Origin of the sequence: Acidovorax sp. ST3, assembly GCF_003231145.1 — a bacterium.
In the GTDB taxonomy this organism is placed as follows: Bacteria; Pseudomonadota; Gammaproteobacteria; order Burkholderiales; family Burkholderiaceae_C; genus Acidovorax.
Map to the genome: position 1 here is coordinate 569,962 of NZ_QKVP01000003.1, position 56,387 is coordinate 626,348.

The 56,387-nt window shown below is 65.6% G+C and carries 50 protein-coding genes, 1 pseudogene and 1 other annotated feature (2 of these 52 only partly in view); of the genes and pseudogenes, 26 read left to right on the forward strand and 25 right to left on the reverse strand.

Annotated elements, in window-relative coordinates:
• A protein-coding gene (locus tag DNK89_RS11845; RefSeq protein WP_238990790.1) for a cytochrome P450 crosses the window boundary here: on the reverse strand, window positions 1-1,365 show its 5' portion. Its footprint begins 87 nt before the window's first position; 1,365 of the gene's 1,452 nt are visible here — the first part of the coding sequence; the start codon lies at window positions 1,363-1,365; its stop codon lies off the left edge, out of view.
• A 76-nt stretch (window positions 1,366-1,441) separates the two neighbouring features.
• Here DNK89_RS11845 and DNK89_RS11850 point away from each other — a divergent pair, with 76 nt between their 5' ends.
• A complete protein-coding gene (locus DNK89_RS11850; protein ID WP_238990791.1) occupies window positions 1,442-2,353 on the forward strand; it encodes a helix-turn-helix domain-containing protein in 912 nt (303 codons plus the stop codon).
• A gap of 38 nt (window positions 2,354-2,391) precedes the next feature.
• On the opposite strand, the gene DNK89_RS11855 is transcribed toward DNK89_RS11850, so the two are convergent.
• Window positions 2,392-3,468: a cyanophycinase gene (locus DNK89_RS11855; RefSeq protein ID WP_153064281.1), complete on the reverse strand. Its 1,077-nt coding sequence runs from the start codon at window positions 3,466-3,468 to the stop codon at window positions 2,392-2,394.
• 483 nt (window positions 3,469-3,951) lie between these two features.
• Here DNK89_RS11855 and DNK89_RS11860 point away from each other — a divergent pair, with 483 nt between their 5' ends.
• The 4 genes from DNK89_RS11860 to DNK89_RS11875 all read left to right on the forward strand — a co-directional run bounded on the left by DNK89_RS11860 (window position 3,952) and on the right by DNK89_RS11875 (window position 6,843).
• Window positions 3,952-4,713 carry a 1-acyl-sn-glycerol-3-phosphate acyltransferase gene (locus DNK89_RS11860; RefSeq protein ID WP_110960239.1) on the forward strand — a complete coding sequence of 254 codons (762 nt, stop codon included), beginning with the start codon at window positions 3,952-3,954 and terminating at the stop codon, window positions 4,711-4,713.
• Between the two features lie 60 nt (window positions 4,714-4,773).
• Window positions 4,774-5,766, forward strand: coding sequence for a phosphatidate cytidylyltransferase (locus tag DNK89_RS11865; protein WP_110960240.1), 993 nt, complete (start codon window positions 4,774-4,776; stop codon window positions 5,764-5,766).
• A 58-nt stretch (window positions 5,767-5,824) separates the two neighbouring features.
• Entirely contained in the window at window positions 5,825-6,373 is a 549-nt protein-coding gene (gene ruvC / locus DNK89_RS11870) for a crossover junction endodeoxyribonuclease RuvC (protein ID WP_056066401.1), read from the forward strand.
• 116 nt (window positions 6,374-6,489) lie between these two features.
• Window positions 6,490-6,843: a hypothetical protein gene (locus tag DNK89_RS11875; RefSeq protein ID WP_153064282.1), complete on the forward strand. Its 354-nt coding sequence runs from the start codon at window positions 6,490-6,492 to the stop codon at window positions 6,841-6,843.
• A gap of 72 nt (window positions 6,844-6,915) precedes the next feature.
• On the opposite strand, the gene DNK89_RS11880 is transcribed toward DNK89_RS11875, so the two are convergent.
• Window positions 6,916-7,401: a CZB domain-containing protein gene (locus DNK89_RS11880; RefSeq protein WP_015015652.1), complete on the reverse strand. Its 486-nt coding sequence runs from the start codon at window positions 7,399-7,401 to the stop codon at window positions 6,916-6,918.
• A gap of 204 nt (window positions 7,402-7,605) precedes the next feature.
• Here DNK89_RS11880 and DNK89_RS11885 point away from each other — a divergent pair, with 204 nt between their 5' ends.
• Window positions 7,606-8,634 carry an LLM class flavin-dependent oxidoreductase gene (locus DNK89_RS11885; protein ID WP_110960242.1) on the forward strand — a complete coding sequence of 343 codons (1,029 nt, stop codon included), beginning with the start codon at window positions 7,606-7,608 and terminating at the stop codon, window positions 8,632-8,634.
• 22 nt (window positions 8,635-8,656) lie between these two features.
• Here the strand turns inward: DNK89_RS11885 and DNK89_RS11890 are convergent, their stop codons facing one another.
• Window positions 8,657-9,406, reverse strand: coding sequence for an SDR family NAD(P)-dependent oxidoreductase (locus tag DNK89_RS11890; RefSeq protein ID WP_015015654.1), 750 nt, complete (start codon window positions 9,404-9,406; stop codon window positions 8,657-8,659).
• Between the two features lie 241 nt (window positions 9,407-9,647).
• Between DNK89_RS11890 and gspF the strand changes: the two genes are divergently transcribed.
• The 3 genes from gspF (at window position 9,648) to DNK89_RS11905 (ending at window position 12,420) form a co-directional block, all read left to right on the forward strand.
• Entirely contained in the window at window positions 9,648-10,880 is a 1,233-nt protein-coding gene (gene gspF / locus DNK89_RS11895; RefSeq protein ID WP_110960243.1) for a type II secretion system inner membrane protein GspF, read from the forward strand.
• Between the two features lie 4 nt (window positions 10,881-10,884).
• Window positions 10,885-11,811 (forward strand): 5'-nucleotidase, encoded by a 927-nt coding sequence (locus DNK89_RS11900; protein ID WP_060984309.1) that lies wholly within the window; start codon window positions 10,885-10,887, stop codon window positions 11,809-11,811.
• A 174-nt stretch (window positions 11,812-11,985) separates the two neighbouring features.
• Window positions 11,986-12,420, forward strand: a complete 435-nt coding sequence (locus tag DNK89_RS11905; protein WP_203422250.1) for an EF-hand domain-containing protein — start codon at window positions 11,986-11,988, stop codon at window positions 12,418-12,420.
• A 283-nt stretch (window positions 12,421-12,703) separates the two neighbouring features.
• On the opposite strand, the gene DNK89_RS11910 is transcribed toward DNK89_RS11905, so the two are convergent.
• From DNK89_RS11910 to DNK89_RS11920, 3 genes are all read right to left on the reverse strand, one after another.
• Entirely contained in the window at window positions 12,704-13,135 is a 432-nt protein-coding gene (locus tag DNK89_RS11910) for a hypothetical protein (protein WP_060984310.1), read from the reverse strand.
• A 505-nt stretch (window positions 13,136-13,640) separates the two neighbouring features.
• Window positions 13,641-14,138 carry a DUF1854 domain-containing protein gene (locus tag DNK89_RS11915; protein WP_110960244.1) on the reverse strand — a complete coding sequence of 166 codons (498 nt, stop codon included), beginning with the start codon at window positions 14,136-14,138 and terminating at the stop codon, window positions 13,641-13,643.
• A gap of 21 nt (window positions 14,139-14,159) precedes the next feature.
• Window positions 14,160-16,466 (reverse strand): ABC transporter ATP-binding protein, encoded by a 2,307-nt coding sequence (locus DNK89_RS11920; protein ID WP_110960245.1) that lies wholly within the window; start codon window positions 16,464-16,466, stop codon window positions 14,160-14,162.
• Between the two features lie 237 nt (window positions 16,467-16,703).
• Between DNK89_RS11920 and cphA (DNK89_RS11925) the strand changes: the two genes are divergently transcribed.
• From cphA (DNK89_RS11925) to DNK89_RS11935, 3 genes are all read left to right on the forward strand, one after another.
• Entirely contained in the window at window positions 16,704-18,911 is a 2,208-nt protein-coding gene (gene cphA / locus DNK89_RS11925; RefSeq protein ID WP_110960246.1) for a cyanophycin synthetase, read from the forward strand.
• A 98-nt stretch (window positions 18,912-19,009) separates the two neighbouring features.
• Window positions 19,010-21,589: a cyanophycin synthetase gene (cphA, locus tag DNK89_RS11930; RefSeq protein WP_110960247.1), complete on the forward strand. Its 2,580-nt coding sequence runs from the start codon at window positions 19,010-19,012 to the stop codon at window positions 21,587-21,589.
• Window positions 21,586-22,092 (forward strand): CreA family protein, encoded by a 507-nt coding sequence (locus tag DNK89_RS11935; protein WP_060984458.1) that lies wholly within the window; start codon window positions 21,586-21,588, stop codon window positions 22,090-22,092. Before cphA (DNK89_RS11930) ends, DNK89_RS11935 begins: the two co-directional genes overlap by 4 nt.
• Window positions 22,093-22,217: 125 nt before the next feature.
• Here DNK89_RS11935 and DNK89_RS11940 read toward each other — a convergent pair whose 3' ends face one another.
• From DNK89_RS11940 to DNK89_RS11955, 4 genes are all read right to left on the reverse strand, one after another.
• Window positions 22,218-22,865 (reverse strand): DsbA family oxidoreductase, encoded by a 648-nt coding sequence (locus DNK89_RS11940; RefSeq protein ID WP_110960248.1) that lies wholly within the window; start codon window positions 22,863-22,865, stop codon window positions 22,218-22,220.
• Between the two features lie 192 nt (window positions 22,866-23,057).
• Window positions 23,058-23,435, reverse strand: a complete 378-nt coding sequence (locus DNK89_RS11945) for a GtrA family protein (protein ID WP_238990792.1) — start codon at window positions 23,433-23,435, stop codon at window positions 23,058-23,060.
• An 8-nt stretch (window positions 23,436-23,443) separates the two neighbouring features.
• Entirely contained in the window at window positions 23,444-24,448 is a 1,005-nt protein-coding gene (locus DNK89_RS11950) for a glycosyltransferase family 2 protein (protein ID WP_110960250.1), read from the reverse strand.
• 112 nt (window positions 24,449-24,560) lie between these two features.
• Window positions 24,561-26,513 (reverse strand): hypothetical protein, encoded by a 1,953-nt coding sequence (locus DNK89_RS11955; RefSeq protein WP_110960251.1) that lies wholly within the window; start codon window positions 26,511-26,513, stop codon window positions 24,561-24,563.
• Window positions 26,514-27,010: 497 nt separating this feature from the next.
• Between DNK89_RS11955 and DNK89_RS11960 the strand changes: the two are divergent.
• Window positions 27,011-28,114 (forward strand): annotated as a pseudogene (locus DNK89_RS11960) (IS3 family transposase); the annotation flags it as partial.
• Window positions 27,303-27,419 (forward strand) — a sequence feature (AL1L pseudoknot). (Overlaps the previous pseudogene by 117 nt.)
• A 33-nt stretch (window positions 28,115-28,147) precedes the next feature.
• On the opposite strand, the gene DNK89_RS11965 reads toward DNK89_RS11960, so the two are convergent.
• Window positions 28,148-28,948: an SDR family oxidoreductase gene (locus DNK89_RS11965; protein ID WP_110960252.1), complete on the reverse strand. Its 801-nt coding sequence runs from the start codon at window positions 28,946-28,948 to the stop codon at window positions 28,148-28,150.
• Between the two features lie 42 nt (window positions 28,949-28,990).
• Window positions 28,991-29,917, reverse strand: a complete 927-nt coding sequence (locus DNK89_RS11970; protein WP_370220909.1) for a Bug family tripartite tricarboxylate transporter substrate binding protein — start codon at window positions 29,915-29,917, stop codon at window positions 28,991-28,993.
• Here DNK89_RS11970 and DNK89_RS25025 point away from each other — a divergent pair.
• Window positions 29,850-30,167, forward strand: coding sequence for a twin-arginine translocation signal domain-containing protein (locus DNK89_RS25025; RefSeq protein ID WP_370220910.1), 318 nt, complete (start codon window positions 29,850-29,852; stop codon window positions 30,165-30,167). The two genes, DNK89_RS11970 and DNK89_RS25025, sit on opposite strands and share 68 nt — an antisense overlap.
• Here the strand turns inward: DNK89_RS25025 and DNK89_RS11975 are convergent.
• Entirely contained in the window at window positions 30,112-31,020 is a 909-nt protein-coding gene (locus tag DNK89_RS11975) for an oxaloacetate decarboxylase (RefSeq protein ID WP_015015667.1), read from the reverse strand. The two genes, DNK89_RS25025 and DNK89_RS11975, sit on opposite strands and share 56 nt — an antisense overlap.
• A gap of 248 nt (window positions 31,021-31,268) precedes the next feature.
• Here DNK89_RS11975 and prpR point away from each other — a divergent pair, with 248 nt between their 5' ends.
• Entirely contained in the window at window positions 31,269-33,221 is a 1,953-nt protein-coding gene (prpR, locus tag DNK89_RS11980; RefSeq protein ID WP_110960254.1) for a propionate catabolism operon regulatory protein PrpR, read from the forward strand.
• 114 nt (window positions 33,222-33,335) lie between these two features.
• On the opposite strand, the gene DNK89_RS11985 is transcribed toward prpR, so the two are convergent.
• Window positions 33,336-34,847: an AMP-binding protein gene (locus tag DNK89_RS11985; RefSeq protein ID WP_110960255.1), complete on the reverse strand. Its 1,512-nt coding sequence runs from the start codon at window positions 34,845-34,847 to the stop codon at window positions 33,336-33,338.
• Window positions 34,844-36,010, reverse strand: coding sequence for an acetyl-CoA acetyltransferase (locus DNK89_RS11990; RefSeq protein WP_110960397.1), 1,167 nt, complete (start codon window positions 36,008-36,010; stop codon window positions 34,844-34,846). Before DNK89_RS11990 ends, DNK89_RS11985 begins: the two co-directional genes overlap by 4 nt.
• A gap of 235 nt (window positions 36,011-36,245) precedes the next feature.
• Here DNK89_RS11990 and DNK89_RS11995 point away from each other — a divergent pair, with 235 nt between their 5' ends.
• The 3 genes from DNK89_RS11995 (at window position 36,246) to DNK89_RS12005 (ending at window position 39,602) form a co-directional block, all read left to right on the forward strand.
• Window positions 36,246-37,226, forward strand: coding sequence for a YcjF family protein (locus DNK89_RS11995; RefSeq protein WP_110960256.1), 981 nt, complete (start codon window positions 36,246-36,248; stop codon window positions 37,224-37,226).
• Between the two features lie 203 nt (window positions 37,227-37,429).
• Window positions 37,430-38,734: an SPOR domain-containing protein gene (locus DNK89_RS12000; RefSeq protein WP_110960257.1), complete on the forward strand. Its 1,305-nt coding sequence runs from the start codon at window positions 37,430-37,432 to the stop codon at window positions 38,732-38,734.
• Window positions 38,735-38,849: 115 nt separating this feature from the next.
• Window positions 38,850-39,602, forward strand: a complete 753-nt coding sequence (locus tag DNK89_RS12005; RefSeq protein WP_110960258.1) for an SGNH/GDSL hydrolase family protein — start codon at window positions 38,850-38,852, stop codon at window positions 39,600-39,602.
• Window positions 39,603-39,608: 6 nt separating this feature from the next.
• On the opposite strand, the gene DNK89_RS12010 is transcribed toward DNK89_RS12005, so the two are convergent.
• Both DNK89_RS12010 and DNK89_RS12015 read right to left on the reverse strand, forming a co-directional pair.
• A complete protein-coding gene (locus DNK89_RS12010) occupies window positions 39,609-40,394 on the reverse strand; it encodes an alpha/beta fold hydrolase (protein WP_110960398.1) in 786 nt (261 codons plus the stop codon).
• Between the two features lies 1 nt (window position 40,395).
• Window positions 40,396-41,400, reverse strand: a complete 1,005-nt coding sequence (locus DNK89_RS12015; protein ID WP_110960259.1) for a M14 family zinc carboxypeptidase — start codon at window positions 41,398-41,400, stop codon at window positions 40,396-40,398.
• A 188-nt stretch (window positions 41,401-41,588) separates the two neighbouring features.
• Here DNK89_RS12015 and DNK89_RS24915 point away from each other — a divergent pair, with 188 nt between their 5' ends.
• The 4 genes from DNK89_RS24915 to DNK89_RS12025 all read left to right on the forward strand — a co-directional run bounded on the left by DNK89_RS24915 (window position 41,589) and on the right by DNK89_RS12025 (window position 43,188).
• A complete protein-coding gene (locus DNK89_RS24915) occupies window positions 41,589-41,720 on the forward strand; it encodes a hypothetical protein (protein ID WP_255342784.1) in 132 nt (43 codons plus the stop codon).
• Window positions 41,695-41,853 carry a hypothetical protein gene (locus DNK89_RS24565; RefSeq protein ID WP_203422251.1) on the forward strand — a complete coding sequence of 53 codons (159 nt, stop codon included), beginning with the start codon at window positions 41,695-41,697 and terminating at the stop codon, window positions 41,851-41,853. The genes DNK89_RS24915 and DNK89_RS24565 overlap by 26 nt, the downstream gene beginning before the upstream one ends.
• Before the next feature lie 10 nt (window positions 41,854-41,863).
• Window positions 41,864-42,505, forward strand: a complete 642-nt coding sequence (locus DNK89_RS12020; protein WP_110960260.1) for a hemolysin III family protein — start codon at window positions 41,864-41,866, stop codon at window positions 42,503-42,505.
• Window positions 42,506-42,711: 206 nt separating this feature from the next.
• Complete coding sequence (locus DNK89_RS12025; protein ID WP_110960261.1) at window positions 42,712-43,188, forward strand: HU family DNA-binding protein; 477 nt, start codon at window positions 42,712-42,714, stop codon at window positions 43,186-43,188.
• A 120-nt stretch (window positions 43,189-43,308) separates the two neighbouring features.
• Here the strand turns inward: DNK89_RS12025 and DNK89_RS12030 are convergent, their stop codons facing one another.
• The 3 genes from DNK89_RS12030 to DNK89_RS12040 are packed head-to-tail and all read right to left on the reverse strand — an operon-like array spanning window position 43,309 to window position 47,125.
• Complete coding sequence (locus DNK89_RS12030) at window positions 43,309-45,108, reverse strand: feruloyl-CoA synthase (RefSeq protein WP_110960262.1); 1,800 nt, start codon at window positions 45,106-45,108, stop codon at window positions 43,309-43,311.
• A gap of 48 nt (window positions 45,109-45,156) precedes the next feature.
• The gene (locus tag DNK89_RS12035) at window positions 45,157-46,122 is read right to left on the reverse strand and encodes a 3-hydroxyacyl-CoA dehydrogenase NAD-binding domain-containing protein (RefSeq protein WP_110960263.1); all 966 of its coding nucleotides are present in this window, start codon (window positions 46,120-46,122) and stop codon (window positions 45,157-45,159) included.
• Between the two features lie 10 nt (window positions 46,123-46,132).
• Window positions 46,133-47,125, reverse strand: coding sequence for a Bug family tripartite tricarboxylate transporter substrate binding protein (locus DNK89_RS12040; protein ID WP_110960399.1), 993 nt, complete (start codon window positions 47,123-47,125; stop codon window positions 46,133-46,135).
• Window positions 47,126-47,263: 138 nt separating this feature from the next.
• On the opposite strand from DNK89_RS12040, the gene DNK89_RS12045 reads away from it, so the two are divergent.
• Entirely contained in the window at window positions 47,264-47,956 is a 693-nt protein-coding gene (locus tag DNK89_RS12045; RefSeq protein WP_056066474.1) for a Crp/Fnr family transcriptional regulator, read from the forward strand.
• 60 nt (window positions 47,957-48,016) lie between these two features.
• On the opposite strand, the gene DNK89_RS12050 is transcribed toward DNK89_RS12045, so the two are convergent.
• The 4 genes from DNK89_RS12050 to DNK89_RS12065 all read right to left on the reverse strand — a co-directional run bounded on the left by DNK89_RS12050 (window position 48,017) and on the right by DNK89_RS12065 (window position 52,519).
• Window positions 48,017-48,775, reverse strand: coding sequence for an alpha/beta fold hydrolase (locus tag DNK89_RS12050; protein WP_238990804.1), 759 nt, complete (start codon window positions 48,773-48,775; stop codon window positions 48,017-48,019).
• A 68-nt stretch (window positions 48,776-48,843) separates the two neighbouring features.
• Window positions 48,844-50,397, reverse strand: coding sequence for a benzoate-CoA ligase family protein (locus tag DNK89_RS12055; protein ID WP_110960265.1), 1,554 nt, complete (start codon window positions 50,395-50,397; stop codon window positions 48,844-48,846).
• Window positions 50,398-50,445: 48 nt separating this feature from the next.
• Window positions 50,446-51,996, reverse strand: a complete 1,551-nt coding sequence (locus tag DNK89_RS12060; RefSeq protein WP_110960266.1) for a 3,4-dehydroadipyl-CoA semialdehyde dehydrogenase — start codon at window positions 51,994-51,996, stop codon at window positions 50,446-50,448.
• 55 nt (window positions 51,997-52,051) lie between these two features.
• Window positions 52,052-52,519 carry a DUF4863 family protein gene (locus DNK89_RS12065; RefSeq protein ID WP_110960267.1) on the reverse strand — a complete coding sequence of 156 codons (468 nt, stop codon included), beginning with the start codon at window positions 52,517-52,519 and terminating at the stop codon, window positions 52,052-52,054.
• Window positions 52,520-52,710: 191 nt separating this feature from the next.
• Between DNK89_RS12065 and DNK89_RS12070 the strand changes: the two genes are divergently transcribed.
• The 3 genes from DNK89_RS12070 to boxB all read left to right on the forward strand — a co-directional run.
• Complete coding sequence (locus DNK89_RS12070) at window positions 52,711-53,652, forward strand: helix-turn-helix transcriptional regulator (protein WP_203422252.1); 942 nt, start codon at window positions 52,711-52,713, stop codon at window positions 53,650-53,652.
• A gap of 263 nt (window positions 53,653-53,915) precedes the next feature.
• The gene (gene boxC, locus DNK89_RS12075) at window positions 53,916-55,586 is read left to right on the forward strand and encodes a 2,3-epoxybenzoyl-CoA dihydrolase (protein ID WP_110960268.1); all 1,671 of its coding nucleotides are present in this window, start codon (window positions 53,916-53,918) and stop codon (window positions 55,584-55,586) included.
• A 41-nt stretch (window positions 55,587-55,627) separates the two neighbouring features.
• Window positions 55,628-56,387 carry the 5' portion of a benzoyl-CoA 2,3-epoxidase subunit BoxB gene (gene boxB, locus DNK89_RS12080; protein WP_110960269.1) on the forward strand. It continues 668 nt past the right edge of the window, so the window shows 760 of its 1,428 coding nt (coding positions 1-760); the start codon lies at window positions 55,628-55,630; the stop codon falls past the right edge of the window.

Below are 56,387 nucleotides of genomic sequence, written 5' to 3' on the forward strand. Positions count from 1 at the left end.
GCCCACGGCGCTCCCCTCCGGCAGCCGCACCGTGTAGCGCTGCAGCAGCATGGCCGCCAGCAGCGTCATCTCGAGCATCGCAAAGTGCTGGCCAATGCACACGCGCGGCCCCAGGCCGAAGGGAATCCAAGCGCCCCGGGGGATGGGCGGCGCGCCGTCCAGAAAACGCTCGGGACGGAAGCAGTCCGGCTCGGCAAACCAGCGCGCATCGCGGTGCAGCACCCAGGGGGTGATGCGCAGCATGGCGCCCGGGGGCACTGGCACGCCGCCCAGCGTGATGGGCGCGGTGGTGCGGCGGCTCATCAGCGCGGCGATCGGGGGGTACAGGCGCAGCGCTTCTTTCAACGTAGCGCCCAGCCAGGGCAGCTGGGCAAGGTGCTCGGGGCCGGGGGTGCCGCCCCGCAGCACGGCATCGACCTCGGCCTGGGCGCGCTGCGCGGCCTCGGGGTGCTGGGCCATGAGCAGGGTCCACCACAGCAGCGTGGTGGCGCTGGTTTCGTGCCCGGCCTGGAAGCTGACGATGCACTGGTCAAACACCTCTTGTGCTGACAAGGCATCGCCGGTTTGCTCGTCGCGCAGGGCCAGCAGCATCTGCAGCAGGTCCGTGCGCGCAGGGGCATCGGGCGGGGGCACCTCGGCCTGGCGGGCATGGATGTGGCGCCACACTAGTCCCTTCAACGACCGGATCGCGCGCCGCTTGGCCGCCTTGCCCGGCAGGGGCAGCCAGTCGGGCAAAGTAAAGGGCATGAACATCTCCTGGTAGGCCGTGGCCCCCAGCGTCTGCGTGGCCCAGGCAGCATCGCGCGCATCGGCCTGGGCCGAGGTGCTGAACAGCGTGCGCAGGATCACGTCCATGGCCACGTCGGTCCACAGCGCATCCACCGCCACCTGCGCACCGGGCTGGCCTGGCGGCACGGCCGCATCGAGCGCGCTGCGGGCGGCATCGGTCATCAGCTGCGCGTAGCCTGCCACCCGCTTGGGCGTGAAGGCGGGCATCAGCATGCGGCGCTGGCGCTGCCAGGTGTCGCCTTCGGTCACCAGCACGCTCTGGCCAAACACTTCCTCGAACACCTCCATGCCACGCTCCCAGCGGATGAGCTGGTCGGCATGGGTGACCAGTGCTTCGCGCACCAGATCAGGGTGCATCAGGTCCCACGCATCTTCGTACCCTAAACGCATGCGGGTGAGGTCGCCATGCTCGCGCTGCAGTTGGGTGACAAAGCCCAGGTAGTCGGACCGCATGGCGCGCAGCAGCGGCAGGCCCCACCAGCGGGTTCGCGGGCCGCGTGGCGTTGCAGGCGTGGTGGGAGGAGTGGGAGAAGCAACAGAAGAAACAGACGAGGTGGTGACTGTGGGCGTGTTCATGCCCCACATGCTGCAGCGCAGCGACGACTTGGTATTGAACGATTGCGACAGCCCCCGTCGCCTACACTCGCGCCCCATGGCAAGCTTGGCCCCCCTCTCCCCTCGGCACCCTGCCGGGCTGATCCCCTCGGGCGAGCTGTGGCTGCCGCGCCCCAGTCTCACGGCCTGCCTGCGTGCTGCCATCGCGCGCAGCACGGTGGGCCACACGCTCAGCGATGCACAGCGCATCAACCGCTTTCCGGCCTCGCCGCTGTGCAGCCTGAGCTGGTGGTTTGAAGGCCGCAGCGAGGCCCTGGTGGCCGAGCGCCCCGACTCCATGCCCACGGAGCACAGCCCGCGCGAGGCCTACCCCGGCCGCTGGGTGCTGGCCGGCCCGCAGACCCGCCCCACCTCCAGCTACTGCGCCGGGCCCACGCACGCCATGATGGTGATGTTAATGCCCGACGCGCTGCACCAGCTCACCGGCGTGGACCCTGGGGCCCTGACCGATCGCATGGTGGACGCGCAATCGCTGTTGCCGCCCGACTGGATGGCGCTGTGCGAGGCGGTGCAGAACCTGCCCGACAACGCGGCCCGCCTGCAGCACCTGGAAGACTTTCTGGAGCCCCGCTGGCAGGCCTGCCGCCCCGCACAATCCTTGCCCACACAGCGCTACGGCGACTGGGCTGCACACCTCGCACAGCGCGCCGCCCTGTCGGCCCCTGGCCGCAGCCTGCGCCAGTTGGAGCGGCGCATCAAGCGCTGGGCCGGACTGCCCCTGCGCGAACTGCGCGGCTTTGGCAAGGCCGAGCAGGCGTTCTTCGACACCATCGCCGCCGAGGCTGCGCAGGGCTCGGTCAAATGGGCCGATGTGGCAGCGGGCGCCGGGTTCTCCGACCAATCACACCTGTGCCGCGTCACGCGCCGCATCACCGGCTACGCACCGCAGGCGCTGTACGACGGCATCTATGGCGACGAGGCCTTCTGGGTGTACCGGATCTGGGTGTAGGGCAACAACGCGGAACCAGGCCCAGGGGGCGATCCCAATCACGGAATGTGCGTTTCCTGGAAGGTCACCCGGCGCCGCTGCGGGTCAAAGAGACCGCCCTCGGGCAGCACATGCATGCGGATATCCGCAGCCTTGGCCATGGGGCCGTCGTCGTCCACGATCTGCGCCCGGCGGGCGTCAAAGAGCTTGACGTAGTAGTTGCCCAGCACCTCCCACATGCCGTCCGGGCGCACCAGCAGGGCGGTTTCCTCGTCGATGCCCACACCGATCAGCTGAGGGTGATCCAACACCGCGCTGATGAGGCGGTTGTAGCGGGCACGGTGCATGAAATGCTGGTCCACGATCGCCCCCCGGAAGAGGCCGAAACCGGGTGCCAGCTCTTTCATGCCTCGGGCGATGTTGACCTGCTCTTCTTCGTCGGAGTTGCGCGGCGCCCGCCATTTGCCCGTGAGCATGAGCCGGCTCATGACCGAGGCCCCGGCCGACGTTCCGCCCACCACCGCCCCCGCCACGTAGCGCGATTCGATGGTCTGCAATGCCCGGGTGCCCACCAGCAGCGTGGACAGGCGCGACTGGTCGCCGCCGGAGAACCAGAATCCCGTGAAGCCCTCCAGCATCTGCACCACGGCAGCGCTGTTGGCCTCGCCGGGGCGGATGTCCACCACCTGCGCAAACGCGCCCAGGCGGCTGAAGTCGCGGGCCACTTCCAGGGCCTCCTCGTCCGACTTGGAACTGGCCATGGGAAACACGGCAATGCGGGCGTTCTCTGCCCCGGCCAGCGCCACAAACCGCTGCTGCACGCTGACAGGCGTTTCCCCGCCCCCCACGATCAGCAAGTGGCCTTGCGGCCGGACAAAGAGCCGCAAGACGGCCGCCAGCCTCGCCGCATTGGCAGAGCCCGCCTGCGCCGACGGGGGCTGCGCTGCCAATGGCGCTGCGGGCGGGGTGGGTACGGTGGTGGCGCCAGGCAAGGCGGGGGATGCGACCGGAGAGGCGGGCGCGGCCACCCAGGGCACTCCCGCCGTGGCGGGCTGCGCCTGGGCGCAATGCATCCCCCACAGGCACGACAGCAAAGCCGCCGCCCAAGCCACAGCAACGGCGGAGCGTCGCCCCAAGGGGCGAAGGCACCTGCGCAGCAACAACACAACGTCTAGAACCATGGACCCACAGAAGGAAAAAGGGAGGCAAAAATGCAAGGCGCTCCGCCCAGCGTGGCGGGGTGGAGCGAGCTGGCACAAGGCAATCACGGCCGCGCAGCCACCAGCAGCGGCCCGCACATCAGCACACCAACGCACCGGGCCAGATAGGCGCTGCGGCGCACAAAACAAGGTGCGAAGGGGAAAGGAAGCGGTGGATTCTAGGCAAACGCTGCTAGGCACCCTCTGCACGAGTCAGCGCGCCGTGTACATCTGCGGGCTCGGGCGGTCTGCGGCGTTGCAAATACTCGCAATAGCTACGGCTATTGCTGCGTTTTGCGCCTTGCAGCCCATCCCGATCCGCAGTGCCCACTTGCCGCTCGATTCGTGCAGAGGATGCCTAGCGCTCCTGCGCACACCGTTTGGCAAAGCGCATCGAAGCCTGCCCGTATCATCCCCGCCATGCTTGCCAAGTTGATGAGTTTCCTTCTGCTGGGGATCGTGCGGTTTCTCACCGGCTCCCAGGCCCGCTGGTATGGCTGTCCGCCCAAGGCCGAGCAGCGTATCTACTTTGCCAACCACCAGAGCCATGCCGACATGGTGCTGATCTGGGCGGCGTTGCCCGAGGAACTGCGCAGCATCACGCGGCCCATTGCGGCTAAAGACTACTGGACCAAGACGCCGTTCCGGCAGTGGATCACCACCGCCGTGTTCAACGCCGTGTATGTGGACCGCCAGGCCACGCCCGCGCGGCCCACAGCGCCCGTGGCCGCAGATCCCACCGTGACCCAGGCCGCCGCAGCCGATGCCGACACGGCAGCTGCCGGGGGCCCAGACCCCTCGCCCGAAGCGCCCCCCCGCGCACCCACGCCCGAAGAACTGCGCGCCGCACTGCCCGAATCCGACCCGCTGGCCCCGCTGGTGCGCGCGCTGGAGAGCGGCGACTCCATCGTGATCTTTCCGGAAGGCACGCGCGGCCATGGCGACGAACCCCAGGCCTTCAAATCCGGCCTGTTCAAGCTGGCGCAGATGTTTCCGCAGGTGGTGCTGGTGCCCGCCTGGATCAACAACGTGCAGCGCGTGATGCCCAAGGGCGAAGTGGTGCCGGTGCCCATCCTGTGCTCAGTGACCTTTGGCGCGCCCATCCAGCTCGAAGCAGGTGAGGAGCGCCGCCCGTTCCTCGACCGCGCGCGCCGCGCCGTCATTGCACTGCGGGAAGTCTGACCATGACCCGCGCGAAGCCCCTGATCTTGCCGAACGCTGCGCCCCGGAGCGCGCGCTGACATGAACCAATTCCTGCGCAATCTCACCGCCACCCAGCAGATCGGGGCCTTGTTCCTGGTCGTGTTCGGCATCCTGTCCATCGTCACCGTGTGGGCCTTTGTGCGCAATCTGCGCGAGCACCCGAGCGACGACCCCGAAGCCGAAGCCCAGGCCCTGGAGGCCCGGCGGTTCTGGGGGCTGCTCAAGACCTCCTGGGTCATGGCCACCGTGTTCTGGGTGGGTTGGGTGCTGGGCGAGACAGTGGCCACCGTGCTGTTTGCCATCGTGGGCTTTTTTGCGCTGCGCGAGTTCATCACCCTGTCGCCCACACGCCGAGGCGACCACCGCAGCCTGGTGCTGGCGTTCTTTGTGGTGCTGCCCCTGCAGTTCTGGCTGGTGGGCAGCAAGCACTTCGACCTGTTCACGGTGTTCATCCCCGTGTACGTGTTCCTGGCGCTGCCGGTGGTGAGCGCACTGGCCAACGACCCGCAGCGGTTTCTGGAGCGCAATGCCAAGCTGCAGTGGGGCATCATGGTCTGCGTGTACGGCATGAGCCATGTGCCCGCGTTGCTGCTGCTCGACTTTCCGGGCTACCGCGACAAGGGCGCGTTTCTGGTGTTCTTCCTGGTGTTTGTGGTGCAGACGTGCATGCTGGTGCAGCACCTGCTGGGGCGGCGCTTTCCGCACAAGCCGGTGGCACCGCAGGTGAGCCAGAGCTTTCAGTGGACCAGCTGGCTGGCTGGCGTGGCCGCCGGGGGCCTCGCGGGCGGCCTGCTCACCTTCATCACCCCCTTTAAACCCGGCCAGGCGCTCGGCATGGCGCTGCTGGCCTGTGTGGCAGGCAGCCTGGGGCACCTGGTGATGAAGGCGTTGAAGCGCGATCGGGGCATCACCAGCTGGGGCATGCAGGGCATGTCCGTCACCGGCGCGGGGGGCCTGCTCGACCGGGTGGACGCGCTGTGTTTTGCGGCACCCGTTTTCTTCCATTCGGCACGCTGGTACTTCGGTTTGTAGAAAAATCGGCCGATAGCGCTAGTCCCCATTGCCCCAATAGCTATAAAAACGAGAGCAAATGCGCATCCTTGGTATTGACCCTGGCCTGCAGACCACCGGCTTCGGCGTGGTGGACATGGACGGCCACAAGCTCAGCTACGTGGCCAGCGGCACCATCCGCACCACCACGCTGGCGCTGGGCGACCTGCCCGGGCGCCTGAAGATCCTGTTCGACGGCATCACCGAAGTCGCAGCCCGCTACCAGCCCGATGTGGCCTCGGTCGAAATCGTGTTCGTCAACGTCAACCCCCAGTCCACGCTGCTGCTGGGCCAAGCACGCGGCGCCGCCATCACCGCCCTGGTGGCCAGCAACCTGCCCGTGGCCGAATACACCGCACTGCAGATGAAAAAAGCCGTGGTCGGCCACGGCCGCGCCGCCAAAAGCCAGGTACAGGAAATGGTGCGGCGCCTGCTGCAACTACCAGGCCTGCCAGGCACCGACGCCGCCGATGGCCTGGGCATGGCCATCACCCATGCCCATGCCGGGTCCGCCATGGGCCGCCTGGGCGAAGCCGCCACGCTGAACCGGCGGCAGCATGCGATGTACAAGGATGGGCGCAGCTATTGAGCACCCCTCTGCGCGCGCCCCCAACAACCCACCTCAGCCCGGCCATGAGCGCCTCCGCCCCTCCTCCCACTCCAGCCGCGCTCTCCACGCCAGAAGATCGGCCGGCGTTCCTGTTCGTGAAAATCCCGCTCACCCGGCACACCGTAGACCCGCTGCACCAGCGCGAAGACCGGATTGACCAGGCTCTGCGCGCCGGGGGAGTCGGCATGGTGATCGGCTGGGGCGACTCGCTGGGCGTCGCACGCACGGATGGCAAGCGCATCGCGGAATTCATCCGCATCGATATCACCGCCCCGGTACTGGAGCATGCGCGGGTAGCGCTGCACGCCTTGCTGCCCGAACTGGACGCACCCCTTGGTACGCAGATCCACTACACGCTGGATGGGCAACACCGCATGGATGTAGCTACCGAATTCGGGTGGCAATTGGTTGTCCCCCCGCCCGCCACGGAGCCACCCGGCAGACGATAGGGGGTAGGCCACGAGCCGGGCCATTAGAACGTGGTTACGCTCTTAGGGCGGCGTTTCCAGCGCCTGCAGGGCTTACCGCCCCAATCCGCGCTTGAGCTCCTTGAGCAGCAGCAGCACCTGGTTGGACGCGTGGCGGCAGCTGCCGTTGAGCAGCTGTGCCGCCTTGGGCTGGTCGCCCGACTGGAAGGCCGTCACTACATCGGCCGCCTGCTGGTGAAAGTACTTGTGCCGCGCCACCAGCATGTCGAACGCGGGGTAGTGCCCCAGACGCACCCGGCCTGTGCCGTAGAGCCAGCGACCCAGGTCGCAGCGGTCGTCCTGACAGATGCGCTCGGGCCGCATGACTTCGTCGGAGCGGCCGTTGACCATGTCCTGCAGCTGCAGGCGCCAGCGCTCGTGGCTGGCGATGGCGGCATCGATATCGATCTCGGTCATCAGCGTGGCCGCGTATTCAGCGTCCAGCACCAGTTCGCTGCCGTTGTCTTCCATGGCCCAGGTGGTCTCGGGGCTGGTGGGGTCCTGCTCCCGGATCTTGAACAAGCGGCTGAAAAAACCCATGCGTCATCCCTTTTGCACGACTGGTCCGCGCAGCGCAGGATGGCAGCCAGCGCGGAAATGTCTTGAAACATTCTGTGGTGCCTCCGCCGTTTTGGCTACCAAAAAATGACCCTCTGGTAAAAATCGGCGCAGGCAACCCTGCTGCCACTGCCAGCTCTACGCCCACCGCCTGCGCAAAAGCCGCGCGCGCTGGACAATCCGGGGATGACCTCTACTCCCCGCCGCCCTGCCCTGTCCATGCTTGATCTGGTGGCCGTCCGCGAAGGCGGCACCGTGGCCGATGCGCTGCAGATTGCGCTGCGCACCGCCCAGCATGCCGAAAAACTGGGCTTTGCCCGCTACTGGCTGGCCGAGCACCACAACATGGCGGGCATTGCCAGCTCCGCCACTGCTGTGCTGGTGGGCCACATTGCCGGTGGCACCTCGCGCATCCGCGTGGGGTCCGGCGGCGTGATGCTGCCCAACCATGCCCCGCTGGTGGTGGCCGAGGCCTTCGGCACGCTGGCCGAGCTGTACCCCGGCCGCATCGACCTGGGCCTGGGCCGCGCGCCCGGCACCGACCCCACCACCATGCGTGCGCTGCGCCGCAACCGGGTGGAGACCGAAGAAGACTTTCCGCGCGACGTGGCCGAACTGCAGCGCCTGCTGGCCCCTGCCGAACCCGGCCAGCGCCTGATTGCCATGCCCGGCGCGGGCACCAATGTGCCGATCTGGCTGCTGGGCTCCAGCCTGTTTTCGGCCCAGCTGGCGGCCGAGCGGGGTCTGCCGTATGCCTTTGCCTCGCACTTTGCGCCGCGCATGCTGCACCAGGCGATTGACCTGTACCGCAATCTGTACCGCCCCTCCGCTGTCTGGCCCAAGCCCCACGTGGCCATTGGCGTGCCACTGATCGCGGCCCCGACCGACGAAGAGGCCGACTACCTGGCCAGTAGCACCTACCAGCGGGTTCTGGGCATCTTGACGGGCGACCGCCGACGCCTGCTGCCGCCCATCGAGGGCTACGCTGCGCGCCTGCAACCGCAGGAGCGGGCAGCAATTGGCGACTTTCTGGCTGCAGCCGTGATCGGTGGGCCGGACACAGTGCGTGCGGGGCTGGCGCGCCTGATAGAGGCCACCGGCGCCGACGAGCTGATGCTGGTGAGCGACGTGTACGACCCGGCACTGCGTTTGCGCTCGCTGGACATCGCCGCCCAGGCGCACGCCACGCTGGGCCAGGCCGCCGTGGCGGCCTGAGCGCCCGTCGTTTGTTCGCGCTTCAGCGCGCCAGATAGCCCCCATCGACGGGGTAATACGCCCCGGTCACAAACGACGCCTTGCTGGACGCCAGCCAGGTCACCAATTCAGCCACCTCTTCGGGCTGGCCCAGGCGGCCGATGGGGTGGGCTCCGACCAGCATGGCGTTGATGCCGGCGTCCTGCTCCAGCCCGCTGATCATGGGCGTGTGGATAAACGCTGGGCCCACCGCATTGATGCGCACGCCGTGCGCGCTGTATTCGATGGCCGCCGCCTTGGTCAACCCCACCACGCCGTGCTTGGCCGCCGTGTAGGCGGGCGCCGTGGCAAAGCCCACCGAGCCCAGGATGGACGCCATGTTGATGATCGAGCCGCCACCGTTCTTCAGCATCGCGGCGATCTGGTACTTCATGCCGTAGAACACGCCCGACAGGTTGATGTTGATGACCTGCGCCCAGCCGTCCAGCGGGTAATCGGCTGTCGGTGCCTGTGGGCCACCAATGCCCGCGTTGTTGCAGGCCACGTCCAGGCGGCCGTAGTGGGCGACGGTGCGCTGTACCAGCGCATCGCAATCCTCGGGCTTGCCCACGTCGGCCGCCACAAAGATCGCGTCGCCCCCGGCGGAGCGCACCAGCGCGGCGGTTTCCTCGCCCGCCTGCACATTCACGTCCGACACCACCACCTTGGCACCTTCGCGCGCCCACACCAGCGCAATGGCGCGACCGATGCCCGACGATGCGCCCGTTACCAATGCCACCTTGTTCTTCAGCATGAAAGACCCCTTGTTCGTTCAAAACGCCTGCAACCCGATGCCACAGATCACTTTTCATTCTGCGCGCGCAATGCGTCAGCGCCTTGACCTGTGTCATGCCCCGGGCATGGAAGCTGGGTGGAGGCACTGGGCCTTGGGTAGCGGCTACCATCAGGGTCTGCCAAGCCTGCGGCGGACATCCGTCCATTGCGGGACTGCCTGATTTCCACGCCAACGCCCCACCACCCACGCCCGCATTTGCATGCCTGCTTTTTCCTTTGAAGCCCTGGACGCCCAGGGCCAGACCCGCAAAGGCCTCCTGGAGGCTGACACCGCCAAGGCCGCCCGCAGCCTGCTGCGGGCCCAGGCGCTGGTGCCGCTGGCGGTGGAGCTGGTGCAGACGGGCCAGTCGCTGGACGGCCGGTCCGCCAGCCTGGGCCAGCGCCTGTTCACCCGGCCGGTGTTCAGCGCGACGGGGCTGGCCATCTGGACACGGCAGATCGCCGGGCTGGTGTCGTCGGGCCTGCCGCTGGAGCGCGCACTCACCGCGCTGTCCGAAGAAGCCGACGATGAACGCCAGCGCCACCTGGTGGCGGCCCTGCGCGCCGAGGTCAATGCGGGCGCCACCTTTGCCCGCGCACTTTCGCAGCACCCGCGCGAGTTCTCTGACATCTATTGCGCCGTGATCGGCGCGGGCGAACACAGCGGCAACCTGGGCCTGGTGCTGGAGCGCCTGGCCGACGACCTGGAAGAGCGCCAGGCGCTCAAGGCCAAGCTGGTGGGCGCCGCGCTGTACCCGGCCATCGTGACCCTGGTGGCCATCGTGATCGTGCTGTTCCTGGTGGGCTATGTGGTGCCGCAGGTGGCCAGCGTGTTTGCAGGCACCAAGCGCGCGCTGCCGTTCCTGACGGTGGCCATGCTGGGCCTGAGCGCCTTTGTGCGCAGCTATGGCTGGGTGATGCTGATTGCTTCTATTTTGATAGCAATTGGGGCAAGATGGGCGCTCACCATCGGCCATATTCGCGAGAAATTCGATGCCGCCTGGCTCAATCTGCCCCTGGTGGGCAAGCTGGCGCGCGGCTACAACGCAGCACGGTTTGCCGGCACGCTGGCCATGCTGGCGGGCGCCGGTGTGCCCATCCTGAAGGCCTTGCAGGCCGCCGCAGAAACACTGAACAACCGCGCGCTGCGTGCCGACGCGCTCGACGCGCTGGTGCTGGTGCGCGAAGGCGCTCCGCTGGCATCGGCCCTGGCGCAGAAAAAGCGCTTTCCGGGCCTGCTGTCGATGTTTGCGCGCCTGGGCGAGCAGACCGGGCAACTGCCGGTGATGCTGCAGCGCGCAGCCCGCCAGCTCTCGGCCGAGGTGCAGCGCCGCGCCATGGCCCTGGCCACCATCCTGGAGCCGCTGCTCATCGTGGGCATGGGCCTGATCGTGATGCTGATCGTGCTGGCCGTGCTGCTGCCAATCATCCAACTCAACCAGTTTGTGAAGTGACCTTATGGCTGTAACGCTCGACGACAAGCTGGTGGTCGCCATCTCCTCGCGCGCGCTGTTCAATTTTGAGGAAGAGAACCGCGTCTTCGAGAAGGACAATGACCGCGCCTACGTGGACCTGCAGCGCCAGCGGCTCGACGTGCCTGCTGCGCCGGGCGTGGCGTTTTCGCTGGTGCGCAAGCTGCTCGCGTTCAACACCTCCGAGCACCAGCGCGTGGAGGTGGTGCTGCTGTCGCGCAATGACCCGGTGAGCGGCATGCGCGTGTTCCGCTCCTGCCATGCCCACGGACTCCCCTCCATCCAGCGCGGTGTGTTCACGCAAGGGCGCGACCCGTTTCGCTACCTGCGGCCACTGGGCGCGCACCTGTTCCTGTCCGCCAACGAGGCCGATGTGCGCGAGGCCCTGCACCTGGGCTACCCCGCAGCGCGGGTGGTGACGGAATCGGTGCAGGCCGGCGACTCCAACCCCCACGAAGTGCGGATTGCCTTTGACGGCGACGCGGTGCTGTTCTCCGATGAGGCCGAGCGCGTGTACCAGGCGGAGGGGCTGGCCGCCTTCCAGCAACACGAAACCGACAAGGCCGCGCAGCCCCTGCCCGACGGCCCGTTCAAACCCCTGCTCGCCGCCTTGCACCGTCTGCAGTCGGCAGGCGAGGCGGGTGGCACCGGCATGCGCATCCGCACCGCGCTCGTCACCGCCCGCAGCGCCCCCGCGCACGAGCGCGCCATCCGCACCCTGATGGACTGGAACATTGCGGTGGACGAGGCCATGTTTCTGGGCGGCCTGCCCAAGGGCGAGTTTCTGCGTGAATTCGAACCCGATTTCTTCTTTGACGACCAGACCGGTCACGTCACATCGGCAGCGCGCCATGTGCCTGCGGGCCATGTGAACAGTGGCATCTCGAATCCGGTGCGGGTTGTGGGGAACTGACCGCCGGAGCCCCCCTTGCAAGCTTGCGGGCTCTGCCGCTCCATGCCCGGCCCTTGCGAAAAGATCTGCAAAGACTTGCAACGCCCGGTGAAAGCCTGCAAAGCCCTGGTTGCAAACCACCGCCCTCGCCCCTCATGTGCCACCATGGCCATTGAGACTTTGAAGGAGAACACTTTGCGCATTCGCAAATCCTGGGCGCCCCTGTGGCTGCAGAAGCCTATCCTCGCGACGGTGGCCCTGTTCGCAGCCTGTGCAGCCCTGGCACAAACACCCCCACCACCACCTGCCCATCGAGTGGAGACACACGCGGCCACAGAACCCGCAGCGGCGGTGAGCCCGGGCGAACTGAAGGCCCAGCGCGAATTCAAGATGCTGGACTTCAACGGAGACGGCAAGCTCAGCCGCTCCGAGGTGAAACTGTTCCCGCGTTTGGCGGCGGCCTTCGACGAGGCCGATACGGATGGTGATGGCTTTGTGTCGTATGCCGAAGTGCGCGCCTTTGCCGCCAAATACCGCGCCGAGCGCGATCGTCAGCGGGCAGCCGCACAAGCGGCAGCCACGCCCGCAGCCCCTATTGCGTCGCCCCCAGCACCGGAGGCCCGTCCCTGAGGAACGCAGTTTGCACTTTGCTGAGCGGCAAACCCCAAAAATGAATCTAATAGACTTGGAGCGCTAGTGCAATATGGGCCGTCAGCTATCTACTTGATAGCAAAAAATACTGAATGCACCGAGGCAGTCCCCACAGCTTCTGTGTGCACGGTAAGGGGCGCCCACCGGATACGTCACCTGTACGCCACAGATTGCCGCTGCACAGGGGCTTCGCCAAACTACACCGGGCGCCATGACACGCAATGGGGCGCCTTCGCGGCGGCAGCCCGGCAGCGTCGATGGCTCAAACGCCGCCGGTACGCTTGACCTTGGGGTCGGTGTAGGTCAGCGGCTCGTTCTTGGCCTGTTGGGCCAGACGCTCCTGCAAGGTCATCTTGTTGACGTCCTGAGCTACCTCTACCGCGCTGCCGCTGGCGCGCCACATGGACTGGATGAACTCCAGCAGTTGCTTGTAGATCGGCTCTTTGGGAGGCTCCGGCGGCTCCTCGACGGTTTCCTTCTTTTTTACCGCCGTCCAGTCCCGGTTCGGCGCCTCGGGCGCCGAGGGTTTGTCCGGCTCGCGCACGATCGCCCCCTCACCCAGCCGGTCCATGGACTCGACCGGGTTGGGAGCGTTGATGGGACGCACCGGAGGCGCACCCGAGGCGCCAGTGGAATACAAATCAGCGCCCTGAGGACGCCAGGACGGCGATCGATCGACAGGTGGCATTTGCATGACATTGGCCCGTAGTTGAACAAAAGTGTGGAGAGGGTCTTTCGGCCTCTTCGTACATCGATTACGGCAAAAAGAAGGGTGAATTTAGGTCTTTTTCACCGATTGGCCGAAATTTAGGGTTTTCCCTAGTAAAAATCCAGCCTTTGGGAACGGTTTAGCGCCTTCCAGAGGTAGCAATGGCGAGCAGACGCCTTCCAAAGGGATGCCGAAGTACGCCGTGCACGTGCAAATGTCGCAGCACCACCACGTAGTCCCAAGAGGGAGAGAGCGCTGGCAGGGCGTGCATCACCCAGCGCAAGAGAGCGGGCAGGGGCAGGGATACGCAAGGGTCGGGTCGTTCCCTGGAAATCTCAGGAAATGCGCAAGAGGGCAGGCGCAGCCCCCTTCTAATTGCTCTTCAGAGCCTGCTCACGGTCGCGCAGTAGCGCACAGACAACTCACGGCGGCAGGACAGCTGCCTGGGCCTGCGCCATGGGCAGAGCCGGACTGACTCCGCCGCAAAAGGTCACAGAAAGCGTTCGAGCAGGCGGCGCGAATGCTTGTCCAGCGCCGTGGTGTCCTTCACACGGAACTGCAAACCGTCGCCCCCGGCAATCAGCAGCCGGGTGCGGCCGCCCAGGCGGCGAATGTCCTCTTCGGCCTTGAGCACCAGGCGTGCGGCCCCCCGGTCGGTCTCCACATCCCAGGTGCTGGGCGTTGAAAAGCTAGAAACAGCGAGGATTTTCTGGATAGTGGGCACAAACTCGCGCACTTCAAGTTCTTCTTCAATGAGCTGCCGGGCGGCGCCCGTCACGGCCTCCAGCCGGGGAACCCAGAGCAGTTCATGGCCGTCGGCACCCACCAGAGAGAGCCCTTCGCCCGGCGCGGCGATGGGAAAAGCACGCACGGGGGTCACGCCCTCATGGGCCGTGCCGTCGGCCAGGGTCAGGACCAGGCGGCCGTGCGGGTTGCGCGTGAGCTGGAAGGCGGGGATAGACGACGATGGGGTCAGGGAAGCATTCATGGCAGGGTTGCTCACAGCGTCTCAGGGGTTGCCGGCGGGGTGGGCCGGGTGCAGCAGGCTGCTGTCGATGATCACGCCTGCGGCCTGCGCGTCTTCCTCGGCGCGGCGGGCCTGGGCTTCGTACAGCCGCCAGTAGGCGCCCTGTTTCTCCATCAGCTCGTCGTGTGGGCCCACTTCCACCACCTCGCCACGGTCCATCACCACCAGGCGGTCGGCCTTGCGCAAGGTGGACAGGCGGTGGGCAATGGCAATCGTGGTACGGCCTTGCACCAGGTTGTCGAGCGCCTTCTGGATTTCCTTTTCGGTCTCGGTGTCCACGGCCGAGGTGGCCTCGTCCAGGATCAAGATGCGTGGGTCGATCAGCAACGCACGCGCAATGCTGATGCGCTGGCGCTCGCCGCCCGACAGGCCCTGGCCGCGCTCGCCCACCAGCGAGTCATAGCCGTGGGGCAGGCGCAGGATGAACTCGTGCGCATGGGCAGCGCGGGCGGCTGCCACGATTTCCTCGCGTGTCGCCTCGGGCTTGCCGTAGGCGATGTTCTCGGCAATGGTGCCGAAGAACAGGAAAGGCTCCTGCAGCACCAGGCCGATGTGGCGGCGGTAGTCGGCCACGGCAAAGCGGCGGATGTCGATGCCATCGACCTGGATGGAGCCGTCGCTCACGTCGTAAAAGCGGCTGATCAGATTGACCAGCGTGCTCTTGCCCGAGCCGCTGTGGCCCACCAGGCCGATCATCTCGCCGGGGCGGATGTCCAGATCCAGCCCCTTGATGACCGCACGGCTGCCGTAGCGGAAGCCCACGCCCTGCATGCTGATGGCGCCCTGCACCTTGTCCACCTGGACGGGTTGGGCAGGGTCGGGCACGTTGCTCACATGGTCCAGGATGTCAAAAATGCGCTTGGCGCCTGCGGCGGCCTTCTGGGTAACCGAAACGATGCGGCTCATCGAATCCAACCGCCCATAGAACCGCCCGATATAGGCGATGAACGCTGTGAGCACACCCACCGTGATCTGGTTGCGCGACACCAGCCAGATGCCGAACGCCCAGACCACCAGCAGACCGATTTCGGTCAGCAGCGACACCGTGGGCGTGAACAGGCTCCAGGTCTTGTTGAGCTTGTCGTTCACTTCCAGGTTGTGCTGGTTCGCGTCGCGGAAACGCTGGGCCTCGCGCTTTTCCTGCGCAAAGGCCTTCACCACGCGGATGCCGGGGATGGTGTCGGCCAGCACGTTGGTCACCTCGGACCATACGCGGTCGATCTTTTCAAAGCCGGTGCGCAGGCGGTCGCGCACGGTGTGGATCATCCAGCCGATGAAGGGCAGCGGCACCAGCGTGACGAGCGCCAGCCAGGGATTGATGGAAAACAGAATCGCCGCCGTCATCATGATCATCAGCACGTCGGTGATGAAGTCGAGCGCATGCAGCGACAGGAACACGTTGATGCGGTCGGTCTCCGACCCGATGCGCGCCATGAGGTCACCCGTGCGCTTGCCGCCAAAGTAGTCCAGCGACAGGCGCAGCAGATGCTCGTACGTCGTAGTGCGCAGGTCGGCGCCAATGCGCTCGGAGACCAGCGCCAATATATAAGTGCGCGCCCAGGAGAGGCCCCAGGCCAGCAGGGCCGACAGCAGCAACCCCCCCAGGTACATCAGCACCAGCATGGGGTCGATCTGCTTGCCGTTCTGGAACGGGATCAGGATGTCGTCCATCAGCGGGATGGTGAGGTACGGTGGCACCAGCGTGGCGGCGGTGGACGCCAGCGTCAGCGCAAAACCAGCGGCCAGCTGCTTACGGTAGGGCCGGGCAAAACGCCACAGGCGCAGCAGCACCCAGGTAGAGGTTTGCGGCGGTTGGGCGCGGGCACAGGCCGGGCATTCTTCAGTGTCCGGCGGCAGGGGGGCATGGCAGGTGGGGCAGGCGGGCTCGTCGTCATCGGTGGAGACGTTGCCGGCACCCAGGGTCAATTGCTGCTCGAAACGCTGCACCAGGCGCAGCGCCTGCGGATGGTTCGCCAGGGTAAAACGCCACTGCGCCAGGCGCTCGGCCGGGTTGTGCAACTCCAGCGAGCCCACTCCACCGTGGTCATGCAGCTTGAGCGCCAGGCCCTCACCCAGAGGCCAGCTGCGCCATGTGGTAGCGCCTGGGTCGCAAGCCAGCAGCCGTTCGGACGTCACCACCACCCACCCTGCCGCAAAGCGCAGCGTGGCGCTCAGGTCAACCGGCAAAGCTGCCAACACGTTCTCTTTGGAAGCGAGCATGGCCCGCAAATCGGCCCCCACAGGGCCAGAAAAGACACCCGAGGCGTCCACAGAATGGTGATGTTGCATTTTTGGTTGGGTTTTCCGCCACCGGCTGCCTGCGGTGGCCGCTCTCGCGAAAGCAAGAATTCTCACCGATACTGCACGCCACGGTGCGACGGCATCCTCCTGTAACGTCTGTGGACGCCTTTTGGCTGACACTGCGCACAGGCGCTGGACTGGCGCACAATCATCGTCCACAAAATTCCCTTTCGTCCCCCTACCGCACAGCCCTTACCAAGGCCGGAACCACAACCGCTGCAATCCATGGCGAAACTCAACGACATCCAACTGCTTCGCATCAACTACCTGCGGGGCCCCAATATCTGGACCTACCGGCCGGTCCTGGAAGTCTGGCTGGACCTGGGCGAGCTGGAGGACTATCCCTCCAACACCATCCCCGGCTTCAATGACCGCCTGACGGCGTGGCTGCCCGCGCTGATCGAACACCACTGCGGTGTGGGCGAGCGCGGCGGCTTTTTGCAGCGCCTGCAAGAGGGCACCTGGTGCGGCCATGTGCTGGAGCACATCGTGATCGAGCTGCTCAACCTGGCGGGCATGCCCACCGGCTTTGGCCAGACGCGCAGTACCAGCCAGCGCGGCGTGTACCGCATGGTGTTCCGCGCCCGCGATGAGAGCGTGGCCCGCGTGGCACTGGCCCAGGGCCATGCGCTGATCATGGCGGCCATCAACGACCAGCCTTTTGATGTGCAAGCCGCCGTGGCCCGCGTGCGCACCGAGGTGGACGACCAGTACCTCGGCCCCAGCACCGCCTGCATCGTCACCGCCGCCACCGACCGGGGCATCCCCCACATCCGCCTGAACGACGGCAACCTAGTGCAGCTGGGCTACGGCGCCCGCCAGCGCCGCATCTGGACCGCCGAGACCGAATACACCAGTGCGATTGCCGAAGGCATCGCCAGCGACAAGGACCTGACCAAGAGCCTGCTCAAGTCCTGCGGCGTGCCCATTCCCGAAGGCCAGGTGGTGAACAGCCCCGAGGAAGCCTGGGAAGCCGCGCAAGACATCGGTCTACCCGTGGTGGTCAAGCCCTCCGATGGCAACCACGGCCGGGGCGTGACGCTGGACCTGCGCAAGAAGGAAGACATCGAAGCGGCCTACCACGTGGCCTACCCCGAGGGCAGTGACGTGATGGTGGAGCGCTTCATCCCCGGCGACGAGCACCGCATCCTGGTGGTCGGCGGCAAGGTGGTCGCCGCCGCACGCGGCGAGGTGGTCAGCATCACCGGTAACGGCCGCAATACGGTCAAGGAACTCATCGACAGCCAGCTCAACTCCGACCCGCGCCGGGGCTATGAGGAAGAGTACCCGCTGGAGATCATCGACCTGGCCACCGACACCAAGGTACAGCTGGAACTCAAGCGCCAGGACCTCGAAGCCGACTCAGTGCCCGCTGCCGGCCGCCAGGTGGTGGTGCAGCGCAACGGCAACGTGGCCGTGGACTGCACGGACGACGTGCACCCCGAGGTGGCCTACATCGCACAGCTCGCCGCCAAGGTGGTGGGCCTGGACATCGCCGGCATCGACATGGTGGCCCGCGACATCTCCAAGCCCCTGCACACGCAGGGCGGCGCGATTGTCGAAGTCAACGCAGGCCCCGGCCTGCTCATGCACTTGAAGCCTGCGGTGGGCGCGCCACGCCCCGTAGGCCAGGCGATTGCCGAGCATCTGTTCCCCTCTGACGCCGATGACGAAGGCCCAGCAGGCCGCATCCCCCTGGTGGGCGTGGCAGGCACGCGCAACACCGCCACCATCTCGCGCGTGGTGGCCTGGCTGCTGCACCTGAGCGGCCACCACACTGGCCTGGCTTGCCGTGATGGGCTCTTTTTGGATCGCCGCCTTGTGGAAGCCACCGACTGCGCCCACTGGGAAGCCGCACACCGCCTGCTGATGAACAAGATGGTGCAGGCCGCCGTGATCGAAAGCGATGCCCGCACCATCCTGCGCGACGGCCTCGCCTACGACCGCTGCCAGGTGGGCGTGGTGACCGACATGGATGGCGTGGAAACGCTGGCCGAGTTTGACGTGCACGAACAGGACCAGATGACCAAGGTGATGCGCACCCAGGTGGACGTGGTGCTGGCCGAAGGCGCTGCAGTGCTCAATGCGGCCATCCCCCAGGTGGCCGACCTGGCCCCTCTGTCGGACGGCGATGTAGTGCTGTATGCGCAGGACGGCACGCTGCCCGTGGTTGCCAAGCACCGCGCCAAGGACAACGGCCGCGCCGTGTTCGTGAAGAACGGCCGCGTGGTGCTGGCCACCGGCAGTGCCGAGCATGTGCTAGGCGCCCTGTCCGACCTGACCTTTGGCCGCAACGCCGTGGTGCCCGATACCGACGCCCTGCTGGCCGCCATCGGCGCGGCCTGGGCGCTGGATATTGCCCCCGACCTGATCGGCGCAGGCATCAAGACCTTCGAGCCCGAGCTGGTCCCCACTGCCGCCCTGCGGTCTTGATGGCCCGCCGCGCGTTTGCCTTTGTTTGTTGTTTGACCTCACATCCCACGACCTGAACAGGGCCCCAGTGCCCTGATGGACCACTGAAAGAGACTTCCATGGATGTAACCCGCACCCGGGCCCTGCGCGGCCCCAACCTCTGGAGCCGCCACATGGCCATCGAGGCCGTGGTGACCTGCGCCGAGAACGAGCGCGCCGTGGGCCAGATGGCCGGATTCGAAGCCCGCCTGCGGGCCCTGTTCCCCGCCATCGGCGCGCTGCACCCGGAAACCGGTGGCGGCGACGTATCGCTGGCCCACGTGCTGCAGACCGCCGCGCTGGCGCTGCAGGCGCAGGCCGGCTGCCCGGTGACGTTCGCGCGCACCACCGCCACCACCGATGCGGGCGTGTACCAGGTGGTCGTCGAATACAGCGAAGAAGCCGTGGGCCGCAAGGCGTTTGAAGACGCACAGCAACTCATCCAGGCAGCGCTGGGCAACGGCACCTTCGATGCCGAGAAGGCCGTCGCCGACCTGCGCGAGCTCGACGAAGACGAGCGCCTGGGCCCCAGCACCGGCTCCATCGTCGAAGCAGCCGTGGCCCGGGGCATTCCCTACCGCCGCCTCACACGCGGCAGCCTGGTGCAGTTTGGCTGGGGTTCCAAGCAACGCCGCATCCAGGCGGCCGAGGTCGATTCGACCAGCGCCGTGGCCGAATCCATCGGCCAGGACAAGGACCTGACCAAGCGCCTGCTGCACGCTGCCGGTGTGCCCGTGCCCCTGGGCAAGCCCGTTGACAGCGTGGACGAAGCCTGGGAAGTCGCCCTCAAGGTCGGCCTGCCCGTGGTGGTCAAGCCGCAAGACGGCAACCAGGGCAAGGGCGTCACCGTCAACATCACCGACCGCGCCCAGCTGGAAGAGGCCTACAAGAACGCCGCCGACTACGGCACCGTGATGGTCGAGCGCTTTTTGCCCGGCCACGACTTCCGCCTGCTGGTGGTGGGCGACCAGCTGGTGGCCGCCGCACGCCGCGAGCCGCCCCAGGTGCTGGGCGATGGAGAGCACACCGTGCGCCAGCTGGTGGACGTGGTCAACCAGGACCCCCGCCGCGGCGAAGGCCACGCCACCTCGCTGACCAAGATCCGCCTGGATGACATTGCCGTGGCCCGCCTGGCCATGCAAGGCCTGACGCCCGACTCGGTGCCCGAAAAAGGCCAGCGCGTCATCCTGCGCAACAACGCCAACCTGTCCACTGGCGGCACTGCCACCGACGTGACGGACGACGTGCACCCCGAGGTCGCCGCCCGCGCCGTGGCTGCCGCTCAGATGGTGGGCCTGCACATCTGCGGCGTGGACATGGTGGCCGAGACCGTGCTGCGCCCGCTCGAAGAGCAAGGCGGCGGCTTTGTCGAAGTGAACGCCGCCCCCGGCCTGCGCATGCACCTGGCGCCCAGCTACGGCAAGCCCCGCAACGTGGGGGCTGCCATGGTGGACAAGCTGTTTGCCTATGGCGACGACGGCCGCATTCCCACCGTGGCCGTGACCGGCACCAACGGCAAGACCACCACCGCGCGCCTGATTGCGCACCTGTTCACCGCACAGGGCCTGCGCGTGGGCATGACCAACACCGACGGCGTGTACGTGAACGGCCGCCAGATTGACAGTGGCGACTGCAGCGGCCCCAAGAGCGCCCGCAACGTGCTGCTGCATCCTGAGGTGGACGCCGCCGTGTTTGAGACCGCACGGGGCGGCATCCTGCGCGAAGGCCTGGGCTTTGACCGCTGCCAGGTGGCCGTGGTCACCAACATCGGCGCGGGCGACCACCTGGGGCTGAACTACATCACCACGGTGGAAGACCTGGCCGTGCTCAAGCGCGTGATCGTGCAGAACGTGGCCCCCACGGGCTACGCCGTGCTCAACGCCGCCGACCCCATCGTGGCGGCCATGGCGTCTTCGTGCCCCGGCAAGGTCATCTACTTTGCGAGCGACCGCCACCACCCCGTGATGGTCACGCACCGCGCCCAAGGCCACCGCACCGTGTATGTGGATGGCGACTCCATCGTGGCCTCCGAAGGCTCGTGGCGCGAGACCATCCACCTGCGCGACGTGCCCATCACGCGCAACGGCAAGATCGGCTTCCAGGTCGAGAACGTGATGGCCTCTGTGGCCGCAGCCTGGGGCGTGGGCATGCCCTGGCAGACTATCCGCCGGGGCCTGTCGGGCTTTGTGAACGACAGCGACAACGCCCCTGGCCGTTTCAACATCATGGACTACCGGGGTGCCACCGTGATCGCCGACTACGGCCACAACCCCGACGCCATGCGCGCCCTGGTGCAGGCCGTGGACGCCCTCCCCGGCAAGCGCCGCAGCGTGGTCATCAGCGGTGCAGGCGACCGGCGCGATGAAGATATCCGCGAGCAGACCGTGATTTTGGGCGCCGCGTTTGATGACGTGATCCTGTACCAGGACGCCGCCCAGCGTGGCCGCGCCGACGGCGAAGTGATGGCCCTGCTGCGCGAAGGTCTGGCAGGTGCCCCCCGCACCACGCATGTGGAAGAGATCCGTGGCGAGTTCATCGCCATCGACGCCGCGCTGGCGCGCCTGCAACCTGGCGACCTGTGCCTGGTGCTGGTCGATCAGGTCGAAGAAGCTCTGGCCCATCTGGCCCAGCGCTGCACCGAAGGCGAGACCACGGCATGACCGCCGCGCGGACGCTGGCAGCCGCAGCCACTGTGGCCCTTGCTGCCCTCACCGCCCTTGCAGGCAGCGCAGCGCAGGCTGCCACTGCCGAAAAGATCGGCACCGTGGACACGGCCTTCCAGTGGATCGGCCGTGACCACGACATCATCGTCGAGGCCTATGACGACCCCGGCGTGCAGGGCGTGACCTGCTACGTGTCGCGCGCCCGCATCGGCGGCATCAAGGGTACGCTTGGCTTGGCCGAAGACCGCGCCGAGGCCTCCATTGCCTGCCGCCAGGTGGGGCCCATCAGTTTTCCCGAGCCGTTGAAAAAGCAGGAAGAAGTGTTCAGCGAACGCATGTCCATCCTGTTCAAGCGCCTGCGCATCGTGCGCATGGTGGACCCGGCCCGCAACACGCTGGTGTACCTCACCTACTCCGACAAGCTCATCGACGGCTCGCCGCAGAACAGCGTGACCGCAGTGCCGGTGGACCGCGCCACCGCCATCCCGCTGCGCAAGTGACGGGTCCACGCGGCCGCCCAGGCACAGCGCACACACAAAAAAAGGGGCCTTGGGCCCCTTTTTTTGATAAAAACCGCCGGTAGCGCTAGTGCAACAAGCCCAAGCAGCTATAAAATGAATAGCAATCAACCCTGCGTGGCAATCTGCCGCAGTGCCTGCTCAAACACCTCCGCCGGCTGCCCACCCTGGATCAGGTGACGCTCGTTGATGATGATGGCGGGCACCGAGTGGATACCGTTTTGCAGATAGAACTGCTCGCGCTCGCGCACCTCGCCGGCGTAGCGGTCTGAGGCCAGCAGCGCACGCGCCTCGGCCGCATCCAGCCCCACTTCGCTCGCCACGCGCACCAGCACCTCGTGGTTGCTCGGGTCCTGCCCGTCGGTGAAATACGCCTTGAACAGCGCCTTCTTCAGCGCAGCCTGCACGCCCTTCTCTTCGGCCCAGTGCAGCAGGCGGTGTGCATCAAAGGTGTTGTAGATGCGGCTGCGCTTGTCCATGCTGAAGGTGAACCCGAGGGCCGCACCGCGCGCCGCGATGGCCTCGCGGTTCTTCTGGCTCTGCTCGGGCGTGGCGCCGTACTTTTCTTGCAGGTGCTCGCCAATGTCCTGCCCCTCAGGCCCCATCTGCGGGTTCAGCTCGAACGGCTGAAAGTGCAGGTCCAGCGCGACCTCGCCCTGGAGCCGCTCCGCCGCCTGTTCCAGCGCCTTGAGGCCGATGATGCACCAGGGGCAGGAGACATCGGAGACGAAATCGATTTTGAGGGTGGTGGTCATAGTGAGCGAGGAAGCGAACGGAAAATTAAAGGTTAAACAGTGCTGGCTCGCGATTGAACTATTCAGAGAGGTGGAATTACGCGAACATTACTGGAGACGGGCCTAAAAGGCTGCTTGCAAAGCCCATTTTGCTGAGAATGCACCACCTCCTACCGCCACGAATCTCTAATGGTGCCGTTAGTAACCAGTTTTTCAACGAAACAAAAAAAGGCGCGCGCCAAGAAGGTTTGCCCCCATCCCGGCGATACTGCCCGCTGCGACCCCAAGCACCGGATACTCACGAAATACCCCAAATGCCAGCAATAAAGCGGCATAAACGGCATAGTTCACGCTGCCGCCGACTAACATTAGCGCCAAGTACCGCCGGAACTCTTCCCATTTGCGGAGGCCTGACGGACGCCTCTGGAACGTAAAACGGCGGTTAAGCCACCATGTGACAGCAACTGCTGCGATGAAAGAAGGCACCCTAGCCGCGAGCAGACCGAGCGTGGTGCGCAACAGATACAGGACTGCAGCATCAACAAGAAAACCTGCAGTGCCCACCATTCCAAATAACGCAACTTCGCGCACAAGCCTCTTCACGGCACATCAACACCACTGGGGCCTGCCGCGCCTGGCGCAGGAATGCTGAGGTAGGCCAACCGCTTGGTTTCATGTCTACCCCGAGCCACGTTATCAAGGATAAGTCCGCAAGCAAAAGCAAGCATGGCAGACATCATCAGCGAGGCGCACAGCACGGCTGTCGGCAATCGTGCCACGAGACCGGTATGTAAATAGTCGATCAACAACGGCGCCGCTAACCCTAAGGACAGTAGCGCCAGCAAAGCTGCCATGATGCCGAAGAATGTGAAGGGCTTCTCGCTGATGAAGAGGCGAGCCACGGTACGCAAAATGCGCCAGCCATCCCGATAGGTAGATAGCTTGCTCTCGGACCCAGCCGGCCGCGCGCCATAAGCAGTACTCACCTCTCCATAAGGCATACGCAATTGCAGCGCATGCACAGTGAGTTCCGTCTCAGTCTCGAAACCTTGGGCAAGTGCAGGGAACGATTTAACATAGCGGCGCGAAAAAACCCGGTACCCAGATAGCATGTCGGTGAATTGACCCCCAAATATGCTGCGTACGCTTTGTGTAAGCATCCGGTTTCCCCACTGGTGACCGCGTCGGTACGCCATCCCAGCTTCTTTCTCGGGAGTTACGCGGCACCCGACCACCATATCAAGCTGATCGTCCAGGAGCTTATTGATGAGTTCTCGCACAGCGTTGGCCTGGTAAGTGGCATCACCATCGACCATCACATAGAGGTCCGCCTCGGTGTCGGCGAACATGCGTCGCACAACATTTCCCTTGCCCCTCAGGGGTACTGTCGTCACTCTTGCCCCTGCCGCGCGAGCAACCTCTGCAGTTCGGTCAGTGGAACAGTTGTCATATACGTGGATATCAAGCTCCGGAAGCGCAGCGCGAAAGCTTTGGACCACCTGGGCAATAGCAGCCTCTTCGTTATAACAAGGCACGATGAGCACTACTCGCTGCCCTCGATAGCGGCGCGAGAGGATGTTGTTAGTGGGCGAGAGATTAATCATTTTTTATGAAAAACAGAGCAAAAATGCCCTCAGTCAAAACACACCTACGGGAAATTATTGCCCGAGCTCGTACACATTCAATACATTCAAAGCTGAATGCATGGAAACGTTATTACTGAATTGCCTCACGTTCAAATCTCAAATCCAGTCGGGGCAACCAACGCTCGGCAGGACGCCCCTCTACCAACATCGCCAGTGCCAAGCTGTCGGAGGGCGCCGGATACGCCCATAGCGCCACCGGCGTGCTGGCGCCCTCTAGTTTCATACTGAAGTCCAATCGGTCCCCTACGGAAAGTGTCAGAGACGAAGGTAGTGACAACTCAAAATAGGTATTGTCAACAGACTCTCGCAGGTCCCGACTCGTTTCAAGACATTCACTGCCATGGCACAAGCGCGCCACAAGTCGGCCATTGGACGTACCCTGCCCATTCCCAACAGCAGGCGCAACGCTGAGCAACCGTCCTGCGCGCGGAAGAATCATCGCTCCTCGTGCCTCCATGCCCTCAAACAACAATACGGGCACCCCAAGCAAACCTCGTTCCGACCGAGGAGGGTTTGTAGGCAGCATGACGTGGTCAGGCAGGAACTTCACAGCCGGTATGGCGATTCGGTCTGGAAAAAGCACACGGGGTCTATCTCCCTCCGCCAGTACGATATGCGAATAGCGATTGAACACCTCCAGGAACTCTTGCTCAGGCATTTCAGGATACTGTTTGCGCCAGAAAGCAAGGGCAGGAACGGCCGTCACATGCGCCACAGAGCGAAATCCCAGCCCATTCTGAACGGCGCCGAAAAGCCCGCCTTGGGCAAGCACACCACCATTGGCGCGCTGCTGCTGCGCCAGTTCGCGAAGCATGGGTGTGTCGTGCTCCGCAAAAATTGGTCGCGCACTTTGCAGGGGATTGAAGCCCCAGAGGGCGATCAAACCACCGAGGGCAGAGGCACCTACCAGCGCAGCCGTGCCCTCAAGGTGTCCACGTCGCCAAGCCCAAAGCGCGGGTAGCACCGCAACCAGCACCAGCAGGTCGTTAAGTGCGTACAGCCCTTTGGTGGCCGGTAGCTTCAGCGTGACCCAGCCCACCAAGACGAGGCTAACAAACAGCAGCAACCGCCTCCGACTCCATGTGAGCCCCACGGTCTGTGCTGCCAACGCAAGCGCAATTGCGACCAACACTCCAAACGCGTATTCCATGCGCTCGCCGGGTGCATGATTCCATAGCAAAGGATATCCCACCCATGAAGGCAATGGAACAAGCATCCACGCCACCATCAAGATCACGCCCCCCCCCAACAACCATCCTTGCAACTGCTGAGTCGGCGTAGCTCTGCGCCATGTTGATTTCACCCCACGATAGTTGAGAAAACATCCAATCAGCAATGTCAATGCTGTCGCCCCAGTACCCACCTCGCAGATATTGTTACCAATGACGCTTTCGTAGCGACCATCAAACGTCGAGAACGGAAACAGATAGGACAAAGCCTCCTTCCAAGGTACCGCGCCTCCCACGGCACTACGGCTTCCCGGGTAGACAGTCGCCGCTGTCGCCAGCAGGTAGTCTTTCAGGTACACCGCCACCGTCGCAGCGCTCAGACCCGCCGTAACTGCTGCCGCGACAAGATTGCGCGGTTGTCGCCAAACGGGTTGCCAGCCCAGTACAAGCAGTGCGCCAACAAACGCAAGAGATACTTGGACGGGAGGGTAGAGGTTGGTAATCAGCCAGCTTGCACTCAGCCAGTAAAAGAGCAATAGTTGCCAGTGCTTCGGTAGCCTGCGCGAAAGCAATACCAACACGACCCAAGGGAAAAAAGCGAGTACAGGGCCCTTTTCGTTCCACCAGAACTGCGCGAAACCTGTGAAGTACAGCGCAACGCTCAGGAATCCAGCAACTGCCGGAGCCATACCGATACGAGCGAACAATAGCGAATGCCCTATCAGGAACATTGCCATCACTGCAAACCAGTGCAGCGAATATGCCGAGGCGGGGTCCAGTACGAAAAAGCCCCAAAGCGTAGGTTTAAAAAGCAACCCCCAATCCAAGAGTGGAATACCGTAATTGATACGCAAGTCCTCTTCGTACAGAGAGCTGTGATTAGTGCGTTTGAAACCGTTGCGGACAGCCGCTTGAGTGAGAGGCGTGACTACTGACCACTCGTCAGAGCGAATCGGACGAGGTTGGCCGACGTCTGGTCCGGCATCCAGTACTCCAATCTCCCGTAAAACGACCCCATAGGAAGAGGGTGACCATGCAAAACCGGCAACATAAACCAGTCCACAAAACAGGGTGGCGAGAGCCCATGCGAGGGGTCTGGATAGCAAGGGCATCATTGCTTCAGCGATAGTTGATAGAGTGGCTCTGGTGATCCAGAGGCCGGTCAACATTATCGCAACGTGCACCTATGTTCCAGCGCTCAGCCATCCAGAGAACAGACCGCCTCTGAATAGCCACCGGTTTAAACTGTCCCACGAACGTCGGAAGGCCAAGATCGCGCTATTAAGGCGGTGCTTCTCCCCCGATCTTCCATCGGGCTGAATCCCCCTGGGTTTCGCGGAGGCTCAACACTCTGAAAGGATTGAGCCATGAAGAAGACAAAAAATTCTTGCCTGAAGTGCGTGAACGTGCGGTGAGGATTGCGCAGAAGCTGCGCGGGAAGTACCCGTCGCTGTTGGCTGCCGTCGAATCCATCGCGCCCAAGACTGGCTGTGTACCGCAGACCTTGAACGAAGGGGTCAAGCGCGCCGAAGTCGATGCAGGCGTGGTGAAGGCGTCACAACCAGTGAGGTCCAGCTGATCAAGGACCTGGAACGCGAGGCCAAGGAGCTGCGCCGGGCCAACGAGATATTGAAGCTTGCCAGTGCGTTTTTCGCCCAGGCGGAGTTCGGCCGCCGACTGGAGTCTTGATGGTTTTCATTGACACGCATCGGGATGCCTCTTGGGTCGAGCCGCTCTGCAAGGTCTTGCAGGTTGCCCTGTCGGCATATCGAAGACTAGCAGGGTTGCTGCGCGAGTCCCACAAGCACTGCGCTCGGGCTGTGCGCGACGAGTTGCTGATGTCGCATATTCAGTGCGTATGACAGGCCAACATGCAGGTCTATGGCGCTAACAAGGTGTGGTGACAACTGGCACGCGAAGGCGTGCCTGCGGCCGGTTGCACGTTCGAGCGCCGGATGCGCGGGCTGGGGCTGCTAGGTGTGATGCGAGGCATGGTCACTAGCACCACGGTCGCTGACACCAAGGCGCTGTGTCCGCTGGGCCGTGTCCACCGGCAATTCCGCGCCGAGCAGCCGAACCAACTGTGGGTCAGCGACTTCACCCACGTCTCGACCTGGCAAGGTTGGCTCTACGTGGCCTTTGTCGTAGACGTCTTCGCCCATCGCATTGTTGGCTGGCGGGTGCGCAGCTCAATGCGCACGGACTTCATACTTGATGCGCTGGAGCAGGCCTTGTATGCCCGGCAGCCCGAACGCGATGGAAGTCTCGTCTATCACTCCGATAGGGGCTCGCAGTAAGTCAGCGTTCGCTATACCGAGCGGCTGGCGGAAGCTGGCATCGAGCCTTTGGTGGGTGGCAGGGGCGACAGCTACGACAACGCCCTGGCTGAGACCAGCAACAGCCTGGACAAGGCCGAAATGATTCACCCCGGGCCCCATGGAAAACCAAGGAGGCTGAAATGAGCTCTAGCCGGAGCCTCGGACGAGTATCACACCACCATGGGCGTTGCTGCGCCATCCATCGTCAGGACCACGCCCGTGACATAGCTGGCACGCTCGGACGCCAAAAAGAGCACCACGTTGGCAACCTCCTCCGGCTGCGCCAGGCGACCCAGCGGCACCTTGCTCGTCGCCTGCACAAGCGCTTCCTGCTCCGAGATGTTGTGCATGCGTGCCGTGGCGATCATCCCTGCCTGCAATCGCTCGGTGTGGGTGGCGCCCGGGTTGACGGCATTCACGCGCACGCCCTTCGGCCCATAGGCGGCCGCCATGCCCGCGCTCATGAGCATCAGCGCCGCATTGGCGGCTCCGCCAGGCATATGGATGGGGTTGGCGACCTTTCCTCCGGCGCCCACCACATTGACGATGGATCCCCGGCCCCGCGCGCCCATCTTCTTGACCACCAGATCCACCATGTGGACGTACGTGAAGAATTTGGCGTTCATCGCGTCGTGCCAGGCCTGCGCGCTCAGCTCCTCGGGCGGGGTGCGCCGGGCAGCCCCTGCAGAGTTGACCAGCACATCGACGTCCCCGAAGGCGGCTTCGGCAGCCGCCAGCGCTTTCGTCGCCGACTCCGGCTGCTGCAGGTCCGCAGCATGGACGCTGATACGCCCAGCGCTGCCATGGACATCCGCCGATAACCGACCACGTGCGGCCTCCAGGTGTTCGGTGCTGCGGGATACCAGGCTGACGCGCGCCCCTTCGGCCAGAAACGCCGCGGCACAGGCATAACCAATGCCTTTGCTGCCCCCCGTGATGAGGACATGTTTGTCCTTCAGATTCAGATCCATGGACTTGCTCCGAGAAAGGTGAAGTGTGCAGGACCAGCCGCCTCATTCGATCGAGATGCCAGCCGCTTTCACCACGGCACCATAGCGGTCCAGGTCCCGCTTGATTTCATCGCGGTATTGCTCGACTGTGCCAGGGGTCGGCTCGATGCCCATCACACGCAATTTCTCGCGCACGGCAGCATCGTTCAGCACCGCATTCAGTTCGGTGTTGAGTCGCGTGATGACCGCCGCCGGCGTACCCACCGGTGCCAGCAGCCCCACCCAGGAGTTGACGACAAAGTCGGGCACACCACTCTCGACAAACGTGGGCACATCGGGCAACGCGCTGGTGCGCTGCACACTCGACACTGCAATGGCCTTGAGCTTGCCGGACTTGATGTGCCCATGCGCGCCCGCCACCGCCGTGTACACCAGGGGAATCGTGCCTCCCAGCACATCGGTCATGGCCTGGCCGCCACCTTTGTAGGGCACGTGGGTCAGGTTGGCGCCGGTCCGGATCTTCAGTAGTTCACCGGCAATATGGGGTGTGCCTCCCGTCCCCGAGGTGCCAAATGAGAGGCCTCCCGGCTGGGCCTTCGACAAGGCAATCACATCGGCCAGGCCCTTGACCGGCACGCCAGGGTTTGCCACCAGCACCAGGGTCGCATCCCCAATCTTGCCGACCGGCGCGAAGTCTTTGGCCGTATCAAAAGGCAGTTTGGAGAACACATGCGGGTTGATCACCATGGTGCCGTCAAAACCCAGTACCAGTGTGTAGCCGTCTGCCGGCGCCGATTTGGCCAGCGCGGTGCCAATGTTTCCGGAGGCCCCCGGCTTGTTGTCCACCACAATCTGCTGGCCAAGGCGCTTGCCCAGACTTTCTGCGATCAGACGCCCGCTGGTGTCGGTGACGCCCCCGGGCGTGAAAGGAACAATCAGCCGAAGGGGTTTGCTGGGCCACACGTCCTGCGCGTGCGTGGCCTTGGGCATACCGGCCACCGCGCCCAGGCACAGCAGCGCTGACAGGGCCAGCAGCTTGCGCCGACGCGGCAGGGAGGACGCAGACCGCACATGGCTGTGTTGGATGAGAAATGGATGGGGCTTCATGTTTGTCTCCTTCGTGTTGTGCTTTGGTGTCGTCTTGTCGAGGGGTGAAAGGCTTCAGCTGGCGCGTGCTTCGCCAATCAGGGGGTCTCGGCGTACTGGCGTTCAAACGCCCAGACATCCTCGAAACCCATGAGCTGCGTCAATTCCGCAAAGGGCATCAAGCCAGCGTCGCTGTTCACCGACGAGCCCGTGCGCCGAAACTGCGCATACACCGTCTTCATGGCCTGGGTAGCGGCCAGCAAGGCAGTGACCGGAAAGATGGCGAGCTTGTAGCCAATAGACTCCAGCTCGCTGTGCGACAGCACAGGCGTCCGCCCGCCCTCCACCATGTTGGCCAGCAGGGGCTTGTCCACGGTTTGGCCGATCTTTCGCATCTCCTCCTCGCTCTCGGGCGACTCGACAAAAAGGATGTCCGCGCCAGCGCGGGCGTATGCCTCTGCCCGGCGCAGGGCTTCATCGAGACCGAGGGTGGTGCGGGCGTCCGTGCGCGCAATGACCAGGAAATCGGACGAAAGGCGGCTGTCGACAGCGACGCGAATCTTGCGCACCATGTCTTCCATCGGGATCACCCGGCGGCCGGGGGTGTGACCACATTTCTTGGGGTATTCCTGGTCCTCCAACTGGATGGCTTGCGCGCCGGCAGCCTCGTAGCCCTGCACCGTGTGGCGCACGTTGAGCAAACCGCCATAGCCCGTATCGCCGTCCGCAATCAACGGGGAGCGGGCCATGCCTGCCATGGCCTTCACCCGCCCCACCATGTCCGAATACGTGGCCAGCCCGGCATCTGGCAAGCCCAGGTGCGAGGCCACGGTGCCAAAGCCCGTCATGTACAAGGCATCAAAGCCGAAGGTGTCGGCCAGCCGCAGCGACACCATGTCGTACACCCCGGGGGCGATCACCAGCCCGGGCTGGGTCAGGCGCTGGCGCAAAGAGATGGGAGCGGGCATGGAGGGCTTGGAAGAAGGAGCAGATTCAGACATGGTCATGGAGTGATGTTGCAAACAGGGTGGTATGAAGGCAGCTACTGCACAGTACGTGCCAGCCCGCCCACCTGCCGTAAGGCATTGATTTGATTGGCCATGCCCGCAGCAAGGTCGTACAGCAGCGGCGTGCATGTTTCACCATTCGCCCCAATGTTTCATATTTGTGTTTCACTCAAGCAAGAATGAAACGCAACGACCTGTCGTTGAAACGCTTGCACAGCCAACGCATCGTCCGCACAACCGTCCGCCCTATGCCAACCCCCGTCACCCCACTTGCCAGTCGCCCTCGCCTTTGCTTCATGAGCTATCGCCAGATTCGGCTGATGGCCATGCCCATCGTGGCGGGATACCGGGACAGAGCGGATATCGAGGTGATCGATGGCAGCTTTGAGGTGGCGCTGGAGCTGGCCCGCCAGCGCCTGGACAGCGGGCTGGTCGATGTCTTTGTCAGCGCGGGGTCCAACGCCAGCCTGCTGCGGCGCGGGATCAGCGCCCCAGTGGCTACCATCCAGTTGAGTGGCTTTGACATCCTGCAGGCGCTCATCAAGGCAAGGGCAACGGCCGACCGCGTGGGCATCGTGATGTACGGCCACACCCTCCCGGAACTGGAATCCGTCAAGGGACTGCTAAACATCGACATCCACCAGTACGCCTACCAGACGCCCGACTCTGCCCGCGATTGCATCCGCCAGTTGCACAGCGATGGCATCCGTGTGGTCGTGGGCTCTAGTCTGGTGGTGGAACTGGCAGAAAACGCAGGCTTGGTCGGGTTGCTGGCGTATTCGCATGCCAGCATCCGCCAGGGCTTTGAAGACGCTCTGGAGTTGGCGCGGGTGGCGCAGCTGGAGGCCGGTCGATACGAACAGCTCAACACGGTGCTGCACACGCTGCAAGAGGCAGTCCTGGCGGTGAATCAGTCCGAGCAGATCATTGCCATCAACCCGGCGATGCAACGCATTTTGGGCCTGGTGCGTGCGCCGCGCCTGGGTGAACCGCTGGCGTCCGTCACCACCGATCTGTCGCTGCGCGAGACACTGGAAGGCGGCCAGCCCGAACATGGCGCGGTGCTGCGCCTGCAAGGCCGCGACTGGATTGCCAATCGCACGCCCATTTACGAAGGCGGCCACACCACGGGCGCGGCGCTGACCTTGTACGACGCGCGCACCATCCACGAGGCCGACAACAGCCTGCGCATTCAGCACCGCCGCAGCGACCACGCCGCGCGCCACCGCTTTGAAAGCCTGGCGGGGCAAGCCCCCGCGTTTTTGCAAGCCATCGCCAGAGCACGGCGTTATGCCGCCACCGACTTCAGCGTTCTGATCACCGGCGAGAGCGGTACCGGCAAAGAACTCTTTGCACAGGCCATGCACAACGCCAGCCAAAGGGCGCGTCGCCCGTTCGTCGCCATCAACTGTGCCGCGTTCCCTGAGTCGCTGCTCGAAAGCGAACTGTTCGGCCACGAGGAAGGCGCTTTCACCGGTGCGCGCCGCGGCGGCAAGCGCGGGCTGTTTGAAGCAGCCCACACGGGAACCTTGTTCCTGGACGAAATCGGCGACATGCCACTCACGCTGCAAACCCGCTTGCTGCGCGTACTGCAGGAGCGGCGCATCACCCGCTTGGGGTCCGTCACGTCCATCCCGGTCGATGTACGCGTGATAGCGGCAACCCACCAGCCACTGCTGCAGATGGTGAACGCGCGCCAATTCCGCCAGGACCTGTACTACCGCATCAACACCCTCACGCTGGCATTGCCCCCGCTGCGGGATCGCAAGGGCGACGTCCAGGTCCTGGCTGCGCGTTTGCTGGCCCACAGTCTGATCCGGGTCGGCGTAACCAGCATCACAGCCGCTGAGGTGTTGGCCCGATGGGGAGGTGCCATGGAACAGCATCCCTGGCCCGGCAACGTGCGCGAGCTGGAAAACCTGTGCGACCGCATCGCCGTATGGCTGTCTCAGTACCGCCGCAGCGACAGCGTGGAGTGGAGCAGTCTGCGAGACGAATGCCCGGAACTCTTTGCGGGCACGCCACACATCGAAGAAGCCCCAGACGCTTCAACCGCCACAGAGCACCCGCCAGAAAAACCTGACCGGCACACACGGGCCCTGGCAGCGCTGGAGCGCCATGGCGGACGCACCGGCGCAGCCGCTGCAGAGCTGGGGGTCAGCAGGTCCACGTTCTGGCGCTGGTGTCGAAAGCCGGTTTGAAAAGCGTCCGAACTTGCGCGGACACCTGTCCACAAACAACCCGCCGACGACGGCCTGCCGTGAGAGCGGGCTGTCTCGACGCGCTACTGCCCATCGTGCCGCACCGCCGCATGACTACCCCTTGCTCCGCAACTCCGTCTTCAACACCTTCCCATAGGCATTCTTCGGCAGCGCCTCCACCCACCGGTATTCCTTGGGCCGCTTGAACCGCGCAATGTGCTCCAGGCACAGCGCATCCAGCTCTGCCCCGGGCACTGCACCACCCTCCCCAGCGACCAGGAAGGCCACCACCACCTCGCCCCATTCCGCATCGCGCTGGCCCACCACGGCGACCTCGCGCACCTGGGGGTGGAGCAGCAGCACCTCTTCCACCTCGCGCGGATAGATGTTGCTGCCGCCGGAGATGATCACGTCCTTGGACCGGTCCTTGAGGGTGAGAAAGCCATCGGCATCCAGCGCGCCCATGTCGCCGGTGTAGAGCCAGCCGTCGCGCAGCGTCTGCGCCGTGGCGGTGGGGTTGTTCCAGTAGCCGGGCATCACGGTGTCGCCGCGCACCACCACCTCACCAGCCTCGCCGGTGGGCACGGGCTGGCCTGTGGCATCGACCACACGCACCTCTACCAACGACTGCGCCACGCCCACCGACACCATGCGCTCGGCCCAGCGCGGGTGGTCGCGGTCGGCCAGCTGGGCGCGCGACAGGGCGGTGATGGTCATGGGGCTTTCGCCCTGGCCGTAGATCTGTGCAAAGCGGTTGCCCATCACGGCCAGGGCGTTGCGCAGGTCGTCGGCATACATGGGGCCGCCGCCGTAGACGATGGTCTTGAAGCCCGACACATCGGCGCCCGTGGCGCGCACATGGTCCACCAGGCGGTGCACCATGGTGGGTGCGGCAAACAGGGTGAGCTGGCCCACGCTGGCCGCCAACTGCACCAGCTCGGCAGGCTCGAACCCTCCCGACAGCGGCACCACATGCCGTTCGCCACGCAGCACCTGGGCGTAGTTGTAGAGCCCCGCACCGTGCGACATGGGTGCGGCGTAGACCATGGCGTCGCCGGGCAGGATGTCGTCCACATCGGTGAAGTAACAGGCCGTCATGGCCAGCAGGTTGCGGTGGGTCTGCATCACGCCCTTGGGGCGGCCGGTGGTGCCCGAGGTGTAGAACAGCGAGGCCACGTCGTGCGGCGCGCGGTCGCACACATCCATGGGAGTGTGGGTAACTGCGGCGCGGTATGCGTCGGAGCCAAAGACCAGCACCGCGTCCTGCGGCGCCCCGGCCTCGTGCACGGCGGGGGCCAGCGCTTCAGAGGTCAGCACCACGCGCGCGCCCGAGTCGGCCAGCACGTAGGCGAGTTCTTTGGCATGCAGCTTGTAGTTGACCGGCACCGACACGGCGCCCGCCCACAGGATGGCGTGCAGGGCCTCCAGGTATTCGGGCGCATTGGCGGCGTAGATGGCCACGCGGTCGCCGGGGGCCACGCCACAGTACGTGCGCAGATGGGCGGCCAGCGCAGCGGTGCGGGCAGCCAGCGTGCCGTAGCTCCACAGCACCTGGTCGCCATGCAGCAGCGCGGGCCGGTGGGCGTGCAGCAAGGCGCTGCGGCGCAGCAGGTGGGCAATGTTCATCGGGCGCGCTCCAGAATGCTCACGTAGTTGGCCACGGCCGAGCCGCCCATGTTGAACACGCCCGCCAGCGTGGCACCGGGCACCTGCAGGTCGCCTGCCTCGCCCATGAGCTGCATGGCCGACACCACATGCATTGACACGCCCGTGGCGCCAATCGGGTGGCCCTTGGCCTTGAGCCCGCCCGACGCATTGACGGGCAGGCGGCCGCTGCGCAGCACGGTGCCATCTTCCAGCAGACGGTGGCCCTGGCCTGCGGGCGCCAGGCCCATGGCCTCGTACGTGAGCAGCTCGGCAATGGTGAAGCAGTCGTGCACCTCGGCCAGCGACAGGTCGTGCACCACGCACCCGGCCTGCTGCAGCGCCTGCTGCCAGGCTCGCCGGGGGCCTTCAAAGTCCACCACACGGCGGCGCGCCATGGGCAGGTAATCGTTGACCTGCACCCGCGCCCGCAGGCGCACGGCGCGCGGGAAGTCGGCCACCGCATCATCGGCCGCCAGGATGACCGCTGCGGCGCCGTCAGACACCAGCGAGCAGTCCGTCTTGCGCAGGGGCGCGGCAATCATCGGGTTGCGGTCGGACACGGTGTTGCAGAACTCAAAGCCCAGGTCCTTGCGCATGTGCGCCCAGGGGTTGAGCGCGCCGTTGGCGTGGTTCTTGGCGGCGATGCGCGCCAGGGTGGCCGAATGGTCGCCATGCGCGGCAAAGTAGTCCTGCGCGATGGACGCAAAAATGCCCGGAAAGCCACCGGGCGGATGGCCCGCCTCGCCGGAGTAGCCGCAGTCACCCAGGATGCGCGTGGTCTCGGCGCCGGAGACAGCGGTCATCTTTTCCGCGCCGATGACGAGGGCGACCCTGGCGCGGCCGACTTCGATCGCATCACACGCGGCATAGAGGGCTGCCGAACCCGACGCGCAGGCGTTCTCCAGCCGTGTGGCGGGCTTCCAGCGCAGGTCGTCGTCGCACTGCAGGGCCAGCGACGAGGCAAACACATCGGGCGTGAAGCCGCCGTTGAGGTTGCCCAGCCACACGCCATCCACCACCGTGCCGTCAATGCCCGCGTGCTGCAGGGCCTCGCGGCCCGCGCGGGTGATGAGGTCTTCCAGGCCCATGCCGTCCAGCCGGCCAAACGGCAAATGTGCCCAACCCACCATCGCTGCACCCATGTTCATCCTCCATTGATGTGCGCCACGACGGCGCGATGGCATGCACTGTAGGCAAGCCACGGCTGTCCGCACAGTCGCCGAACTACCCAAGGGAAAACCCGAAGCGCTGGCGCCATGCGGGGGCCGCGCCGTCAATCCCCCACACGCTGTGGCGTTGAAACCGCATTGCCTAGACTGCACCTCACCCAGACACTACAGCGCGCCGTGCGCTGCCTTCTTTGCCCACACCAACACCATGACCCTGGACCAGCAAAAATCCATCATCACCATCGCCCTTCTGGCCGCGTTTGCCGATGGCAACAAGGACGATGCCGAACGCGAAGAGATCCGCCGCATTGCCCAGTCGCTTGCGGGCGACGGGGGCGTGGCCGACCTGCCGCGCATCTACCAGGACGTGCTGCTGCAGCGCACCAGCGTGCAGGCCGCCGTGCAAGGCCTGAGCGAGTCCATGCACCGCCAGCTGGCCTACGAAATGGCCGTGTGCGTGTGCGACGTGGATGGCCGCCAGACCGCAGCGGAGCGCGAGTTTCTGACCCGCCTCAAGGCGGCGCTGCAGCTGGGCGAGCCGCAGACGGCGGCATTTGACCAGCAAGCCGATGCGCTGGTGGACGTGGCCGAAAAGGCCGTGCCGATGGCGGTGCCCGTGGTCAGCGCTGCGGCAGCGCCCCTGGCGGCAGCCGCCACTGTCCATTCCAATGCCTCGGATGCGGAGCTGGACAAATCCATCCTCAACTACGCGCTGCTCAACGGCGCTCTGGAGCTGCTGCCGCAGTCGTGGGCATCGATGGCCATCATCCCGCTGCAGGTGAAGATGGTCTACGGCATCGGTAAGGCGCACGGGGTGGAGCTAGACCAGGGCCATATCAAGGAGTTCATCGCCGCCGCCGGCGTAGGCATGACGTCACAGTACCTGGAGCAGTTTGGCCGCAAGCTGATGGGCGGCCTGCTGGGCAAGGTGGCGGGCCGCACCCTCGGCGGGCTGGGCGGCGCCGCCACGGGCATGGCGTTTTCGTTTGCCACCACCTACGCGCTGGGGCATGTGGCCAAGCGCTATTACGCCGGTGGCCGGGTCATGAGCACCGCCATGCTGCGCGAGACCTTTCAGGGCCTGCTCACGCCCGCCAAGCAGTTGCAGACGCAGTACCTGCCGCAAATTCAGCAGAAGGCGGCCACGCTGGACGCGGGCCAGATCATGGCCCTGGTGCGAGGCAAATAGTAAACGCTATTTAATTGATAGCTACTGGCGCATATTCGACTAGCGCTTGCGGCCGATTTGACTTAAAAAGGCCCCCGCAGGCATGCAGGGGCCTGCCCAGACGCCCCGCAGCGCATCACCACGCTGCGCGCACCCGTTGCCGCCGCGCAGCACCTTGCGATGCGGCAGGTAACACACCGCCCAGTGCATGACAGAATCCGACCATGCTCGACCACACGGATCCTGTCGCCTCCATCATCCCGGCCATGTCGCTCGATTCGCCGTCCGATAACGCCATGGCCGCCATGTCGCGCCTGGCCCTGGGGCCCGTGAACACGGACTACTACCTGAAGGTGTTCGAGCGCTTTGACGACACGGGCCGCACGACCACCACCTGGAACTGGGCCGCCTGCCTGTGCACCCTGAACTGGATGCTGTTTCGCCAGCTGTGGGGCGCTGCGCTGGTCTATGTGGCGGCGGCCGAGGGTCTGGCACTGATCGTGTTTGGCGTGGGCCGCTCGTTCTTGCACTGGCCCGTGGGCATCGAACTGGGCGTGCTGGGCGCCTTTGCGGTGCTGGCCTTTGCCGTGCCGGGGCTGTACGGCAACGCCATCCTGTACGCCGACATCCGCAAGCGCATTGCGCGCGCGCTGGCCGCATCGCGCACCGTGCCCGAAGCCTGTGCGCTGCTCGAAAAGCAGGCCAGCTCGCGCAAACGGCTGCAGGTGCTGGTGCTGGCGAATGTCGTGCTGGGCCTGGCCGCACTGATTGCCTACCTGGCACTGTCCCCCTCGGACGTGAAGCCGCTGGCATTGGAGCCCGCCGTCACGGTGGCACAAGCCACGGCAGCCGCCCAGGCCGCTTCTGCAACCCACCCCGTGGGGGCGTTGCCGACGCCCGAGACCGAACAGACGCCCCCCACGTCTCCAACGCCTGCCGCCGAGGCCACCGCAACGCCTGTAGCGCCCCCGGCCCCTGCTGCGGCTTCCGCCCCCGCACCTGTGGCACCCGCGCCTGCAGCAGTCGCACCACCCGCCGCCACCACTGCTGCTCCCAAATCGACCGAGCCCCCGGCCTCTGCACCGCCCGCCGCAGCCAAGGCCTCCACGCCGGTCACCAAAGCTTCCGCACCCAAGCCCGCCACACCCGCAGCATCAACCCGCGCCCCCACGGCTGCGGCCAGCACCCCAGCGCCAACGCGGCGTGAGGCCGCCAGCCGCCCCAATGCATCCGCCAAGCCCAAGGCCCCAGCGGCTGCAGCGTCCAGCGCCAACACCGCGCTGCCCACGGTGGGCACAGCTCCGGGCTACTACATCAACGTGGGCCTGTTTGCCGAGGAAGCCAACGCCCGCAAGACACAGGCGCGCCTGCTCAACGAAGGCCTGCCCGCGTTCCGCCAGGAGCTGAACAATTCCAAGGGCCGCCGCATCCGCGTGCGGGTGGGGCCTTACGCCACCCGCGCCCAGGCCGATACCGCGGCCGAGGCGATCCGCGCAATGGCGCTGGACGCCGTCGTGTTCAAGCAATAGCAATGTCTGGACGCGGCGCGTAGCACTGTCCTACGCACGCGAATGCCCGACGCCGACGCAGGGTTGCCGGGTCTGCCAGTACGCTGGGCGCACCACCACATTGAGCGCCCGCACCATGCAGCGAAAGACCGCCCCGCACCACAACGCCACCCGCCGATGGGCCACCTTGGCAGCGGTGGCTGCGGGCGCCCTGCTGCTGACCGGCTGTGCCCCGTGGCGCATGTGGACTGCCGCCGACCTGGCCCGCGACGCGCGCCCCTATACCGCGCAGCCACCACAACCCACGCAGCGCGTGCTGGTGGTGGGCGACAGCACCGCTGTGGGCACCGGGGCCAGCACTGCAGCAGACAGCCTGCCGGGGCGCATGGGCCAGGACCATCCCCAATGGCGCATCGACAACCTGGCGGCCAACGGCGCCAAGTTTGGCGACGTGGTGCAGCAGCTGGAGCGCGCAGACGGCGGCTATGACCTGGTACTGGTGCTGGCGGGTGGCAATGACGTTATCCGCTTCACCCCCGAGGACACGCTGCGCGATCAGATACAGCAGGCCGTAGCGCTGGCACGCCGGAAGGGGCAGCAGGTGGTGCTGATGCCTTGTGGCAATGTGGGCCACGCGCCCTTTTTTGTGCCGCCCCTGTCGTGGGCCATGTCACGCCGGTCCGAGGCATTGCATGCCCTGGCGCGCGAGGTGGCCAGCGCGCAGCAGGTGCACTATGTGCGCTTGCTCAAGCCGCGCGAGCAGGACCCGTTCGTGACCCGCAGCCAAGAGCTGAATGCCGCTGACGGCCTGCACCCGAGCAGCGCGGGCTATGCCGAGTGGTACCGCGAGCTGGTGGCACAGGGCGGGTTGAACGGCCTCACGCAGTAGCCCCTGTTAACCGTCCGTTGACTCGCTCTTGGACAGCCACTGCAGCACGGCATCGATGACCCACTGCGGGCCGTCCAGCGGCAGATCGTGCCCCGCCCACGGATGCAACTGCAGCGGCAGCCCCCAGGCCTGCGCAATGGCCTGCGAGCATTGGCTGGACACCAGCCGATCCTCCTGGCTGCCCAGCAGCAACACACGATTCACAGGTGCGGCAGTAGGCGCGCGGTACCGCGCGGCCGCCACCAGCTGGCGCACGGCATTGCGGGCCGACACGGGCCGTTGCCTGCGTACAGCGGCCCACTGCGCCACCACGCCCGCAGCGGCTGATGGTGCACTGCGGCTGGTGATCTGCCACACCACCTGCTCCGCGGCCTCGGCAGAGCGCCACCGCCACGCCAACCACAGCAGCGGCGCGATGTTGTGCAGCTGCAGGCGGTGCCAGAACGGGCTGAACGGCCGTAGGCTGGTGTTGATGAGCACGCAGCCTGCCACCTCGTGCGGCGCCACGCGTGCCCATTCGGTGGCCACCATCGCCCCCAACGACATGGCCAGCAGATGATAGGGCGGTGCCACGGCACGGCGCGCCAACTCTGCGCGGCAGGCCTGCACCATGCCTTGTACCGACCAGGGTGACGCCAGATGGTGGAACTCGCCGTTGCCCGGCAGGTCCAGCGCCAGCACGTCATCGCCCGGCACCGATTGAGCAAAGCCCTCGGCAAACGCGCCCCAGTGCGCGGCCTCGCGCGTCAGCCCGCGCAGCAAGATCCATTGGCGGGGTGGACGCACTGGCATCTCAGTACCACGCAGCCAGGGCATCGGCACGGCGCTGTGCACGCTGATCGGGCGCGGGCACCCATCGCGCATGGCTACAGGCCGCGCGCGACAGAAAGTCGAGCAGCGACAGGTGCCGCCGTAGCACCCGCTGCTGGCGGTGGTTGATGAGCGGGTTGAAGATGCCGTTGCGCGAGAACAGCTGGCGCGGGTTCTTCTTGATCCACAGCCACGACCCCATCTCCAGCGTGAGGGGCAGGAAGGTGTGCGCGGGCACCTCGCGGCAGGCCTGCAGGTACAGATGGTCCCACAGGTCGCCGTGGGCGAGGTACTGCGCGCTCTGCGGCTCGATGATGTACTGGTGGTTGCTGTGCGCCTGCAGAAAGATGTCCTGCAGCGCATGCAGTTCGGCCAGGTGCGGAATGGGCCGACGGGTGTGGGCAAACGGGAACCACAGCCGGTCCTTCACCCCAAAGCCCGAGTGGCAGTCCAGCGCAATGCTGAACGGCCGCGCCAGCAGCTGCTGCGCCACTACGTCGCACAGCGCCTGGCTCTCGGCCTCCATGGGCTCGCCCAGCCTGCCCCGGTACCAGGGCAGGCCCGCGCTCACGCGCTGCCCACCAACGCCCCAGGGCACCGGGTCCACCGCATCGACGGGCGCATTGCGCATCAGGTCCACCCCGCGCGGGTTGGCACGCGTGGCAGACCACATGCCGCCGGGGTTGACGATGGGCATGAAGACTAGGCGCACCCGCTCGAGCTGCTGGTGCAAGGTGGTGTCCCACTGCAGCCGCATGACCACGTTCTGCAGGTAGGCAATGACCACCTCGGCACCAATGCGCTCCAGCCCATGCACGCCGCCAAAGAACCCCACCGCAGGCACGTCCAGCGCCGGGTTGCCCAACCCGATGGCATAGATGGGAATTTGCGGCCCCGATGCCACAGACACCTGCTGGACGACCTGCACCTCCAGATGGGGCGCCCCCAGGTCGAGGATTTTTTCCAGCGCCGCAAGCTCGGGCAGCATGTTCAATAGGTGGGGGTAAGTCGGTGTGTAAAGCACGCCAGAGCGCGTGCCAGGCAGCGAGGATAGCGCCCGGGGGGCGGCACGAACAGCGTCGCGGTGGGCCTGTGGGGTTTGCGCGAACCGACGCGAAACCGTCACACAACGGCGCTACCTTGCCAGCAGTTACCACCCTTTGGAAGAGGCGCACCATGCTCTGGAAACTGTTCGGACTGCAGCGGCTGCTCGATGAGCTGTTCGATGAACGCGGATGGCTGAGCCTGGACCTGCCCCGCACCACCGGCTGGGACCACGACGATGTACCCGCCATCGCGCAAGACTGAGGTCTACCGCTGGGCCATGGGCTGGGCGATGCTGGCCTGCGCACTGGCGTGGGGCGTGGTGGAGTTTCTGGCCCTGCAGCGCGCGCGCTGGCAGCTGTGGCGCGAGCGGCTGCACACGCCTGCCCACCATTAGCGAGACCGCCGTGAGCGAGCGGCCGCAGGACCTGCACGAAGAGGTGGCCAACAGTGCGCTGCACGGTGCTGCGCTGGTGGGCGCCTGCCTGGCCGTGCCGCAGCTGCTGCAATCCGCCCACGCCGCGCATCCTGCCGCGATCTGGGGCGTGCTGGTGTTCGGGGCCACCATGGCGCTGCTGTATGGCGCGTCCACCCTGTACCACGCACTGCCGCCGGGGCGGGCCAAACAATGGGCGCTGCAGCTGGACCATGCTGCAATCCACCTGTTCATCGCGGGCAGCTTCACCCCGTTTGCGTTGAGTGCGCCGGGCCACAGACACCACATCGCGGCCCTGGTGCTGGTGTGGGTTGCGGCGCTGGCGGGCTGCTGGCTGCAGTTGCGCACGCGGCGCGCAGCACCTTGGCTGTCCACGGCCTTGTATGTGGCGATGGGTTGGGTAGCGCTGTTGGCGGCCCTGCCCCTGATGGCCCATGTGCCCACCGTGAGTGCGGCCTGGCTGGTCATCGGCGGGGCTGCGTATACAGCTGGCGTGGTGTTTTTCGTGATGGATGCTGTGGTGCGCTATGCCCACGCTGTGTGGCATGGCTGCGTCATCGCGGGCACGGGCTGCCACGTGATCGCGGTGCTGGGCCTGCAGACGGCGACCTAGCCAAGCCCCCAAAAACGGTCGCAGCGCACGCGCCTGCAACCGCCTCGCGGGCCCTGCACCAGCAGGCAATGCCGCATCGATGCAACGGCTGCAAACACCTGCAGCATGCAGGCCCTATCGCGCATGGCGTTATCGCACCTAAAATCACACAGGTCCTCGCCCGCAGAGGCAGGGGCCATCGTCATTCCAATCAACGAAAAAACATCATGGCAACTGCAAAGAAAACTCCCGCTCCCGCAAAGAAGGCGGCCGTCAAGGCCGCAGCACCCGCCGCCAAGAAGGCAGCCCCTGCAGCCAAAAAGGCTGCGCCAGCCGCCAAGAAAGCTGCTGCCCCCGCCGCCAAGCCCGTGGCCGCTGCTGCTGCACTGAAGCCCATCAAGACCGCGTTCAACAAGACCACGCTGGTCGCCCACCTGGCTGAACAGTCGGGCGTGGAACCCAAGGCCACCAAGGCCGTGCTGGCCGCGCTGGAAGCCGCCATCCTGGGTTCGGTGCACAAGAAGGGCTCTGGCGAGTTCACGCTGCCTGGCGTGCTCAAGATCGGCCTGCAGCAAGTGCCCGCCAAGAAGAAGCGCTTTGGCAAGGACCCGTTCACGGGTGAAGAGCGCTGGTTCCCCGCCAAGCCTGCTTCGGTCAAGATCAAGACCCGCGCCCTGAAGAAGCTGAAGGACGCAACCGTCTGATGCACCCGGCGCCGCCAGGCGCTTGCGTCAGCACCAGGGGCCGCAAGGCCCCTTTTTCTTTGGTGAAACTTGCAACGGCTGCGCGAAGTCACATCGTTGCACGCCCTGGGCCATGCGCAATCAGGCCCTGATGACCCCTGGCGCTGCGGGATCGGCATACAACGCCTGCACCGCCGCCGCGCGGCGTGACAGAACAGCCCCCTGGTTGATATAGCCCTTGTCGGTGATCTCCCCGGCATCTGCATCGGGCGCGGTCTGCATCACCATGGCCCGCGTGGGGCACTGCGAAGACCCCGCGCCCGCATCGCGGCGCGCACGCATCACGGCCTGCAATGACTGCTCCAGCCGCGCAACGTCGGCCGCACCGACCGCAGACGGGAACACCAGCATGCCCACCTCATCGCGGTCATGCCCGGTGAGCACGATGTCCTGCACCAGCGGCGCCAGTTGCGACACCAGCTCCACCCGCAACGTGCCCACCGACACCCAACTGCCGCTGGACAGCTTGAAATCCTCCGCCACGCGCCCGTTGAAGACCACGCCTTTGTCTGGCTGCTCCGCGTCCACCAGATAGCCCGCATCCCCGATACGGTAGAACCCTTCGTGATCGAACGCAGCGGCTGTTTCACGCGGGGCATTGCGGTAGCCCGCAAACACCGAAACGCCACGCACGCGCATCTCCAATTTGCTGCCGTTGGGCACCAGCTTCAGCTCCAGCCCTGGCAAAGGTGCGCCAATACAGCCCGCACCGTCGAGATGCCAGTGCGCGGTGGTGACTGCGGGCGCTGTCTCTGTGGACCCCCACGAGGTGGTGAGCCACAGCGGCTGCGCGGGGCGCACGCGCCGGGCAACGGCCTGCAGGCGCTGCCAGGTCGATGGTGCCAGCGCCGCCGCCGCATAAAAGGCCAGCCGCATGCGCGCCAGCACGTCGGCAGCCAGCCTGTCGTCGGCCTCCAGAAAAGGCAGCAGCATGTCAAAGCCCCGAGGGACATTGAACAACATGGTGGGCTGTACCTCGCGCAGATTGCGCACCGTCTTGTCGATGAGCCCCGGCACCGGCCGCCCCTCGTCGATGTAGAGCGTGCCGCCGTGACACAGCACCATGTTGAGGTTGTGGTTGCCGCCAAACGTATGGCTCCACGGCAACCAGTCCACCAGCACTGGCTTTTCATGCTCCAGAAAGCGCCACGCCTGGGCCATCATCTGCTGGTTGGCGCAGAGCATGCGGTGGGTGTTGATGACCACCTTGGGCCGGCCGGTGGAGCCGGAGGTGAGCAGGTATTTGGCATGGTCATCGGGCAGCAGCGCCTGCATGGCCTGCTGCACCTGGGGCGCTTCCTGCCCAGCGAGCAGATGCTCCCAGGGCAGCGCACCCGGACACGCGGAGGCGTTGCGGCTGAACACCCGCACGGCATCGCTGTCCCAGCCTTGCAGGGCTGCCGCATAGACGCTGGCATCGGACGCATAGACCAGGCTGGGCTCCAGCACCGACAGCATGCTGTGCAGGCGGCTGTGGTCCTGGGAGCGCGCGTACGCGCTAGACAGCGAGCAGGGGGTGATGCCCACATGCATAGCCGCCAACATGAGCACCGCATGGTCCACTGCGTTGTCGGACAGTATGGCAATGGGCCGCCCGGCGGGCAACCGCATGTCCAGCAGCGACTGTGCCACGGCGCCCACCTGGCGGCGCAGCTGTGCATATGTCAGGCTGCGCCAGCCTTCTGCGCTGTCGCTCCGTTCGGCCAGTGCCAGGGCATCAGGCGTCTCTTTGGCCCAGCGCTCCAGCCATTCCCCCACGCAGCGGGCATAGGGTTGCAGCGCCATGGGAGAGCGCAGCGTGAAAGAACCATCGTCAAACTGGGTGCGCACAGCGCGCGCAGGAGCAATCTGGCGCTCGTCATCAAGAAAGGCTGGGTACATGGTGGGTTCTGGGGAGCGATGGAGATTCAAAAACTGAGGCGCGATGCCTCAGGCATCGAGATCAGGGTCGGGTTGGCCGAGCAGCCCTGACGCCTGCTTGGCGCGCAACAGCTCGATGAGCAAGGTATCCCGCGCACGGGCCAGATCGCTGGCCTGCCTGTCCCCGAGCGCCTGCGCCACACCTTCGGTCACCTGGTGCTGCAAGGATTCGGTCATGGACGGGGCGCCCAGGTCCTGCCACCAGGTTTCGATGGGGCCACCCAGGTGGGCCAGCAGGTGGGCAATGCCACCGTCGCCGCCCGACAGGTGCAGGTTCATGAACGGCCCCATCAGCGCCCACCGCAAGCCAGGGCCCTGCGAGATGGCGGTGTCGATGTCTTCCACAGTGGCCACGCCCTGGTCCACCAGGTGGAAAGCCTCGCGCCACAGAGCTGCCTGCAAGCGGTTGGCAATGTGCCCCTTGATCTCGCGCCGCACCTGGATGGGACGCTTGCCGATGTCGGCATAGAACGCCATCGCATCGGCCACCGCCTGGGGCGTGGTGCGCTCGCCGCCGCCCACTTCGACCAGCGGGATCATGTGCGGCGGATTGAACGGGTGGCCCAGCACCACGCGCCCGGGATGTGCGCAATCCTTCTGCATGTCCGTCACCGCCAGCCCCGAAGAACTGGAGGCCAGCACCACATGCGCCGGGGTCACTGCATCCATGCGGCGGAACAGGTCCACCTTGAAGTCGAGCCGCTCGGGTCCGTTCTCTTGCACAAAATCGGCCTGCTCCAGGGCGTCTTCCAGCCGCGCGTGAAAGCGCAAGCGCTGCGGGCTGGCGCCGGGCGCCAGCCCCTGCTGCGCCAGCGCCACCCAATGCGCAGCAACGGCGTCCCGCAGTCGCTGCTCGGCCCCGGGCGATGGGTCGGTGGCCTCCACGTCCAGGCCCCGCGCCAGAAAGTAGGCGGCCCAGCTTGCGCCAATGGTGCCGGTGGCCACCACAGCAACGCGCTTCACGGTGTGTGCCATGCGGGACCTTTCAAGACTCGGCCGTGAAGCCAACCTTTTTCACCAGCGGCCCCCAGCGCTCGTACTCGGCCTGTTGCGAGGCCAACATCTCTGCGGGCGTAGAGCCTTTGGCGATGAGCCCCACCACGGCCAGGCTGTCCACGACGGCCTTGTCCTTGATCGCGGTGTTGATGGCAGCGTTGGCGGCGGCCACCACGGCCGCTGGCGTGCGCGCCGGGGCGTAGAAGCCGAACCATTCCTCGGTCGTGAGTTCTGGAAAGCCCTGCTCTGCAAACGTGGCGACCTCGGGCGAAAACGGCGACCGTGCCTGGCCCGAGGTGGCGATCAGCCGCAGCTTTCCCGCCTTGTGGTTGGGGATGAAGTCTCCGCTGGGCGTGACCATCGACGCGATCTGCCCGCCCACCACATCGGTCACCCCCGGGATGGAACCGCGGTACGGCACATGCTTGAGGTCCACGCCGTTGTTCAAGCCCAGCAGCGCACCGATGAAGTGCGGCGTGGAGCCCGCTGCGGGTGAGCCGTAGTTCGCCTGCCCGGGGTTGGCCTTGGCCCAGGCCAGAAAGTCCTTCACCGTCTTGACGGAGGCGGGCACCAGCGGCCCCACAGCTAGACCGTGGTGCATGACGGCACCGATGGACACCGGCACAAAGTCCTTGGCCGGGTCGTAGCTCAGGCGGCTGTAAATGTGCGGGTAAATGGACGTGCACGAGAACGGCGACAGCGTGAGCACGCTGCCATCGGCGGGCGCACCCTTGAGCGACTCCAGCGCGATGCGGCCGCCCGCGCCGGGCTTGTTTTCCACCACCGCGGGGTTGCGGGTGTAGGGCGATCCCGCCAGCTTCTCGCCCACCCTGCGCGCCACGCTGTCACCCGCGCTGCCTGCGGGAAAGCCGTAAAAGATCTTGACCTGGTCGATGGTCTGCGCCCAGGCGGCCAGCGGCGACAAGGCCCCCAGCGCAGAGGCGCAACCAACGTGGTGCATGAACTGGCGGCGGGTGTGCATCATCATGTGTCTCCTGTGGATGGAGCAGTCATTATTTTTTGACGCCCCTGCACATTCAGTCATCGCGATGACATTTGGACTCAGGGAATACGCGCACGCGCCTGTACAGCACACAGTGGCGCAGGAGACACTCTCACCATGTTGGTCAAACTGGCGCCCCCTACCCTCACCGATCTGCTGCTGCACTCTGCCTGGTTCCCGGCCCTGGACGGCGCCGCCCAGCAGCGGGTGATGGACGATGTGCGCGAGGTCGAAGTGCCCCAGGGCGGCGAGCTGTGCCGGCGCGGCCATACTCCGGTGCACTGGTACGGCGCCATCGAGGGGCTGCTGAAGTGGACTGTGACCTCGGGGGATGGCCGCTCGGTCACGCTCGGCGGACTGTCGGCGGGAAGCTGGTTTGGCGAGGGCACCTTGCTGCGCGGCACGCCCCGCACGGCCGACGTGATCGCACTGCGCCCCAGCCGCGTTGCGCTGGTGCCGATGGAGACTTTTGAATGGCTGCACGCCACGCAGCGCAGCTTTGACCACTTTCTGCTGCGCCAGATCAACGAGCGCATGCACTGGTTTCTGGGCAACTTCACGGCCCACCATTTGCTCGATACCGACAGCCAGGTGGCCCGTGCGCTCGCCGGCCTGTTCCACCCCTGGCTGCACCCGGGCAGCGACACGCACCTGCAGGTGTCGCAGGAAGAAATTGCCAATCTCTCGGGCGTATCACGCCAGCGCTGCAACGCGGCGCTGAAGCGGCTGCAGGCCGCGGGCCTGCTGGAGATTGAATACGGCGGCATCACCGTCACCGACCTGGAAGGCCTGCGGCGCCAAGTGGAATAGCGCTGTCGCTTGGACTCACTGGGGGCATGGGCTATTGCCCTGCCACCGCCCCGTCCGCCGCTATGCCGGGGAGTGGTGCGCTTGGATGAAGGCAACCGCAGCAGCCACCACCGCGTCAGGCTGATCGCGGTGTGGAGAGTGCGCACAGTCCGGCAGCTCCAGCAGCCGGGTGCCCGGCACCCGCTGGGCAATGCCCCGGATTTGCGCCAGGGTGCCGTACTCGTCGTCACAGCCCTGGATGGCCAGCACGGGTGCGCCGATCTGGGCAACCTCGGGCTCGATGTTCCACGCACGGAAAGCAGGGTTCAGCCAGATGCGGTTCCAGCCCCAGAAGGCGGAATCCCCATCGTCGTGATAGCGCCCCAGCTTGTGGCGTAGATCGGTCTGTTCGTAGGCCTCCCGCGCGCGTTCGATGTTTTGCACCGTCACATCTTCCACAAAGATATGTGGCGCCATCACCACCAGCCCTTGCACGCGCTGCGGCCAGCGCGCAGCCATCAGCAGGGCAATCGATGCGCCATCGCTGTGGCCAAAGAGCCAGGCGGCCTCCTGCACGCCCAGTGCATCGAGGAATGCGGGCACCACCTCGTGTGCCTGCTGGTGCATGAAGTCCACGCCCCACACCTCGTCCGCGGGCCGGGGTGTGGACCGGCCATAAGCAGGACGAGAGAACACCAGCCCCCGAAACCCACCCGCATCGCACAGCTGGCGCGGGAAGTCCTTCCACATCGCCACGGAGCCTAGGCCCTCATGCAGGAACACCACCAAGGAGGCAGTGCTGCGCTCGGGGGCTATCCACTGGTACTCGACATGGACCATGCGGTTGCGCCAGCGCACTGGCACATGCTCTGTGCGCCCCACGGGGCTGGGTGGAACGCCGTTGGCACTCACGCCCGCTGCTCCCGTTCGCGCAGCCGAAAGCGCTGGATCTTGCCGGTGGCCGTCTTGGGCAGCTCGGGCAAGAATTCGATCAGACGCGGGTACTTGTAGGGCGCCAGGCGTTCCTTCACAAAGGCCTTGAGTTCATCCGGTGTGACCGCCTGCCCATCTTTGAGCACCACAAACGCCTTGGTCTTGGTCAGGCCGTCGGCATCCTGCGTGCCGACCACGGCTGCCTCCAGCACGGAGGTATGCTGCATCAGCGTGGCCTCCACCTCGAAGGGGGACACGTAAATGCCGCTGACCTTGAGCATGTCGTCGCTGCGCCCTGCGTAGGTGTAGTAGCCCTCAGCATCGCGCACATATTTGTCGCCGCTTTTGGTCCACGTGCCCTGGAAGGTCTCGCGGGTCTTGGCGCGGTTGTTCCAGTACATCAGCGCTGCGCTGGGGCCCTGGATGTAGAGGTCGCCAATCTCGCCCTGCGCCACCTCGCTGCCGTCTTCGCCGCGCAGGGAAATCTCGTAACCCGGCACCGGTTTGCCCGTGGTGCCGTAGCGCACATCGCCAGGGCGGTTGGACAGGAAGATGTGCAGCATCTCTGTCGAGCCAATGCCATCGATGATGTCGCAACCGAAATGGTCCTTGAAGCGCTGCGCGATCTCGGCCGGCAGCGCCTCGCCAGCAGACGAGCACATGCGCAGCGCCACCGCACTTCGGGAAGGCAGGCGGGGCGAGGCCAGCATGCCGGCAAAACCGGTGGGCGCCCCAAAGAACACCGTGGGCTGGTGGCGCGTCCAGCGCTCAAACGTGGCGTCTGGCGTGGGTCGCTCGGCCATCAGCACCACTGTGGCGCCCACTGACAAAGGGAAGGTCAGGCTGTTGCCCAGCCCATACGCAAAGTAGAGCTTGGCAGCCGAAAAGCACACATCCTTGTCGGTCAGGCCCAGCACCGCCTTGCCATACAGCTCGGCCGTCCACAACAGGCTGCCCTGCGTGTGCACCGTGCCCTTGGGCTTGCCCGTGGAGCCCGAGGAATAAAGCCAGAACCCGGGCTCGTCCGGGCCGGTGCGGGCGGGCGCAGTCAGCGCGGATGTGCTGGCGATGGCGGCCTGCATGTCCACCGCCCCTGCAGCCAAAGTGCCCTGCGGCTGCGACACCACGCAAGCACGCACCTCATGGTGGGGTGCCAGGGCCAGCGCCTCGTTCAGCACCGGCAGCAATGCGCCGGAGACCAGTGCCGCCTGCGCCCGGCAGTGCGTCAGCATGTAGGCGTAGTCGTCGGGCTTGAGCAGGGTGTTGACCGCCACAGGCACCACACCCGCGTACAGGCAACCCAGAAACGCCACCGGCCAGTCGCTGGTGTCCAGCATCAGCAGCAGCACGCGCTCCTCGCGCCGCACGCCAGTGTTGGCCAGCACCGCCGCCAGCCGCCGTGCGCGGTCTTCCAGCGCGCTGTAGCTCAGGGTCCCCTGGTCGTCGATGTAGGCAATGCGGTCACCCCGCGCGCGGTTCAGGGCGAACAGATGCTCTGCAAAATTGAACTGTTCTGGAAGGCTGTTCATGGCGTGTCTCCGTCGCGATGGCGTTGTTTTTGCTGGTAGGTTCGGGGGTCAGCAGCCCAGCGCCGCGAGCACTTCGGGGCTGGCCTGCACCGCACTGCGCTGGTGATAGAAGTCCAGCGCCCGCAAGCCGCCCAGCTCGGCACCACCGCCAGCCCGGCCGGGCCCGCCATGCAGTGACATGGGCATGACATTGCCGTGGCCCGTGTGTGCAGTGGCCACGGCCGGCGTCACCACATGCACCCGGCCGTTGCTCGCCGCCAGCGCAATGGCGGCCTGGGCCAGGGCCTTGTCCTCGGCGCCGTAGAGCGAGGTCACGAGCGAGCCCTGGCCTCGCTGCGCCAGGGCCAGCGCATGGGGCAGATCGTTGTAGGGCAGCAAGGTGGCCACCGGGCCAAACACCTCTACGTCATGGACGATGGTGGCCCGGTCGGCATCGCGCGCGCCCAGCAGCACCGGGCCGACGCAGGCGGCCACGGCGGGGTCGGCATCCACTAGAGGGCGGGTTCGGCCGTCGTGCAGGACGTCGGTATGGGCGGCCAGGGCGGCAATGCCTGCCTGCACCCCATCGAACTGCGCGCGGCTCACCAGCGAGCCCATGCGCACTTCCGGGTTGCGGGGGTTGCCCACCACCACGCTGGCCAGTTGGGCGCTGACCGCCTCGGCCACCGCAGCGTACAACGTGGAGGGGACCAGGATGCGGCGGATTGCGGTGCACTTCTGGCCGGACTTGACGGTCATCTCGCGGACGACTTCACGCACCAGCAAGTCAAAGGCGGCGCTGCCGGGCGCCGCATCAGCCATCAGCAGCGCGGCATTGAGGCTGTCGGCCTCGATGTTGGCGCGCACCGAACGCTGCGCCACCGCCGGATGCGCCCGCACAAGGCCCGCTGTCTCGGCAGAGCCGGTGAACGAGACCACATCAAACGGTTGCAGCGCGTCCATCAAGCCCGCCGAGCCTCCCGCGATGACCGACAGCGCGCCGGCGGGCAACACCCCGGCGTTCACCACGTCCTGCACCATGCGCTGGGTCAGCCACGCCGTGGATGTGCCGGGCTTGACGATGACCGGCATGCCTGACAGCAAGGCAGGCGCGGCTTTTTCCCAAAGACCCCAAGCAGGAAAGTTGAACGCGTTGATGCACAGCGCCACCCCTGGCCTCGGCACCTGCAGGTGCTGCGACTGAAAGACCGGGTCCTTACCCAGCCTGATGGCGTCCCCGTCGCGCAGCACGCGCACATCGCCCAGCGCATCACCCCATCTGGCGTATTGGCCGAGGGTGAAGATCCCGCCGTCGATGTCCACCGCTGAGTCCGTCTTGACGGTGCCGGAGTTGGCAGTGGCAATGTCGTAGTAACTGTCGCGGTGCGCCTGCAACACCTTGGCGACCGCGCCGAGCATGGCGGCCCGCTCACGGTAGGTGGCGGCGCGCAGCGCAGCCCCACCCTGTTCGCGGGCAAACGCAAAGGCCTCGGGCAGGTTCAACCCCGTGGCGTCCACCCGCACCAGGGGGGTGCCCAGCACAGGGTCGCGCAGCTCGGTGCCGGGCCCTGTTCCGTGTTGCCAGCGGCCGGCAACGTGGTTGGCGAGCAATTCAGTCATGCAGTCGTTCTTTCTGAGCGAGAAGGTCCATGGGGGAGCAGCGCAGGCGCCAGCCCTAGCGGGTGAACTGGATCTGCCCCTCGGGCAGCAGGTACAGCACCAGCGCCCTGCCGTGCGCCACCGTGGGGTGGTGGGCACTGCCGGGCGGGTAAACGCACCATCCGGCAGGGTGGCCGTCAAACACCGCATCGCCCTCCAGCGGCATGATCAAATCGATTTCGCCCTGCGGGTGGGTGTGGTGGGGGCCGGCAATGTTTTGCATGTCCACCACGTCCACAGAAAACCGATGCAAGGCATCTTCGGGCTTGAACACACGGCCGTAGCGAATGCCACCGCCCTCGCGTTCACACAACCACCCCTCACGCGCACCCTGAATACACGCCTCCCGCAAACGCTGGTAGGTGGTACTGGTGGGGCCGTGTGCAGTGTTAAGCCATTGCGCGAGAGCGGCATCCAGGGGTTTGCCAGCGAGCTGGGCGGTCAGAGCTGCCAGGGCTTGGTGAAATGCAGTTTTGTCGGACATGGGCAGTGGGTGCAGCTAGAGTCGGGGCCCAATCTGCACCGTTTTTGATTCACCGCCTTGCGCGCATCCAAAACATGCAGTATTTTGCCAATTAAAGAACCATAGTTACCTCAAAGATCCATGTCAAGCACTATAGTGCATGCATGGTGTTTTCCCTGAGAAGGCCAGGGTGCTCCATGAAAAGGATGGGTATGAACGAAACAGAAACGGCGGGGCTGCTGGCACCCGCCTCCGCGCAGGAGGGTGCGCCGCCATCGGCCGAGGAGCCCAAGAACCCCCTGCTGGTGGCACTGGGCGAGCGCGTTCGCAACCTGCGTGCGCAGCGGGGCCTGACCCGCAAGGCAGTGGCCGTGGCTGCTGATGTGTCGGAGCGCCACCTGGCCAACCTGGAGTACGGCACCGGCAACGCCTCCATCCTGGTGCTGCAGCAGGTGGCCCATGCGCTGCACTGCTCGCTGGCGGAGCTGGTGGGCGACTTCACGACGCAATCGCCCGAATGGCTGCTGATCCGCGAACTGCTGGAACACCGCAGCGAGCCCGAACTGCGCCGCGCGCGCCTGGCGCTGCACGAGCTGCTGAGCGGGGGGCACAACGACGCAGCAAGGCACCGCCGCATCGCGCTGGTGGGTCTGCGGGGGGCTGGCAAATCCACCCTGGGGCCGTTGCTGGCGCGCGAGCTGGACGTACCGTTCATTGAACTGAGCCGCGCCATCGAGGCCCTCGCCGGGTGCAGCGTGCGCGAAATCCACGACCTGTACGGCACCACCGCCTACCGCCGCTACGAGCGCAGAGCCCTGGAAGAAACGATACAGATCCACAGCGAGGTGGTCATTGCCACGCCGGGCGGCATTGTGTCGGACCCTGCCACTTTCAACGAACTGCTGGCCCACTGCACCACCGTGTGGTTAAGGGCCGCGCCCGAGGAACACATGGGGCGCGTGGTGGCCCAGGGCGACATGCGCCCGATGGCCGCCAGCAAAGAGGCCATGGACGATCTCAAGCGCATCCTGGACGGGCGCGCTGCTTTTTATTCCAAGGCCGAAATCACGGTGGATACCTCCGGCCAGACGCCCGAGCAAAGCCTGCAAGCCCTGAGTGCCAGTGTGCGCAAGGCCATGACCCGGGCGGAGTAAAACCCCGCACGCCCTCTGAGCGGCTGCAGCCCGGACACGGGCGCCGCAGCGCCCACGCTCATCCCGGCACAGCACAGCGCCACCGCCACGGTGGCCAGTGCAGTTCGCCCCCTCACCCCCCTGCGCAGCCCTCAGCGACGCAGCACATCCGCCCGACTGCCATCGGCAAAAAAATGCATTGACATACCGCACAACATGCATGATGATGCACGTCAATAGCAAGCAATAAGCACTATATTGCGTTAATTCTCCACGGAGACCTCATGGCAGACCTCACCCACGCTCCCGAACGCGTTGATTACCGCACTGACCCCACGCAGTACCGCCACTGGACCTTGTCGGTCGAGGGCGCCATTGCGCGGCTGTCCCTCGACATTGCGGAGGACGGCGGGATTCGTCCTGGCTACAAGCTCAAGCTCAACAGCTACGACCTGGGGGTGGACATTGAGCTGCATGACGCGCTCAACCGCATCCGCTTTGAGCACCCCAACGTGCGCAGCGTCATCGTCACCAGCGGCAAGGACCGCATCTTTTGCTCGGGTGCCAACATCTTCATGCTGGGGGTATCCAGCCACGCCTGGAAGGTCAACTTCTGCAAGTTCACCAACGAAACGCGCAACGGCATTGAAGACTCCTCCAAACACTCGGGCCTCAAGTTCATTGCGGCCGTGAATGGCGCCTGCGCAGGCGGCGGCTACGAGCTGGCACTGGCGTGCGATGAAATCATCCTGGTCGATGACCGGTCGTCTGCCGTATCGCTGCCCGAAGTGCCTTTGCTGGGCGTGTTGCCCGGCACCGGTGGGCTGACACGTGTCACGGACAAGCGCCGCGTGCGGCACGACTTGGCCGACATCTTCTGCACCAGCGTGGAAGGTGTGCGTGGCCAGCGCGCGGTGGACTGGCGCCTGGTGGACCGTATCGCCAAGCCCGCGCAATTTGCCGCCACGGTACAAGAACGTGCCACCGCCCATGCACAGACCAGCACCCGCCCCAGCGACGCACAAGGCATTGCCCTGCCCCGCGTAGAGCGGCAGGACCATGCCGACGGCATGCGCTACCAGCACGTGACGGTGGACATCGACCGCGCACGGCGCACAGCCACGCTGTGCATCAAGGCACCTCAAGGGGCGCAACCCGCAGACACGGCCGCCATTGAAGCAGCCGGCGCCGCCTGGTGGCCGCTGGCAATGGCCCGCGAGCTGGACGACGCCATCCTGAACCTGCGCACCAACGAGCTGGACATTGGCACCTGGCTGCTGAAGACCGAAGGGGACGCACAAGCCGTGCTGGCCAGCGATGCCGTCCTGCTTGCTCACCAGGACCACTGGCTGGTGCGAGAGACCATCGGCGCACTGCGGCGCACCTTTGCCCGTCTGGATGTGTCTTCGCGCAGCCTCTTCGCACTGATCGAGACGGGCTCTGCTTTTGCCGGCACCCTGGCAGAGCTGGCGCTGGCGGCGGACCGTACCTACATGCTGGCCCTGCCCGACGCTCCCGAGCAGGCACCAACGCTCACGCTGAACGCATTCAACTTTGGCTTGTTGCCCATGGTGAATGACCAAAGCCGCCTGCAACGCCGCTTCTATGAAGAGGCAGGCCCACTGGAAGCGGTCCGCGCAGCGACCGGCCGACCGCTGGACGCGGACAGTGCGCTCGCACTGGGCTTGGTCACGGCTGCCCCCGACGACATCGACTGGGCCGACGAAATCCGCATCGCCATCGAAGAACGCGCCGCCATGTCCCCCGACGCGCTGACCGGCCTGGAGGCCAACCTGCGTTTTGCCAGCAAGGAAAACATGAACACCCGCATCTTCGGGCGCCTGACCGCGTGGCAGAACTGGATCTTCAACCGCCCCAACGCCGTGGGCGAGAAGGGCGCGCTCAAGGTTTATGGCACCGGCCAGAAGGCCGGTTTTGACCAGACGCGCGTCTGACCCCCTGCCCTGCATTCGATTTCCATCCAGAGGAGCACCCCATGAGCAGCATCAACTACAGCGAGAAGATCCCCAACAACGTCAACCTCGGCGAAGACCGCACGCTGCAGCGCGCGCTCGAAGGCTGGCAGCCCAACTTCATCAACTGGTGGGACGACGTGGGCCCTGAGGGATCGACCAACCATGAGGTTTATCTGCGTACCGCCGTCAGCGTGGACCCGAATGGCTGGGCACAGTTTGGCCACGTGAAGATGCGCGACTACCGATGGGGCATCTTTCTGAACCCTGGCGATACCAACCGCGAAATCCACTTTGGCGACCACAAGGGCGAAAAAGCCTGGCAAGACGTGCCCGGCGAACACCGCGCCAATCTGCGCCGCATCATCGTGACCCAGGGCGACACAGAGCCAGCCTCGGTAGAGCAGCAGCGCCACCTGGGCCTGACGGCGCCCAGCATGTACGACCTGCGCAATTTGTTCCAGATCAATGTGGAAGAGGGCCGCCACCTGTGGGCCATGGTGTACCTGCTGCACAAGCACTTCGGCCGCGACGGCCGCGAAGAGGCCGAAGCGCTGCTGCAGCGCCAGTCCGGCGACGAGAACAACCCGCGCATCCTGGGCGCGTTCAATGAAAAGACGCCGGATTGGCTGGCGTTTTTCATGTTCACCTACTTCACTGACCGTGACGGCAAGTTCCAGCTCTCGGCCCTGGCAGAGAGCGCTTTTGACCCGCTCGCGCGCACCACCAAGTTCATGCTGACCGAAGAGGCCCACCACATGTTTGTGGGCGAGAGCGGCATCT

What these genes read in the sequence shown, in the direction of transcription:
- DNK89_RS11850 (WP_238990791.1), top strand. Translation starts at nt 1,442, where the DNA reads ATGGCAAGCTTGGCCCCCCTCTCCCCTCGGCACCCTGCCGGGCTGATC.
- DNK89_RS11860 (WP_110960239.1), top strand. Translation starts at nt 3,952, where the DNA reads ATGCTTGCCAAGTTGATGAGTTTCCTTCTGCTGGGGATCGTGCGGTTT.
- DNK89_RS11865 (WP_110960240.1), top strand. Translation starts at nt 4,774, where the DNA reads ATGAACCAATTCCTGCGCAATCTCACCGCCACCCAGCAGATCGGGGCC.
- ruvC (WP_056066401.1), top strand. Translation starts at nt 5,825, where the DNA reads ATGCGCATCCTTGGTATTGACCCTGGCCTGCAGACCACCGGCTTCGGC.
- DNK89_RS11880 (WP_015015652.1), bottom strand. Translation starts at nt 7,401, where the DNA reads ATGGGTTTTTTCAGCCGCTTGTTCAAGATCCGGGAGCAGGACCCCACC.
- DNK89_RS11885 (WP_110960242.1), top strand. Translation starts at nt 7,606, where the DNA reads ATGACCTCTACTCCCCGCCGCCCTGCCCTGTCCATGCTTGATCTGGTG.
- DNK89_RS11890 (WP_015015654.1), bottom strand. Translation starts at nt 9,406, where the DNA reads ATGCTGAAGAACAAGGTGGCATTGGTAACGGGCGCATCGTCGGGCATC.
- gspF (WP_110960243.1), top strand. Translation starts at nt 9,648, where the DNA reads ATGCCTGCTTTTTCCTTTGAAGCCCTGGACGCCCAGGGCCAGACCCGC.
- DNK89_RS11900 (WP_060984309.1), top strand. Translation starts at nt 10,885, where the DNA reads ATGGCTGTAACGCTCGACGACAAGCTGGTGGTCGCCATCTCCTCGCGC.
- DNK89_RS11910 (WP_060984310.1), bottom strand. Translation starts at nt 13,135, where the DNA reads ATGCAAATGCCACCTGTCGATCGATCGCCGTCCTGGCGTCCTCAGGGC.
- DNK89_RS11915 (WP_110960244.1), bottom strand. Translation starts at nt 14,138, where the DNA reads ATGAATGCTTCCCTGACCCCATCGTCGTCTATCCCCGCCTTCCAGCTC.
- DNK89_RS11920 (WP_110960245.1), bottom strand. Translation starts at nt 16,466, where the DNA reads ATGCAACATCACCATTCTGTGGACGCCTCGGGTGTCTTTTCTGGCCCT.
- cphA (WP_110960246.1), top strand. Translation starts at nt 16,704, where the DNA reads ATGGCGAAACTCAACGACATCCAACTGCTTCGCATCAACTACCTGCGG.
- cphA (WP_110960247.1), top strand. Translation starts at nt 19,010, where the DNA reads ATGGATGTAACCCGCACCCGGGCCCTGCGCGGCCCCAACCTCTGGAGC.
- DNK89_RS11935 (WP_060984458.1), top strand. Translation starts at nt 21,586, where the DNA reads ATGACCGCCGCGCGGACGCTGGCAGCCGCAGCCACTGTGGCCCTTGCT.
- DNK89_RS11940 (WP_110960248.1), bottom strand. Translation starts at nt 22,865, where the DNA reads ATGACCACCACCCTCAAAATCGATTTCGTCTCCGATGTCTCCTGCCCC.
- DNK89_RS11950 (WP_110960250.1), bottom strand. Translation starts at nt 24,448, where the DNA reads ATGATTAATCTCTCGCCCACTAACAACATCCTCTCGCGCCGCTATCGA.
- DNK89_RS11965 (WP_110960252.1), bottom strand. Translation starts at nt 28,948, where the DNA reads ATGGATCTGAATCTGAAGGACAAACATGTCCTCATCACGGGGGGCAGC.
- DNK89_RS11970 (WP_370220909.1), bottom strand. Translation starts at nt 29,917, where the DNA reads ATGCCCAAGGCCACGCACGCGCAGGACGTGTGGCCCAGCAAACCCCTT.
- DNK89_RS11975 (WP_015015667.1), bottom strand. Translation starts at nt 31,020, where the DNA reads ATGACCATGTCTGAATCTGCTCCTTCTTCCAAGCCCTCCATGCCCGCT.
- prpR (WP_110960254.1), top strand. Translation starts at nt 31,269, where the DNA reads ATGCCAACCCCCGTCACCCCACTTGCCAGTCGCCCTCGCCTTTGCTTC.
- DNK89_RS11985 (WP_110960255.1), bottom strand. Translation starts at nt 34,847, where the DNA reads ATGAACATTGCCCACCTGCTGCGCCGCAGCGCCTTGCTGCACGCCCAC.
- DNK89_RS11990 (WP_110960397.1), bottom strand. Translation starts at nt 36,010, where the DNA reads ATGGGTGCAGCGATGGTGGGTTGGGCACATTTGCCGTTTGGCCGGCTG.
- DNK89_RS11995 (WP_110960256.1), top strand. Translation starts at nt 36,246, where the DNA reads ATGACCCTGGACCAGCAAAAATCCATCATCACCATCGCCCTTCTGGCC.
- DNK89_RS12000 (WP_110960257.1), top strand. Translation starts at nt 37,430, where the DNA reads ATGCTCGACCACACGGATCCTGTCGCCTCCATCATCCCGGCCATGTCG.
- DNK89_RS12005 (WP_110960258.1), top strand. Translation starts at nt 38,850, where the DNA reads ATGCAGCGAAAGACCGCCCCGCACCACAACGCCACCCGCCGATGGGCC.
- DNK89_RS12010 (WP_110960398.1), bottom strand. Translation starts at nt 40,394, where the DNA reads ATGCCAGTGCGTCCACCCCGCCAATGGATCTTGCTGCGCGGGCTGACG.
- DNK89_RS12015 (WP_110960259.1), bottom strand. Translation starts at nt 41,400, where the DNA reads ATGCTGCCCGAGCTTGCGGCGCTGGAAAAAATCCTCGACCTGGGGGCG.
- DNK89_RS24915 (WP_255342784.1), top strand. Translation starts at nt 41,589, where the DNA reads ATGCTCTGGAAACTGTTCGGACTGCAGCGGCTGCTCGATGAGCTGTTC.
- DNK89_RS24565 (WP_203422251.1), top strand. Translation starts at nt 41,695, where the DNA reads ATGTACCCGCCATCGCGCAAGACTGAGGTCTACCGCTGGGCCATGGGC.
- DNK89_RS12025 (WP_110960261.1), top strand. Translation starts at nt 42,712, where the DNA reads ATGGCAACTGCAAAGAAAACTCCCGCTCCCGCAAAGAAGGCGGCCGTC.
- DNK89_RS12030 (WP_110960262.1), bottom strand. Translation starts at nt 45,108, where the DNA reads ATGTACCCAGCCTTTCTTGATGACGAGCGCCAGATTGCTCCTGCGCGC.
- DNK89_RS12035 (WP_110960263.1), bottom strand. Translation starts at nt 46,122, where the DNA reads ATGGCACACACCGTGAAGCGCGTTGCTGTGGTGGCCACCGGCACCATT.
- DNK89_RS12040 (WP_110960399.1), bottom strand. Translation starts at nt 47,125, where the DNA reads ATGCACACCCGCCGCCAGTTCATGCACCACGTTGGTTGCGCCTCTGCG.
- DNK89_RS12045 (WP_056066474.1), top strand. Translation starts at nt 47,264, where the DNA reads ATGTTGGTCAAACTGGCGCCCCCTACCCTCACCGATCTGCTGCTGCAC.
- DNK89_RS12050 (WP_238990804.1), bottom strand. Translation starts at nt 48,775, where the DNA reads ATGGTCCATGTCGAGTACCAGTGGATAGCCCCCGAGCGCAGCACTGCC.
- DNK89_RS12055 (WP_110960265.1), bottom strand. Translation starts at nt 50,397, where the DNA reads ATGAACAGCCTTCCAGAACAGTTCAATTTTGCAGAGCATCTGTTCGCC.
- DNK89_RS12060 (WP_110960266.1), bottom strand. Translation starts at nt 51,996, where the DNA reads ATGACTGAATTGCTCGCCAACCACGTTGCCGGCCGCTGGCAACACGGA.
- DNK89_RS12065 (WP_110960267.1), bottom strand. Translation starts at nt 52,519, where the DNA reads ATGTCCGACAAAACTGCATTTCACCAAGCCCTGGCAGCTCTGACCGCC.
- DNK89_RS12070 (WP_203422252.1), top strand. Translation starts at nt 52,711, where the DNA reads ATGAACGAAACAGAAACGGCGGGGCTGCTGGCACCCGCCTCCGCGCAG.
- boxC (WP_110960268.1), top strand. Translation starts at nt 53,916, where the DNA reads ATGGCAGACCTCACCCACGCTCCCGAACGCGTTGATTACCGCACTGAC.